This window comes from Variovorax sp. GW821-FHT06D12 (assembly GCF_059419205.1).
In genome coordinates, this window is sequence record NZ_JBWKRI010000001.1 from 225,586 (window position 1) to 280,016 (window position 54,431).

A 54,431-nucleotide genomic window follows, 5' to 3' on the forward strand; every position below is an offset into this window, starting at 1 on the left:
GGCCATCGCTGCGGCTCCGGGGTGCTGTCCACGAACGTGTGCGGCCTGCGCCGCAAGCTCGGCCTGGGCGCCGGACGCCATGGGTTGGAACTGCAGGCGGTCCCGGGGCAGGGCTACCGGTTGAGCACCACGGCCAGCGCGCCGGAAGAGAACAGGCGCCGGCAGCGGGAACCCGTCCGAAGGGCAGGGGAACGCGCGTGGGGGAGCGCAGCCGCTGCGCCGGGTTCGGCCGCCTGAGCGAAAGGCAATCAGCCTAGGCGCTCGCGGGGGCGGCGACTTCCGCCGCATCGGGCCGCGCCAGCCCCGACGCCACCGCCGCCAGGATGCCGCGCAGCCAGCGGTGTGCCGGCTCGTGCTGCGAGCGGTCGTGCCACAGTTGGTAGAAGCGCATGCGCGGAAAGCCCTGCGGCGCAGGCACCGCCACCAGCGGCAGCGTGTGCACGAACTGCATCGCGAAATGGCGCGCGGTGGTGAAGACCAGGTCGGTGCCCACCAGCAGGTGCGGCGCCACGGTGAAGTAGGGCACGGCAATGCAGGCCTCGCGCGTCTGGCGCAAGGTGGCCAGGTGCGTCTCGACCACGCCGCGCTGCGACGCCGCATACGGCGTGGGCACCACGTGGCGCGCGGCGATGTAGCGCTCCATCGTCATGGCGCCCTTGGCGGCCAGCGGGTTGTTCTTGCCCATGAGGCACATCAGGTCGTCCTCGAGCAGCAGCGACAGGTGCAGCCGGTCGGGTGGCTGCGGCCAGTTGCCGATGACGATGTCGAGCTCGCCCTGGGCCAGTGCGCGCTCGTAGTCGTAGGTGACGCTCAGCGGGTGCACCACCAGCCGCGCGTGCGGCGCCTCGGCGCGGAACCGCGTGGTCACGTCGGCCAGGAAGCTCATCGCCAGGTAGTCGGGCAGCGCGAGGTGGAAGGTCATCGCGCTGGAGGCAGGCTCGAACTGCTCCGGGCCCGAGAGCATGCGGTCGATTTCGAGCAGCGCGCCGCGCGCGCGGTCGCGCAACTGCAGCGCCCGCTCGGTCGGCACCATGCCGCTGCGCTCGCGCACCAGGATGGGGTCGGCGAACACCTCGCGCAGCCGGCGCAGGGCGGTGCTGATGGCGGGCTGGGTCTGGTTCATGCGCACTGCAACCCGGGAGACGCTGCGTTCGGCCACCAGGGCGACCAGCACGCGCAGCAGGTAGGTGTCGACGGGAGCGTGGGAGCGTGACATGGCGGCAGGGCGAAAAAAAATGCCTCTGGGGGCGTTGCCGGCGGCAGGACCATCATTGCAAACCGTTATGCCGCACATTCTAGAGAGCGTGATCCGGGGCCGCGATATCTGCCTACAGTTCGCCACCAGCGGGAACGGCAGCCGCAAGCGGACCCACAGAAGGTCCCAGGCGGCGCGTCCCGTCCAAACCTAGAAATGGAGACAACCATGAGCATGGACGCCACGATGGCGCCAGTCCGGGAACACACCGCCACGGCGGAACTGGACGGCATCTACCGCAAGATCATCTTCCGCCTGATTCCCTTCCTGATGCTGCTGTGGGTGCTGGCCTGGATCGACCGGGTCAACATCGGCTTCATCAAGCTGACGATGCTGGACGACCTGAAGTGGAGCGAGGCGGCCTACGGGCTGGGCGCGGGGATCTTCTTCCTGGGCTACTTCTTCTTCGAGGTGCCCAGCAACCTGCTGCTGCAGAAGATCGGCGCCAAGAAGACCATCATGCGCATCACGATCGGCTGGGGCCTGACCTCGATCGCCACGATGTTCGTGAAGAGCACCGAGATGTTCTACCTGCTGCGCTTCCTGCTGGGCGTGTTCGAGGCGGGCTTCTACCCCGGCATCATCCTGTACCTGACCTACTGGTTCCCCGACAGCCGGCGCGCCAAGGCCTTCGGCATGTTCATGTCAGCCTCGGCCTTCGCGGGCGTGATCGGCGGGCCGCTGGCCGGCACCATCATGAACAACATGCATGGCGTGAACGGCTGGGCCGGCTGGCAGTGGGTGCTGCTGCTCGAGGGCATTCCCTCGGTGCTGGCCGGCATCGCCACCTACTTCTACCTGACCGACCGGCCCGAGCAGGCCCACTGGCTCACGGCACGTGAACGCCAGCTGGTGCACGACGACCTGGAGCGCGACCGCAAGACGCTGGGCCACCGCGAGCACAGCATGCTGGCCTCGCTGAAGAACGGCAAGTTCTGGCTGCTGATCCTGATCTTCTTCTGCATCATCGCGGCGAACTCGTCGCTCACCTTCTACGGCCCGACGCTGGTGAAAGAGATCGGCTTCACCAACCCGCTGACCGTGGGCTGGATCATGGCCGGCGCCTACCTGTGCGGCGCGGCCGGGATGATCTGGAACGGCTTCCACTCCGACCGCCACCAGGAGTCGCGCTACCACTGCGCGCTGGCCGCGGCGCTGGGGTCGGGTGCCTTGCTGGTGGTGGCGCTGTTCCTGCGCCAGAGCCCGGCCCTGGTGCTGGCAGGCCTCACGCTGGCCATCGTCGGCACCATGAGCGCGATTCCCGTGTTCTGGCAGATGCCCAACCGCTTCCTGGCCGGCACTGCAGCCGCCGGCGGCGTGGCGCTGATCAACTCGATCGCCAACCTCGCGGGCTTCGGCGCGCCGTGGATGCTGGGCCTCATCAAGACCGCCACCGGCAGCCTGGCGCCGGGCCTGTATGTGGTCGCGGCGGTCGAAATCTGCGCCACCGTGCTGATCCTGCTGTTCGTGCCGCGCCTGCACAAGACGCCCGCGCGCTGATTCCTTCCACCCCTTCGTCCGACTGTCTGAATACAAAGGAGATGCTCTCCATGCCTTCCCACGCCCATCGTTTCGATCTCCAGGCGCTCAACGCCATGGACTGCGACGCGTTCGTCGCCGCACTCGGGCCGACTTTCGAGAACTCGCCCTGGGTCGCACGCTCGGCCTGGTCGCTGCGGCCCTTCGCCACCATCGACGCCCTGCACGAAGCCATGCTCGACGTGGTGCGCCGCGCACCCGACGCCCAGCAACTGGCGTTCCTCTGCGGCCACCCCGAGCTGGCGGGCCGCGAAGCCCAGGCCGGCACGATGACCGTCGAGTCGGTCGGCGAGCAGGGCAGTGCAGGGCTGAACGCCCTGAGCCGCGAAGAGATGGCCGAGATCCAGCGGCTGAACCGCGTGTACCGCGAGCGGCACGGCTTTCCTTTCATCATCGCGGTGCGGCGCAGCACCAAGGGCCAGATCTTCGAGGCGCTGCGCAGCCGCGCCGCCGAGTCCACCGAAGCCGAGCGCCGCATGGCGCTGACGCAGATCGGCCTCATCACCCGCGGTCGCATCGACACGCTGCTGGGTGCGTCCACCTCCCAAGGAGCGGTCCATGCCTGAGAAAGAAATTTCCCTGCCCGCGCGCCGTCGCTTCGCGCTGTCGGGCCTCGCGCTCGGCGCCGCAGCCCTGGCGCCCCACGGTGCTGTTGCACAAACAACGGCCGCACCCGCCGGCCCGGCCCAGGCCAGCGGCCCCATCGTGCTGCACGGCGTGAGCCCGCGCCTGACCATGCATGCGCTCGACACCTTCCACGGCGCCGCGGCGACCGGGCTGCGCATCGATCTCTCGGTGCGCGAGGGCGACGGATTCAAGCTGCTGCGCACCGTGACCATGAACGGCAACGGCCGCTCCGACGAGCCGCTCTTGATCGGCGACAGCTACCGCGCCGGCGACTACGAGCTGCTGCTGCACGTGGACGAGTACTTTGCGCGCAAGCAGTCGCGCCTGCCCACGCCGCCGTTCCTGTCGAAGCTGCCGGTGCGCATCCGCGTGGCCAACGTGGCCGAGCGCATCCACCTGCCGATCCAGTTCGGCCCGTGGAGCTACACCTACTCGCGCGGCAGCTGACCAAGCAGGCCCCGTTCGTTCCCATCGTCTGCAAGGAGTTTTCTTCGTATGACCGGCATCACCACCCACGTGCTCGACATCACCACCGGCCGCCCGCTCGTCGGGCTGAAGGTCGACCTTTACGACGTGGCGACCACGCCGCCGACGCGCCTGAACAGCACGCGCACCAACGCCGACGGCCGAACCGACGCGCCCATGTTGGCCGCCGCTTCGGCGCGCACCGGGCAGTTCGAGCTGCAGTTCCATGTCGGCGACCACTTCAAGGCGGCCGATGCGCTGTCCGACGTGGTGCCCGTGCGCTTCGCCATCGCCGACGCCGCGCAGCACTACCACGTGCCGATGCTGTGCGCCCCCTGGTTTTTTTCCACCTATCGCGGCAGCTGACCGCGGGAGCTTTTCCTGAATGACCACATCCCATGACCCCCACGCAGGCGCGTACCTGCTCGACTCCATCCGCCTCGCCATGGGCAACATCCGCGAGCGCAAGACCTGGCCCTTCGGCGCCGTGATCGCGCGCGACGGCAAGGTCATTGCCACCGCCGTCAACGAAGTGGACGCCCTGTGCGACCCCTCGGCCCACGCCGAGATGCAGGCCGTGCGCGCTGCGGCCAAAGCCCTGAAGAGCACCGACCTGTCGGGCTGCACCGTGTACGCCAGCGGCTACCCGTGCTCGATGTGCCTGACGGCGATGTACCTGTCGGGCGTGAAGGAGGTCTTCTACGCCTACTCGAACGAAGACGGCGAGCCCTTCGACCTGTCGGCCGCGCGCGGCTACGTCGAGATCGCCCGGCCGCTGGAGCAGCGCGAGATGAAGCTGCATTCGCTGCCGGTGCGCGATGAGGCCGATGAGGACTTGTACGAATCGTGGAGCAAGGTGGCGCAGCCGGCGAGCTGACCCGGAGACGGCGCTGCGCCCGAGCCTGCCGGGCCGATGCTGCGTGCCATACTGCCCGCGTGTTCACGTGGCGCAGCAGCCATCGAGGAGAAAGACGCACATGGTCCAGCAGGCCAAGCGCAGCGCAACCACCGTCGGGGCCATCCTCGCCTCGGCGCGACAGCTGTTCATCGAGCGGGGGTTCGCGGCGGTCAGCATCGACGACATCGCGGCCGGCGCGGGGATCGCCAAGGGCGGCCTGTATCACCACTTCCGCGCCAAGCACGACGTCTTCGAGGCCGTGCTCGATGCGGTGCAGGCCGAGCTTGCGGCGGAACTCGGCACACGCATCCAGCGCATCGAAGGGCACCGCTCGCCCCACACCATCGCGACCAACCTGCGCATCTACCTCGAAGCGGCCACGCAGGAAGGCCTGCGCCAGCTGATCCTGGTCGACGGGCCCGTGGTGCTCGGCTGGGAGCGCTGGCGCGGCATCGACGACCGCCACTTCATGGACTCGATCCGCACCGGGCTCGTGGCCATCATGCCGGCGGGCACGCCGCCCGAAGAGATCGAGGCCGCCACGCGGCTCATCGCCGGTGCGGTGGCCGAAGCAGCGCTGGCCTGCGGGGCGGCGCAAGACCCGATGGCGGCCGTGCAGCTGCACTGCCGGTTGCTCGAAACCATGCTGTGCGGGTTGCAGCAACACGGGTCGGATTCGCACCCGGATTGACAAACCGACTTTGAGTCGGTAAATTTTCTCCATCACATCCGATGGAGACAGACATGGCGTTTCCTGACAAGACCGATCCCGCCGACCCCGCCCTGGGGACCGAAGCGTTGTTCGCGCGGTACCACGTCGGATGGGAAACACGCGACCCCGACCGCATCGCGTCGCTGCATTCCGAAGACACGACCTACTGGCTGCACGACGGCTCCGCACCGGTGCGCGGGCGCGAGGCGCTGCGCCAGTACTGCGTGGGCGTGTTCGCCCGCTATCCCTTCAGCTTCGAACTGCGGCGCAGCCTGTTCGGCGCGCGGCACTGGGTGCTGGAGTGGGTGATGGTGCTGCCACTGAAGGACACGGCAGGGCAGCCGTTCACCGCGCGCGTCGAGATGCTCGACGTGGTCGACGTCAACGACGGCGGCGAGGTGACGCGCAAGGACGTCTACATGAACGGCGCCCAGTCGCAGGCCGCCTTTGCGCGCGCGGGCATCGCGCCCGGCCAGCCGTAGCAGTCTCGTTCCCGCACATCGCTCCCGCTTCCGGCTTGTCGGAAGCGGGCAGGGCGCAGCCACGCCCAACGACCCGTTACCACCCACCAGGAGCACGCCATGCACACCCGCCCGCATCACACGTTCTGGCCCCGGCGCCTGCCGCGCGCCTTGCACGCGGCACGCACGCCGCTGTGGGACAACCTCGCGGTCAATGCCCGCCGCTTTCCCGACAAGGCGGCGCTCATCTTCATGGGCCGCACGCTGAGCTATGCGCAGCTGTGGGCCGCCGTCGAGCGCCTGTCGGCCGGCCTGCATGCGCTGGGCGTGCGCCCCGGCGACCGCGTGCTGCTGGCGATGCAGAACTGCCCGCAGCTGGTGATCGCGCATTTCGCGATCCTGCGCGCCGATGCCGTGGTGGTACCGGTCAACCCGATGAACCGCGCCGAGGAGCTGAAGCACTTCATCGTGGACCCCGATGCGCAGGTGGCGATCGCGACGGCGGACCTCGCGGTCGAGCTCGCGAAAGCCAGCGATGCCTTGCCGCAGGCGCAGCAGCTGCGCCACCTCGTCGTGACGCAGTTCACCGATGCCTTCGACCCGGCCGCGCTGTCAGAACAGGACATGCCGGCAGCCTGGGCGCCGTGGCTGCTGCCGCGGCGCGAACTGCCGACGCTGGCCGGTGGCGCGGTGCATGCGTGGTCCGACTGCCTGGCCTGCGAACAAGCACCGCCCGTGGCCAGCGCCGATGCGGACGCACTGGCCCTGTTGCCCTACACCAGCGGCACGACCGGCCTGCCCAAGGGCTGCATGCTCAGCCACGCGAACGCGATGCACAACGCAATGGCCATCAACGCCTGGGGCAACGTGACGCCACAAAGCATCCACCTCGTGGCCGTGCCGATGTTCCACATCACCGGCATGGTCGGTGTCATGCATGCGGCGATGCAGGTGGGCGCCACGGCTGTGCTGATGCCGCGCTGGGACCGCGAGCTGGCGGGCCGGCTGATCGCCACGCACCAGGTCACGCACTGGGCCAACATCCCGACCATGGTCATCGACCTCTTGGCCAGCCCGAACGTGGCGCGCTTCGACTTGTCGAGCCTGGTCGCCATCGGTGGGGGCGGGGCGGCAATGCCGCAGGCGGTGGCGCAGCGGCTGTTCGAGCAGTACGGCCTGCGCTACGTCGAGGCCTATGGCCTCACCGAGACCGCCGCGCCCTCACACTACAACCCGCCCGATGCGCCCAAGCTGCAGTGCCTGGGCATCCCGTTCATGAGCACCGACGCGCGCGTGATCGACCCCGACACGGGCCGCGAGGTTGCGCCGGGATCGCAGGGCGAGATCGTGATCCACGGGCCGCAGGTCTTCGCGGGCTACTGGAAGCGCCCGGCGGACACCGAGGCTGCTTTCGTCGAGATCGACGGCAAGCGGTTCTTCCGCTCCGGCGACATGGGGCATGTGGACGGGGAGGGCTACTTCTTCGTCACCGACCGGCTCAAGCGGATGATCAACGCGAGCGGCTTCAAGGTCTGGCCGGCCGAGGTGGAGGCACTGATGTTCCGCCACCCGGCCATCCAGGAGGCCTGCGTGATCGCGACCCGGGACACCTACCGCGGCGAATCGGTCAAGGCGCTGGTGGTGCTCAAGCCTGCGCAAGCGCCGGTGAGCGCGCAGGACATCATCGACTGGTGCGCCGCGAACATGGCGGCGCACAAGGCGCCGCGCGTGGTGCAGTTCGTCGACGCGCTGCCCAAGAGCGGCAGCGGCAAGGTGATGTGGCGCGCGCTGCAGGAAGCAGAGGCTGCGTCAACCTGAACCCGACGGGCCCGGACGACCGACGACCGGCGCATGCTGCGCCATCAGCCCGGCGACCCACTCGATGAACGCGCGCAGCTTGGCGCTCACATGCCGGTTCGGCGCGAACGCCACGTACAGCGGCATCGGATCGAGCTGCCAGTCTTCGAACAACGGCACCAGTTCGCCGCGCGCCCGGTGCGGCGCGGCCATGTAGTCCGGCAGCCAGAGGATGCCCAGGCCCGCCAGCCCCGCGGCGAGGTAGGCGTTGCCGTCGTCGACCGAGAGCACGTAGCGGCCCTGCACGTCGACGCGCTCGTCGCCGCGGCGCATGGCGTACGGAAAGGTCTTGCCGTGGCGCGACCACAGGAAGCCGACGATACGGTGGTGCGTGTCTTCCAGCTCGCGCGGATGTGTTGGCGCGCCGGCCAGCTCGAGGTAACTCGGCGCCGCATAAACCCCGAGCTGCAGGTCGCCCACGCGGCGGGCCATGAGCGAGGGGTCGGTGAGCTCGCCGCCGCGCACCACGCAATCGACGTTCTCGCCGATCACATCGACAATGCGGTCGCTCACGCCCATGTCGAGCTGAATGTCGGGGTAGCGCGCATGAAAGGCCGGCAGCGCGGGCACCAGGATCATGCGGGCCAGCGGGCTGGGAACGTCCACCCGCAGGCGGCCGCGGGGCAGGGCGGCGGCGCCCGACAGGCTGGTTTCGGCGTCGTCCAGGTCGGCCAGCAGCCGCACCGCACGCTCGTAGTACGCCGCGCCATCGGCCGTGACGTTCACCTTGCGCGTCGTGCGATTGAGCAGCTTCACGCGCAGCCGCGCCTCCAACTGCTGCACGAGCTGGGTCACGCTGGTCTTGCTCATGTGCAGCGTGTCGGCGGCCTTGGTGAAGCTGCCGGCTTCCACCACGCGGGTGAAGGCCTGCATTGCATCGAAACGATCCATGGGAGGGCTCCTGCGCGGCGATTGTTTGGGATCTGCAAACAGTGATTGTTGGCTTTGCCCGTTTATCGATGGCGCGGGGCTTCCTAAAGTCCCTGCATCGTCCTCACTCACCGCAGAAAGAAAGCATCCCATGGCCTCACGTGACGTCGTTTTTCCACCCGGGCGCCAGGCGCTCTACGAACGCAACCGCTATTCGCCGGCCGTTCGCGCCAACGGCTTCCTGTTCGTGTCGGGGCAGGTCGGCAGCCGCGAAGACGGCTCGCCGGAACCTGAACTGGAGGCGCAGGTGCGGCGCGCGTTCGACAACCTGAACGCCATCCTGAAAGCCGCGGGCTGCACCTTCGACGACGTGGTCGACGTGACGGTCTTCATCGTCGACCCGGAATCGAACTTCGAAACGATCTGGAAGCTGGTGCCTGAGTACTGGGGCGAAGCGCCGCACCCGACGCTGACCGGGATCGGCGTGACGTGGCTCTATGGCTTCCAGTTCGAGATCAAGGTGATTGCGAAGCTGCCGGATGGGAGCACGCTGAGCTGATTCGACTCGGGGCCACTTCGCCCAGGTCTGAAATGAAGGGCTGGGCGAAGTGCGAAGGCCGGAAGGGCATTTGGCTCGGGTCGAGGACTGCCAAGGCTCTCTGGTTCATAGCGGCAAACGGTCCGCATCCACACAATTAATTTTACATAATGCACATTGTGTTCAATATGAATGGGCTACCGTAAAGTTGACGGGACTCAGGAAACCCAGGCAAGCATCCCGCAAGCCCAACCCGTCAAGAAAGGAACGCCCACAAGTGACATCGAACGTCCTTGCCGGCCAGGAGGAAATGAGCCGCTGCTTCTGCTGGCGATCGAGCACGGAAGGATCGACCGCTTGTTCTTCCTTGCTGTTGGCAACCGCTGCCTCTCTGGCAGTACTCGCCATGGCCGCACCCGTCTATCTTCTCGGGCTTGGTCTGGCGAGCCTTGCCTCGCTCGCGAGCGGCGCGAACCCGTTTTCATCCGGCGTGTTCGTTGATCCGGCGATCTGGATCCCGCTGTTCGGGACGAGCGGCCTCACGGGTCTCATGCTGCTGGTCGCGACTTCGCGAAAAACGGTCATCGCCTTCAGCTTCGATTCGGAAACCAGGCAGCTCAGTTATGTCGAGACGGCGCCACTGCGAAAGCTGTGCACCACCGTGGTCCCGTTTGAGTCCATTCGCGCAGTGACCCCCACGGCGCTCACCAGCTACGCCACTGCGGGTTATCTCAGCGTGGTCACGCGCTTGCCAGGACAGGATGAGAAGTCCCTATGGCTGGGCAACGATATTCCAGTGGAAAGCCTTCAAGAGCACTGCATATGGCTGTCCAGATACCTGGGCGACCGTGTTCACCCTCTGCTGCGTCAGGATTGCTGAGGCCTGCGGGCACTCACCACTTCCCATCCTTCGGCACCGCCTTCACCGCATTCGCCTTCGCATCCCCAGCTGCCTTGATCAGTTCCGCAGACTCCGCCCGATTGGCCTTCACTGCAAAGTCGACCGCAGTCATGCCAAGCTGGTTCTTCATCGCCGTGTCTGCGCCTTCGGCCAGCAGCAGCTTCACGGCGTCGTTCGATCCGTACATCGCGGCCATCATCAGCGGCGTGGTGCCGTTGGGCGACTGAGCGTCGATGAAGGCGTGGTTCTCGAGCAGCAGCTTCATGATCGACAGTTGCCCGCTGCTGGCCGCGTAATGCAGCGGTGCCCAGCCGGTCTTGTTGACGGCAGCGTCGCGCTTGAGCAGTTGCACCACCAGGTCCTGCTGGCCCTTGATCGACGCCAGCATCAGCGGCGTTTCGTCCTTGGCGTTGGCCAGGTCGACGTTGAGCTGCGGCGACTCCATGAGCACCTGGATGACCTTCGGCGACGGCTCGCGCAGCGCGAGCATCAAGCCGGTCTGGCCGTGTTCGTCGCGCGTGTTCGGGTCGAAACCGCGGTTCAGCAGGGTGCGCACACCGCTGGCGTTGTCGCCGCGCACGGCGCGGAAAAAGTCTTCGAACGAACCAGCGTGCGCTGCAAAAGATACAGCCATGACAACAAGATATATCGACTTCTTAAAGTAATTTTTCATGATTTGACTTCCCTGAACAATGTTTCGAAGTTGTCGCTTGTCGCCTTGGCGATGTCCTCTACGGGCATTTGTCGCAGTTCGGCGATCTGCTGTGCCACGAAGGGCACGTACGACGGGTTGTTGGTCTTGCCGCGATACGGCACGGGCGCCAGGTAGGGGCTGTCGGTCTCGATCAGCATGCGGTCCAGCGGCACGAAAGCCGCCACATCGCGCAGGTCCTGGGCTTTCTTGAAGGTCAGGATGCCCGAAAAGGAAATATAGAAACCCAGGTCGAGTGCGGCGCGCGCCACCTCGGCGGTTTCGGTGAAGCAATGGAACACGCCGCCGGCCGCCCTGCCCGTGCCGTCTTCGCCCTCCTCCTTGAGGATGGCCAGCGTGTCGGCCGAGGCGTCACGCGTGTGGATGATGAGCGGCTTGCGGGTCTGCTGCGCGGCGCGGATGTGCACGCGGAAGCGGTCGCGCTGCCACTCCATGTCGGCGATGCTGCGCCCGCCCTTGCGTTCTTCCATCTGGTAGTAGTCGAGGCCCGTCTCGCCGATGGCCACGACACGCGGGCGCGCCGACAGGCGCACCAGGTCTTCCACGGTGGGCTCGGCGATGTCCTCGTTGTCGGGGTGCACGCCCACGCTGGCCCAGAAGTTGTCGTAGCTGGCGGCCAGGGCCTGCACGTCGTCGAATTCCTCGAGCTTGGTGCAGATGCACAGCGCCCGGTCGACCTTGGCGGCGGCCATGGCGGCGCGGATCTGGGGCATCTGGTCCGCGAATTCGGGAAAAGTCAGGTGGCAGTGGGAGTCGGTGAACATCGGAAAGGATGAAGTGCGGCGCGCCTGTGGGAGATCGCGCCGTGTCCGGAGTTCCGCGTCACGGGGACGGCGGCGGAGAAAGAACTCAGATGGTCTGGGTCGGGCGGTCGGAGGCCATGGAGCCACCGAGCGCGGCTTCGATGCGCGCCTTCAGCTGGCGCGACTTCTCGTCCGAGGGAAAGCGCACGCCGACGCCCGGCGCCCGGTTGCCGGCGGCGCGGGCCGGCGTGATCCAGGCGACCTTGCCGGCGACTGGATAGCGCTGCGGGTCTTCGGGCAGCGTGAGCAGCACGTAGACGTCGTCGCCCAGCCGGTATTCGCGCGTGGTCGGAATGAAGATGCCGCCCTCGGCAAACAGCGGGATGTAGGCCGCGTAGAGCGCGCCCTTTTCCTTGATGGCGAGCTGGATGACGCTCGGCCGGGCGGGCGTGGCAGACAAAGCGGCAGCGGCGGGAGCGACAGGTTGGTTCATGGGCGGCGAGCGGCAGAGTTTAGGGTGCTTCGCGCCTCGCTCACAAGCGCTTCGAGCATGAGGCCGGCGTTGAACGGGTGCTCGGCGGTCCGCGCGGCGGCGGCGAGCGACTTGGACCAGCGCGCCAGCGCCAGCTTGTGCGGGGCCGGCGGCAGGTCGGCCGCATCAAAGAATCGGGGTTCGGCGCCGTGGCCCACGGCCATCAGGTCGTGGCAGAGCTTTTGCAGCGAGACGACGGCCTGGGCCGGCGCCTGGTCGGCCAGCGCGCCCACGTCGCCGCGCGACACGGCCTTGGGCAGCAGCGACCACGCCTTGGGCGACTGGCCCGAGCGCGCCAGCCGCAGCGCATCGCTGGGCCGTCCGCCCGCGGCACGCAGCAGTTGCGCGGCATCGGCGACGGGCACGTCTTGTGCCGCCAGCCAGGCCTCGGCCTCGGCGGTTTCGGGCCAGGGCAGCGTGAAGCCCAGGCAGCGGCTGCGGATGGTCGGCAGCAGCTGCCACGCGGCCTCGCTCGCGAGCACGAAGCGCACGTCGCCGACGGGTTCCTCGAGCGTCTTGAGCAGCGCGTTGGCGGTGATGGTGTTCATGCGCTCGGCCGGATACACGAGCACGACCTTGCCGCGGCCGCGCGCGCTGGTGCGCTGGGCAAAGCCGACGGCGTCGCGCATGGCTTCGACGCGGATCTCGCGGCTGGCCTTGCGTTTCTTGTCGTCGATGTCGGACTGCGCCTTTTCGTCGAGCGGCCAGCCCAGTTCCTGCATCGCGACTTCGGGCATCAGCACGCACAAGTCGGCGTGGGTGCGGACCTCGATGGCGTGGCAGCTCGCGCAGTGGCCGCAGGCGGCACCGCCCTCCTCCACCGGCTGTTCGCACAGCCAGGCGGCGGCGAGCGCCAGCGCGAGTTCGTACTGGCCGATGCCCGACGGGCCTTGCAGCAGCCAGGCATGGCCGCGCTGGCGCAGCAGTTCGGCCAGGGGCTGGCGCAGCCACGGGGTCAGTGTGTTCACCGGCTCGCTCATCGCGCGGCTCCCTGCACCGGCGACAGCACGCCACGCGCCACCAGCGCGGTGTCGATCTGCTGCCAGACCTGGTCGCGCGCCTGGCTCGCGTCGATGCGCACGAAGCGCGAGGCATCGGCGGCGGCGCGGGCGGCATAGCCCTGCGCCACGCGACGGAAGAACTCGACGGGCTGGGCCTCGAACTTGTCGGGCACGCGCGCACCGGCCAGGCGCTGGGCGGCGATCTCGGGGGCGAGGTCGAACCACACGGTCACTTGGGGCTGCAGCAGTTGCGACGCCGGCACACCGGCCCGGCCCGCCTGCACCCACTGTTCGAGGGTAGCCAGCACGGCGGTGTCGAAGCCGCGTCCCGCGCCCTGGTAGGCGAAGGTGGCGTCGGTGAAACGGTCGCACAGCACGACCTCGCCGCGCGCCAGCGCCGGCTCGATGACCTGGGCGATGTGGTCGCAACGCGCCGCGAACACCAGCAGCGATTCGGTCAGCGGGTTCATCGGCTGCTTGAGCACCAGCCCGCGCAGCGTCTCGGCCAGCGGCGTGCCGCCGGGTTCGCGCGTGCGCACCACGGTGCGGCCCTGCGCCTTGAAGCGGGCTTCCAGCGCGTCGAGGTGGCTCGACTTGCCCGCGCCGTCGATGCCTTCCAGCGTCAGAAACAGACCGCCATTGCTGATCGAACTCATTGGGTCGCCTTGGGTTGGGAGCTGCTGCCGCCGCCTCGCTGATAGCGGTTGACCGCGCGGTTGTGGTCGTCGAGCGAGCTGCTGAACTGGCTCGTGCCGTCGCCGCGCGAGACGAAGTACAGCGACTTGCTCTGCGCCGGCTGCACGGCCGCCAGCAGCGCGGCCTTGCCGGGCATGGCGATCGGCGTGGGCGGCAGGCCGCCGCGGGTGTAGGTGTTCCAGGGCGTGTCGGTCTGCAGGTCGCGCTTGCGCAGGTTGCCGTCGAAGGCGGTGCCCATGCCGTAGATCACGGTGGGGTCGGTCTGCAGCGGCATGCCGATGCGCAGCCGGTTGGTGAAGACGGCGGCAATCTCCGCGCGGTCGTTGGCCTTGCCTGTCTCCTTTTCGACAATGCTGGCCAGAATAAGCGCCTCATCGGCCGATTTGAGCGGCAGATCGGCCGCGCGCGCTGCCCAGGCGGCCTCGAGCTTCTTGTCCATGGCCCGCATGGCGCGCTGCAGCAGCGCGATGTCGGTCGAGCCCTTCGAGTAGGTGTAGGTGTCCGGGAAGAAGCGGCCTTCGGGGTGCAGGCCCGGCTTGCCCAGCGCGGCCATCAGCGCGTCTTCGCTCATGCCCACGCTTTCGGGCTTGAGCTGCTCGGCCTTGGCGAGCGCGGCGCGCACCTGGCGGATGTTCCAGCCTTCGACCAGCACCACGCTGCGCGTGGCTTCCTCGCCGCGCACCAGGACGTTGAGCAGCAGCTTGGGCGTGACACCGCGTTCCAGTTCGTAACTGCCGGCGCGCATCTGGCGGTCTTGCCCCGAGACGCGGAACCACAGGTACAGCAGCTGAGGCTGCACGTCGACACCGGTGTCGGCCACGGCCTGCGCAATGCCGCGCGGCGTGGTGCCGGGCTCCACCGACAGGTCGACGCTGGGCGTCGGCAACTTGAGCGGCTGGTGCACCCACCAGAGACCGGCGCCGCCGAGCGCCAGAACGGCCAGGGCCACGAGCAGGAAGAGCGTGAGGAAGAAGCTGCGCACGAATCCGAGGAAAAGACGGAGGAAGAAAAAGGGCTGGCAAGCAGATGGACACCGACCCGCGGGAACGGCCGGCCCCGTCGCTGCGACGGGGAATCCCTGCCGCCCCGAAGGAACAGGCACGGCCATGATAATTCAGCGATGACCACAGTCGTTCTCAACGGGGTGAGCACCCTGCCCCACCTCGGCGTGATCCGCGCCGAAGGCCCCGATGCCGCCAGCTTCCTGCACGGCCAACTCACGCAGGATTTCTCTCTGCTCGGCGCCACCGAAGCCCGCCTGGCGGCACTTTGCACGGCCAAGGGCCGCGTGATCGCCAGCTTCATCGGCATCCGCCCGCAACCCGAACTCATCCTGCTGGTGTGCAGCCGCGACATCCTGGCGGCCACGCTCAAGCGCCTGTCGATGTACGTGCTGCGCGCCAAGGTCAAGCTGACCGACGCCACCGAGCAGTTCGCGCTGCACGGCGTGGCCGGCACCGCCCTGACCGCCAACGGCCTGGACGCGGCCCTGCCGCCCGGACGCCGCACGGCCATCGGCGAAGACATCAGCGTGGTGTCGCTGTACCCGGCCGACGGCGTACCGCGCGCGCTGTGGATCGCGCCGGCCGACCAGAAGGCGCCCGTGGGCCCGACGCTCGACGCCGCGCTGTGGCCCTGGAGCGAGGTGCGCAGCGGCATCGTCACGCTGACCACGTCGGTGATCGAGGCCTTCGTGCCGCAGATGATCAACTACGAGTCGGTGGGCGGCGTGAACTTCAAGAAGGGCTGCTACCCCGGCCAGGAAATCGTGGCGCGCAGCCAGTTCCGCGGCACGCTCAAGCGCCGCACCTACCTCGCGCAGACCGACGCCCCGCTGGCCGCGGGCCAGGAAGTGTTCGCGGCCAACGACGCCGAACAGCCCGTGGGCACCGTGGCGCAGGCCGCGCCCGCGCCCGACGGCGGCTGGTCCGCGCTCATCTCGATCCAGATCGCCGCGCTCGAGGCCGGCGGCCTGCACGCGGGGGCGCCCGGCGGACCGGCGCTGTCGGTGGAGCCGCTGCCCTATCCGCTGCTCGAAGACATCTGATTTCCCCTGCGTCCCTGCCTTCTTTCCGGGGGCGCTTGGCGCTGTCTCACCGACAGCGCCATTTTTTTTGCGCGACGCTTAACCCCGTTCGCGAGGCCCCGCCGTAGAAGCCTGCATCGATCCACTCCTGGCAAGGAAGCCACCATGATGCAGCGCAGACTTCTCCTCACCACCGTCCTGGCCCTGACCGCGCTGTCGGCGGGGGCGGAAAGCCCGATGCGGCCGTACCCCTCCGGTGCCAGCCGCATCGGCGGGCTGATGAACATCAGCATCGTCGACCGCACGAGCGGCGCCGAGCTGCCGATCTACCGCCACCGCGGCGAGTACTGGGTGGCCGGCCGCCCCGGCGCGCGCTATGCGATCCGGGCGCGCAACGCGATGGGCGAACGCATCATGGCCGTGATGTCGGTGGACGGCGTCAACGTCGTCACCGGCGAAACCGCCGGCGTCGGCCAGAACGGCTATGTGTTCGGCCCGCGCGAGCGCAGCGACATCGCGGGCTGGCGCAAGAGCGATTCGCAGATCGCGGCCTTCGAATTCGCCGCCGCCGGCAATTCCTACGCGAGCCGCACCGGCCGCCCCGACGACGTGGGCGTGATCGGCGTCGCGATGTTCCGCGAGCGCCGGCCGGAACCGCCGCCGCCGGTCGTGACGCCTTATCCGTCGCGCGACGAATACAGCGGCGGCAACAGCAGCCGTGAACGGCGCAGCGAGGCGCCGCCGGCACCGTCGTCGATGGGCGATGCGCGGGCCAAGGCGGCTCCGCCCGCCGGCAACGCCGACATGGCCGCCGAGTCGTCGGCCAGCGCCATGGCCCGCCAGTCGGCGCCCAGCCCGAGCCTGGGCACGGCCCACGGACGGCGCGAGACCTCCTACGTCGGCAAGACGACCTTCGAGCGCGTCAGCTCGCAGCCCGACGAGGTGATCCGCATCCGCTACGACAGCCGCGAGAACCTGGTCGCCGCGGGCGTCATCCCGGTGCCGCAGCGCTGGCCGCGCCCGTCGGGCCCCTCGCCCTTCCCGGGCTCGGACCCCGGCTACGTGCCGGACCCGCCGGCCCGCTACTGATCGGGAGTGCTCAGCGCAGCGCGCGCCGCATCTCGATGTGCGCGATACCGGCTTCCTCGAAAGGCTGGCCGTGCACCGCGTAGCCCAGCCGCGCGTAGAAGCGCTCGGCGCTGCGCTGCGCGTTGAGCGCCACTTCGCGGTCGCCGCGTGCACGTGCTGCGTCTTCCAGCGCCTGCACCACGGCCGCGCCGTGGCCGCCGCTGCGCAAGGTGCGGTGCACCGCCATGCGGCCAATGTGCGAGACGCCGTCCTCGGCGGGCAGCAGCCGGCCGGTGCCGATGACCTGGCCGAGCCGGTTGCGCGCCACCGCGTGCAGCACGACGGCGTCGTGCGCATCCCACTCCAGCTCCTTGGGAATGTTCTGTTCCTCGATGAAGACGGCGCGGCGCAGCGCGCTCGCGCCTTCGCCGAGCGTGGCCCAGTCGCCGGTCTCGACGGTGCGCATCGGCTCGCCGGCCTCGAAGGCCGTCAGCGTCTCGCGCAGGGCCGCGGGCACCGGCTTCGAGGTCTGCGTGGCCGGGTCGGCGAACACGTAGACGAGCTCGCAGCCCACCAGGAACTCGTCCTGGCGGAACAGGCCGCCCTGGAAAATGATCGACGAGTTGCCGATGCGCGCGCACTTCATGCCCACGTCGATCACGTCGTCCATGCGGGCCGAGGCGCGAAAGTCGATGGTCGCCTTGCGCACGTACAGGTCGCCGCCCAGCGAATGCATCGCCTCTTCGTAAGGCAGCGCCATCGCACGCCAGTAGTCGGCGATGGCGGTGTCGAAGTACATCAGGTAGTGCGCGTTGAAGACGATCTTCTGCATGTCCACCTCGGCCCAGCGCACGCGCAGGCGGTGGAAGTAATGGAAGTCCTCGCGGCGGACCGGGGTGTTGTTGTTCTCGCTCATGGGTTCAATGCCTCTTTCAGTGCGCGGGCCGCGTCGTTCTGCGCCTGCAGCGCTTCGGGAATCGCCCGGCCCATCTTGATGAATTCGTGGATCACGCCACGGTAGATTTCCAGGTCGACCGCCACGCCCGCGGCGCGCAGCTTGTCGGCGTAGGCAATGCCTTCGTCCACCACCGGGTCGGCCTCGGCCAGCCCGATCCAGGCCGGCGCCACGTCGTCGACGTCGTCGGCCAGCAAGGGCGCGAAACGCCAGTCGTCGCGGTCGGCGGGCGTGTTCACGTACTGGGCGAAGAAGAAGTCGATCATGGCCTTGGTCAGCAGCGGGCCGTCGACATGGCGCCGGTGCGACTCGGTGTCCTGGTGCGCGGCCATGCCGGGGTAGATGAGCAGCTGCAGCGCCACCGGCAGGCCGGCATCGCGCGCCAGGATGGCGCACACGGCCGCCAGCGTGCCGCCCGCGCTGTCGCCGCCCACTGCCAGGCGCGTGCCGTCGAGACCGAGGCTGGCACCTTGCGTGGCGATGAACTGGAAGGCGTCCCAGGCGTCGTTCGATGCGGTCGGAAACTTGTGCGCAGGCGCGAGCCGGTAGTCGACCGACACCACCGCGCAGCCGCTCTTGAGGCTGAGCACGCGGCACAGCGTGTCGTGCGTGCGGATGTTGCCGACCGTGAAGCCGCCGCCGTGAAAGTACACGAGCACCGGCAGCACCTCGGCCGACGGCGCGTACAGCCGCGCGGGCATGGCGTGGCCGTCGCGCGCGGCGATGTGGAAGTCTTCGATGCGCGCCAGTTCGGGCTTGGGCACCTCGAGCACGCCCGCGCCCTTTTCGTACGAGGCCTTGGCTTCGTCGGGCGTGAGCTGGTCGAGCGGCGGATGGCCCGCGCGCGCCATGCGCTCGACCACGCCGGCCATCTTCGGGGTGAGCGCGGGTTGCGCGAGGCGGTTCGCTGTCGTGGTCGTGCTCACTTGAAAGACACCACCACCGGTTGCATGCGCGACAGCCCTTCGTAGCTCACCACCACCGTCTGCCCGGCCTTGGGCGGCAGCAGCGGCGAGAACGAGCCCAGGCTGATCAGATCGCCCGGCTTCAGCGTGATGCCTTCCTTGGCCAGCGCGCCGGCCAGCCACACCACCGCATTGAGCGGGTGTTCGAGGATGTCGGAGCCCTTGCCGGCCGCCAGCTCCTTGCCCTGCCCGTCCTTCATGACCACGCGCATGTCGCGCAGGCTTTCGAGCATCCAGGACTGGCCGTCGGCCGTGGCCGGCACATCGACCGGCAGCCCGCGCACGCCGAGCCGCGCTCCGACGTTGATGGCCGCCACGCCCGGGCCGTTGAGCTTGGACGGCGTCTGCACCGCGAGGTCGGGCAGCTCGATGAAGGGAATGAGCTGGTCGATGTTGGCCAGTACCTCGGCCGGTGTCTTGGCCTTGTGGATGTCGGCGCTCTTCACGCGCACCAGCATGTCGGCCTCGAACAGCGGCCGCGCGCCGAAGGCCGCATCCACCACCGCACCGCTGTCCAGCAGCATGCGCTGGTAGAGCACGCCCCACACCGGCTGGTCGTAGTTGAAGCGCTTCTGCACCGCGGGGTTGGTCAGGCCCGCCTTGTAGCCGACCACCTCGCCCAGGTTGCGCGCATGCAGCACGTTGAGCTTGGCGCGCGTGCAGGCGGCGTCGGCTTCGCTGAGGTTCTCGATGTCGGCAGCGGGCGTGCGTGCTGCCTGCGCGGCGGCGAAGTCGGCCACCTGGGTGTCGCTGAGGCAGGCGGCCTGGACCGAGGCGGCCAGCAGCGCTGAGCCCAGTGCGACAGACGCAAGGGTTTTGTTGGTGGGCAAGAATGTCCCCTCTTGTTAGATTCGAACGGTCAGCAATCGTACTGCCCTCGGGCGTTCCCCCTCATGGCCCTCATCCAATACCTCACCCAGATCCAGTTCGAATTCGGCGCCATCAAGCTCCTGTCCAGCGAGTGCGCGCGCATCGGCATCAACCGTCCCCTGATCGTCACCGACGCCGGCGTGCGCGCGGCCGGCGTGCTGCAGAAGGCGCTCGACGCCATCGCCGATCTCGAGGTCTCGGTGTTCGACCAGACGCCCTCCAACCCGACCGAGGCCGCGGTGCGCGCCGCCGTCGAGCTGTACCGCAGCGGCCGCTGCGACGGCCTCATCGCCGTGGGCGGCGGCTCGGCCATCGACTGCGCCAAGGGCGTGGCCATCGCGGCCACGCACGACGGCCCGCTCAAGACCTACGCCACCATCGAAGGCGGCTCGCCCAAGATCACCGAGCGCGCGGTGCCGCTCATTGCCGTGCCCACCACCAGCGGCACCGGCAGCGAGGTGGCGCGCGGCGCCATCGTCATCGTCGACGACCACCGCAAGCTGGGCTTTCACAGCTGGTTCCTGATGCCCAAGGCCGCCATCTGCGACCCCGAGCTCACGCTCGGCCTGCCGCCGCGGCTCACGGCCGCCACCGGCATGGACGCCATCGCGCACTGCATGGAAACCTTCATGTCGGCCGCCTTCAACCCGCCGGCCGACGGCATCGGCCTCGACGGCCTGGAGCGCGCCTGGGGCCACATCGAACGCGCCACCAAGGACGGCAGCGACCGCGAGGCGCGCCTGAACCTCATGAGCGCATCGATGCAGGGCGCCATGGCCTTCCAGAAGGGCCTGGGCTGCGTGCATTCGCTGAGCCACAGCCTGGGCGGCGTCGATCCGCGCCTGCACCACGGCACGCTCAACGCCCTCTTCCTGCCGGCGGTGATCCACTTCAACTCGGGCGCCGAGTCGGTGCAGAAGGAACAGCGCCTGCAACGCATGGCGCAGGCCATGCACCTGGACTCGGCCGGCGACCTCGGCCACGCGATCCGCGACATGAACGCGCGCTTGGGCCTGCCCAAGGGCCTGGCCGAAGTGGGCGTGACGCCCGCGATGTTCGAACAGATCATCGACGGCGCCATGGCCGACCATTGCCACAAGACCAACCCGCGGCTGGCCACGCGCGACGACTACAAGGCGATGCTCGAAGCGTCGATGTAAAACCTTTGCGTCACTCCTGCTGCGCAGGCGTGCATTCGCTTTCACAAAAGGCCGTTTCGACGGCCTTTTGCATGTGGCGCGTCATGGATGTGACACGCGGCGTTTTCATACTGGCTTGGCCCCATCTGCAGAGGCTTCGCATCCGTGAAAGCCCGAGGGGTCAGGGAAGTGTCGAATGCCGCGTACCGTCCAAGTCCATACCGTCCTGAGCGCCGAGCAGCTCAAGTTCCGCGCGATGCGGGGACACGAAGGACTCTCGCAACTCTTCGAGTTCGAGGTCGACATGGTCAGCACCAGCTTCAACCTCGACCTGAAGCGCCTGCTCGGCACCTCGCTCACGCTGGCCATTGCCGACGACGGCGCAACGCGCCACCTCAACGGCACGGTGGTGCGCTTCGAGCTGGTCGGGCGCGCCAACGAAACCGGCCGCTACTACATCTACCGCGCGCTCGTGCAGCCCTGGCTGTGGTACCTCACGCGCACCACCGACTGCCGCATCTTCCAGAACCAGAGCGTGCCCGAAGTGCTCGACGCGGTGCTGGGCAAGTACGGTTTCCAGTTCGAGAAGCGCCTCACAGGCAGCTACCGTCCGTGGGAATACTGCGTGCAGTACCAGGAGAGCGACTTTGCCTTCGTGAGCCGTCTCATGGAGCACGAAGGCATCGCCTACCACTTCGAGCACGGCAACGGCTCGCACCTGCTGGTGCTGGCCGACGACACGGGCGGCTACCACCCGCTGCCGGGCCACGCGCGCATTCCCTACCGCCCGCGCGACCGCGTGGTGAATGCGCTGGAGCCCTGCATCGACCGCTGGCGCGTGGCCGAGCAGATCACCTCGGGCCGCGTGATGCTCGACGACTTCGACTTCAGGAAGTCGCGCGCCTCGCTGCAGAGCGTGCAGCAGGACCCCAAGGGCCACGACCACGCGACCTACGAAGTCTATGAATGGCTCGGCGGCTACAGCGAGCACCAGCAAGGCGACGCCTACGCGAAGATCCGCCTGCAGGAGCTGCAGTGCGCGCACGAGCTGGCCTCGGGCCACACCAACGTGGTGGGCATGGCGCCGGGCCACCTGTTCGAGATGACGCACTGCCCGCGCGAGGCCGACAACCGCGAGTACCTCGTCACCGGAACGCGCTACGACCTGCGCGAGCCCGAATACTCGACCGGCGGCAGCAGCGAATCGGTGTGCGAGTTCGACTTCACCGTCCTGCCTTCGGCCGTGCCCTACCGCCCCGCGCGCACCACGCCGCGCCCGCGCACCAACGGCCCGCAGACCGCCACCGTGGTCGGCCCCGAAGAGATCTGGACCGACCGTTTCGGCCGCGTGAAGCTGCAGTTCCGCTGGGACCGCTACGGCCAGTCGGACGAGAACAGCTCGTGCTGGGTGCGCGTATCGAGCAACTGGGCCGGCGCCAACTACGGCACGATGCACATGCCGCGCGTGGGCCAGGAAGTGATCGTCGATTTCATCGGCGGCCAGCCCGACCGCCCCATCATCACCGGCCGCGTCTACAACAGCGACCAGATGCCGCCGTGGGAGCTGCCCGCCAACGCCACAGCCAGCGGCATCCTCACGCGCTCCAGCACCGGCGGCGCGGCCAACCAGGCCAACATGCTGCGCTTCGAGGATCGCGCGGGCGCCGAGCAGATCCTGCTGCACGCCGAACGCAACCTCGACGTGGAAGTGGAAGCCGACGAGACCCACACCACCGACGGCACCCGCACCACCCTCATCAAGGGCCACGAGTCGGCCACCTACCAGGACGGCGAGACGCGCGACATCACCGCGGGCGCGACGGAAATCATCACCGGCGGCGACACGCGCGACGTGACGGGCGGCTTCAGCGAAACCGTGAGCGGCGGCGTGACGCAGCGCATCACGGGCGGCAAGACGCGCACGCTCAGCGGCGGACTGAACGACACCATCTCCGGCGGCGTGACGCTCGCCATCAGCGGCGGCTTCAACGGCACCATCGACGGGCAGGAAATCCGCTTCGTGAGCGCGGGCCGCAACGACACCATCAACACGTCGAACACCGTGCATGTGAACGGTCCGTCCAACACCACGGTGACCGGCCCCACGGTCCACACCTCGCCGGACGTGACCTTCAACACCACGAACCACATCCACAACACGACGCAGCACGTGATCAACACCAACGTCTACAACACGACGTCCAAGGTCTACAAGAACATCACGAACGACTACACGAACAACTCGAAGACCTACATCAACAACTACGCCAAGAGCAACGACTGGCGCTGGTACCGCGCGGGCGGCGTGGGGGCGCGTTTCTCAGCAGTCGGGCTGGCGCTCGACCTGTGGGGGCTGCGCCAGCAGAACTACATCCTCAACTCGCAGTTCTCGGGCATCCGGCTCGACGTGGCGGTATTCCGCTCGCAGAACTCGGCCACCGAGATCGAGGGGAAGATGCTCAAGGTCGCGAACATCGGCATGAAGATCGCCAGCGGCGGCCTGGCCTTCGCCGCCAAGGCGATGACCGTCAAGGTCTGAGCCGCCGACCGATCGCATTGCCAATGCCCGTCTGGGAACAGGTCCTCTGGAGTGTCTTCGCCGTGATGATGGGCGGGGCGCTGCTGGCCGGCGTCGCGGTGGTCGTCACGGCCACGCGCGAACAGCGAAAGTACACGCAGGAGCGGCGCATCGCCGAACGCCTGGGCGGGGCCGGCGTGGCCACGCATGGCGTGGTGGCGCAGGTGCGGCGCTCCGAACACCAGCTCACCAGCCCGGGCAGCCACGGCCAGTGCATGGTGGCGCTCGAATTCACGCTGCAGATGCCGCCGTCGTCCCCGGTGCCGAGCGTGGTGCTGCGCACGCTGGTCGACGAACTGCTGCTGCCCCGCCTCGCGGTGCCGGGCGCGACGCTGCATCTGGTCCAGGACCCGGCGCATCCCGACGTGGTGGCGGTCGACCGGCAGCGCACGCCGCTCGAAGTGGCACCCGCACGGAGCTAGTCCCCATTGAAAACCGTCAAGCCGCTGCGGCTGAGCGTCATCACGCGCCCCTTCCTGCGAGGCCGCCAGCAGCGCCTGGGTGTCACGCTGATGGGCATGGTGTCGATGGACGCCGCGCCCGTGCTGCTGCCCGAGCCGGAGTTCTGGAAGATCGCCGCCGAAGAGCTCGGCCCCACGGGCGCCATCGACCTGGGCATTCCCAAACCCCACGCCGAGTTCCTGGCCACGGGCCACGCTTATACGCACCATCAGGACGACAAGACCGCCTGCGCCGTCGCGATGCGCGTGGGTGAGCTTTCGCGCCAGCTGCTGGTGTTCGGCGACCGCTTCTGGCTCGACGGCCGCGCCACCGCGCCGCAGCCCTTCGAATCGATGCGACTCGACGCCACGCGCGCCTACGGCGGCCCCGGCTTTGCCGAGAACCCGCAGGGCATCGGCCACGCGCTCGAGACCGTCAACGGCCTGCAGGTGCAGCGCCTGCCGAACATCGAAGACCCGCAGCAGCGCATCGACCGGCCCGATCGCGAGACCGAGCCGGCCGGCTTCGGCCCGATCGACCTGACCCGACCCAGCCGCATGCGCCTGATCGGCCGGCAGTACGACGGCCACTGGCGCGAGCACCTGTTCCCCGGTTTTTCGGAGGACATGGACTGGCGCTTCTTCAACGCCGCACCGCCGCAGCAACGCTGGCCCGCGCGCGACCACATCCCCGGCGGCACGCCCTACGAGATCTGGCACATGCACCCCACGCAGCCGGTGCAGCGCGGGCGCCTGCCCGATTGGCGTGCGCGCGCCTTCATCGCGCGGCGGAGCGGACGCGGCCGCGAGCCAGAACAGTTCGACGAGGTGCCGATGCGCCTCACCACGGCGTGGTTCTTTCCGCACCGCGCTCAGGTGGCGCTGATCCACCATGGCGAGATCGACATCGTGGAAGACGACGCCGACGACGTGACCCACGTGATGCCCGCCATCGAAGACGCGGGCGATGCACCGCGCCCGCTGGCGCACTACTTCGCCCTCCTCCAGCGCCGCTGCGATCCCGAGACGGGCGCACTGCATGCCGCCCGCGACGACGAGCTGCTGCCCGCGCAGGCCATCGGCCCCTGGCTCGACACGCTGGATGACGGCGAAGCATCCGCGCTCGTGCGCAACATGCGCGAGCGTGGTGACCGGCTGCGCGCGGACCTGATGCAGCAGGCGCGCGAGGCCGGCCACGATCCGCGCCTGCTGCGCGAACGGCCGCTGCCCGAGCCCTTCCGCAAGGTGCCGACGCTGGCCGAGCTGCCGGAGTTCGTCGAGCGCACCATGCGCTTCACGCAGGACCAGCGCCAGGCGCTCGAAGACGGACGGCGCGAGCTCGAACGCGCGGGGCAGCTCAATGCAGCCGAGTCGCGCCAGGTCGGTTTCGATTCCGCAGAGTTGGTCTCGAACATCGACCGCACCACGACCAAGGGCCCGCCCGCCTTCGATGCGCAGACCGTGCTGCAGGGCATGTTCGGCATCGCCGCCGCCACGGGCACGTCCGCGCTGCCGCCCGCTCAGCAGCAGGCCTTCGCGGAGGTGGTCGAGAAAGGCCAGCGCGGGCTGATCGACATGTACCGGATGGGCGCGCAGCACCAGTCGCCCGCCGACGTGCTCGAAGGCGAACGCGCCGCCGAGGCGCGCCGGCGCGTGCAGGACGCCATGGCCACCACGCGCGACCTCTCGGAGATGGACCTCACCGGCGCCGACCTGTCGGGCATGGACCTGCGCGGCGCACGCCTGCACCGCACCTTGCTCGAACACGCGAACCTCGAAGGCGCCCGGCTCGATGGCGCGGATGCCACCGAGGCCGTGCTCGTGCGAGCGCGTCTCACGCGGGCCTCGCTCGCGGGCTGCGTGCTGCATCGCGCGAACCTCAGCCTGGCCCACTGCGTCCGCACCGTGTTCACCGGCGCGCAGCTGCACCACAGCACGCTCGAGCAGACGCACTTCGAGCACTGCGACTTCTCGCAGGCCTCGCTGGAGCACTTGACCGTGCTCGGCCTGCAGGTCGACCACTGCCGCTTCGATGCAGCACGCCTTTCCTACGTGACCTTCCTCGAACAGACCCGCCTGCAGGACTGCAGCTTTCGCAACGCCGTGCTCCACAAGGTCGGCCTGATCTCGTGCATCGCCGAGCGGCTCGACTTCAGCGAGGCCCGGCTCGAAGCCTGCGCCTGGGCCCACACGCCGGGCGACATCGGCATCGTCTTTCGCGGCGCCACCCTGCACACCACCTGCTTCGTTGGCACCAGCAGCCTGCGCACCGTGGACTTCGAAGACGCGACATTGGTGCAATGCGGCCTGCGCGAGATGCCGCTGGACGGCGCGCGTTTCGTGCGTGCCACGCTCGACACCTGCGACCTGTCGGCCTGCAGCCTCACCGGCGCCGACCTCAGCGGCTGCGATGCGCCCGAAAGCCTTTTCATCCGCGCCGACTTCACGCAGGCCTCGCTGCGCGGCGCCAACCTCATGCATGCCAGCCTGCAGAAAGCCCGCCTGGTGCGCACCGACCTGCGCGAGGCCAACCTGTTCCGCGCCGACGTCTCGCAGACCCTGATCGACAGCGTGACCGACACGCACGGCGCGCACCTCGAACAGGCCAAGACCCTCCCGCGCCGCGCCGCGGACCCGGCCCGATGACGCCGGCCGAGCTGGCAGCGAAGATCCGCGGCGGCGACCACATCCAGGACCAGGACTTCCAGCGCATGGACTTCGACGGCATGGACCTGCGCGGCGGCAGCTTCGGCGCCTGCGACTTCCGCCGCGCGAACCTGCGTGGTGCGCGGCTGGGCGAATCGGTGTTCGACAGCTGCCGCTTCGACGACGCGGTGCTCGACAGCGCCGACCTGCAGCACGCCGCCTTCCACCGCTGCGCCCTGCCCCGCGCGCGCCTGCGGTCTGCAGCGATGGCCCACGCCGTCTTCTCCGAGGCCGACCTGAGCCGCGTCGACATGACCGAGGCGCAGGCGGGCCAGGCCACCTTTCACCAGAGCACGCTCGACGGCGCGGACTTCGAGCGCGCGGACCTCACGAAGGCGGTGTTCGGCGAATGCCGCCTCGACGGCACGCGCTTCGACGACACGGCACTGAACACCACCGTCTTCTACCGCGCGGCGCTGCGCGGCACGCGCTTCAAAGGTGCGAGCTTCCACAACGTGATCTTCGGCGAGGCCGACCTCGCGGGGCAGGACTTCTCGGCGCAGTCGTTCCATCTGTGCCAGTTCATCGATGCCGACCTCACGGGCTGCAACTTCGCCGGCGCACGGCTGAGCCAGTGCAATTTCAAGGGCGCGAAGCTCGAAGGCGCGGTGCTGTCGGGCGTGCAGGCGCCGCAGTGCCTGTTCCCCGAAGCCGACCTGCGCCGGGTGGACGCGCGCGGCGGGCATTTCGACCAGAGCCTGTGGGTCGGTGCACGGCTCGACGACGCCGACCTGTCGGACGCGCGGCTCGAACAGTGCGTGTTCCACCGCGCGAGCTGCCGCCGCACCGCGTTCGCCCGCAGCCACCTCGTGTACGCGGATTTCTCCTACGCCGACCTCGCCGATGCCGACCTGCGCGGCGCCACCTTCCACCGCACCCAGATGCACCGGGCAATCGAGACCGGCGCGCGCTGGAGCGACCGCCTCGGCGTGCTCGACAGCGACCCGGCGCTGTTCGAGGCCGAGCGCTTTTCCGCCGCCCGTGCGAGCCGCCCACAACGCGCCGGCCGCGACACCTTCGGCCGGCCGCTGCCGCCCGATCCACAGGACACCCCGCCATGAACCAACGAGCCCTTCGCGAAGCTGTTTCGCCGCCGCCGGCAACGCCTGAGACCGAGATGCACGCGCTGCTGCGCAAGCCGCTGCCTGCGGTCGCCACACCGGCCTGGACCGGCAGCGCGCTCGGCACCGTCGTGCAATCGCTGCCCGACGGCCGCTTCGTCGTCGAGCCGCAGCCGAGCGGCGCGCCCTGGCATTGCCCGCGCGCCGCGAGCTGCCTGTTGCAGCCCGCCGTGGGCGATGTCGTGCTCGTGGCCGGGCCGCAGCGCGACCAGCTGTTCCTGATCGCCGTCGTCACGCAGGCCGACCCCAGCCAGTCGCAACTCGTGGCCGACGGCGACCTCACGATCCGCTCGCGCCGCGGCGGCATCGCGCTGCAGGCCTCCGCGTTCGCACTTCAGGCCGACAAGGCGAGCGTCGACATCACCGACATGGCCTACCGCGGCGCCGAAGTGCGCGTGACCACGCTGGTCGCCCGCTTCGTGGGCCGCACGCTGGAGACCGTGCTCGACCGCCTGAGCCTGCTCACGCGCTCGAGCTTTCGCCTCACCGAAGAGGTCGAGCAGGTGCGCGCGGGCCAGATCGACATGCAGGCCTCGCAAAGCCTGCGACTGCACGCCAGGAACACCTTTGTCACCAGCCAAGCGCTGGTGAAGGTCGACGCCGAACAGATCCACATGGGTTGATACCGACAAGGAGCCTGAACCATGTTCGCCAACGCACAGATGATGGGAATGGACCTCGCGTTTCCCGATGTCTGCAAGACACCGCCCGCGCTGCCCGTGCCCTACCCCAACATCGCGCTCGGGCCGACGGCCCTGCCCAACGCCTGGAACATCCTGTACGGCGGCACGCCCGTGCACAACATGGCGACCACCACGCCGATCACCAACGGCGACAACGCCGGCGTGCTGATGGGCGTGGTGTCGCAGACGGTGATGGGGCCGTCGCGCCACATCACCGGCGCCTTCACGGTGCTGCTCAAGGGCACGCCGTGCACGCGCATGACCAGCCTGGCGGTGCAGAACCGCTGCAACATCGTGGGCATGCGCATCGTGCCCAGCCAGTTCAAGGTGCTGGTGCTGGCCCCCTGAAACAGCACTGGAGGCTCAGTCGAGCTTGACGCCCGCCGTGCGGATCACCTTGCCCCACTTGGGGGTCTCGGAGGCAATGAAGGCGTCGAACTCCTCGGGCGTGCTGCCCGCCGGGAAGGTGCCCATGGCATCGAGCTTGGCGCGCGTCTCGTCGCTCTTGATGATGCGCGCCACCTCTTCCGACATGCGCTTGACGATCTCGCGCGGCGTGCCCGCCGGCGCCAGCATGCCGGCCCAGGTGCTGCCGGTGAAGCCCGCGAAGCCCTGCTCGATGAAGGTGGGCACGTCGGGCACGGCCGGCAGGCGCTTGTCGCCGGCCACGCCGATCAGACGCACCTTGCCGGCCTTGCCCTGGTTGATGAGGCCCGTGGGCGCATCGAAGAACAGCTGGATCTGCCCGCCCATCAGGTCGGTCAGTGCGGGCACCGCGCCGCGGTACGGGATGTGGATCATGTAGGTCTGCGTGAGCGACTTCCACAGCTCGCTCGTGAGGTGCGCGGCCGAGCCGTTGCCCGAGGAGCCGAAGCTCACCTTGCCGGGGTGCTTGCGGGCGTAGTCGATGAGCTCGCGCGCGGTCTTGAACGGCGCGTCGTTGTTCACCGCCGCGAGCAGCGGCGACACCCCCATCAGCGACACGCCCACGAGGTCCTTGCGCGGGTCGTAGGGCAGCTTGGGGTACAGCGTGGTGTTGGCCGTGTAGGCCGCGATGACGACGCCGAAGGTGGTGCCGTCGGGCGCGGCCTTGGCCACGGCATCGACGCCGATCAGGCTGTTGGCGCCGGGCTTGTTGTCGATCACCACCGGCTGGCCCAGGCGCGTCTGCAGGCCCGCCTGCACCAGCCGCGCCATCTGGTCGGTGAAGCCGCCCGGGGTGTAGGGCACGACGATGCGGATCGGCTTGCTCGGCCAGGCGCTCTGCGCGAAAGACGGTGCGGCCAGGCTGGCAGCGGCGGCCGCGGTGGCGAGGGAAAAACGGCGGCGGGAGAGCGTGGCGTGCGGCATGGTCGGGAACCCTTCGGATGGCATGGATCGGACCATTCTCGAAGCGCGCTCCTGCGCCGGCGCTCAGGGTTTGTCCCCGACGGGACAAGGTGGGCTCAGAGCGGCAGGATGTCGCGCGAACGCCCGTCGTCGCCGAGCCAGGCCTCGAACTCGTCCGACAGCCGCGTCGCCTCGCGCGTGGCCTGGCCCCAGGCCGCGATGCGGGCCTGCGCGTCGTTCGCGAAGCGGATGAAGTCCTTGCGGTCGGGCAGCTTGCCGTGCGGCAGCGTCTTCACCCATTCGGGGTTGGGCGCGAGCACCACCATGCGGTCGAGAAAGCGCGTCGACTTGTGGCGCCAGCGCAGCCCCTTGTCGAGCCAGCCCGGCACCACCGCCTGCTGGAAGTGCGGGTACAGCACGATGCCTTCGTCTGCGGGCTGGTAGTCCAGGTGCAGGTGGTAGTCGGTGATGCCGCCGTCCCAGTAGGCGCCGCGCGGCGCGCCCGGAATGTCGTGCACCGCCGCCAGCAGGAACGGAATGGAGCACGAGGCCTGCAGCACCCGGTTGAAGTTGGCCTCGCTCAGCGCGTGCTGGCGCGTGCGGAAGTCGGTCGTGCCGAAGGGCAAGGCCGCGCCAGGCGTGGAGAACACGCAGCGCTCCAGCCAGGCGCCCAGGCTCTTGCGGTGCAGGCTGTTGCTCGCGAAGGCGCCCAGGTAGCCGACCGGCGTGCGCGCCCTGCCCTCGCGCCCCAGGATGTGACGCCCACGCGAGGTCACCACATGCAGCCGGTAGCGCGAATGGCCCAGCACCTCGCCGATGCGTCCGCCGTAGAAGGTGTCGAGGCTTTCCGCGAAGCGTTCGCTGAGCTGGTGCGGACTGAGCCGCTTCTGGCCCGGCGGCACCTCGAACTGCTGGCGCACGTAGTCGTGCTCGAAGCGCCCGAAGGCCGCCTCGGGGTCCGACAGGCACGCCGTGGCCAGCCGCCACGCCCCGATCGACGCACCCACCAGGTCCACCGGCTGGCTCGACTGCGTGAGCCAGCGCCCGAAGATGAAGCGATCGAGCGGCCCGAGGATCAGCCCCTTGGGCCCGCCGGCCGCACCGGGGATGGTGCGCACGTCCTGCGGACGCAGGCCATGCTGCTCGATGTGCTGGCGGGCCGCGGGGCCGGCGTAGATGCGCAGGGCTTTCATGCGGCACCCGTTTCGAAGGGATTGAAGACCTCGACACCGAAGCCGGCAAAGTCGCCGACGTTGCGCGTGACGACGGTCAGGCCGTGCTGTTTCGCCGTGGCGGCGATCATGGCGTCTTCGTACAGCGTGACGGAGCTGCGGTGCATCAGCCGGGCCCACAGCCTGAAGGTCTTCGCATCCATCGGCAGGACGTTGTACGACGCAGCGACCAGCTCGACCCATTGCTCGATCTCGTCCGCCTTCGCGGCATCCTGTTCGCGCGTGAGTTCGATGCCGGCCTGGATCTCTCCCAGCGTCACGGCCGACAGGTGAAGTTCGTTGTCGGGAATGGGCGCCAGCCACGCCAGGACGGCCCCATGAGGCCGAAGCCGGCGCAGTTCGGAAATGACGTTCGTGTCCAGAAGGTACATGCCGCGCGCGCCTTCAACGGGCCGGGGTGACACGTCGCCTGCGTGCGGCACCGCGCTCGGGCACGAGGAACTCGGTGCGCGCCTCGTCGGTGCACAGCAGCTCCTTGAGCGAGGGTTTGGCGATGGCATGCAGCCGCCGCCATTCCGCGGCCGGCACCAGCACAGCCGCCTCGGCACCGCGCCGGGTGACCATTTGCGGCCCGTCGTTCAGACAGGCCTCCAGGAATTCGCTGAAACGCGCTTTCGCGTCTTGTACCGGCCAGGTTTTCATTGGCGCCACCCCATCAGACTAGTTAGATGACTAGTTAGATGACTAGTTTAACGGGATGGCCTTCGATCTGCTGGCGGTTACTTGCGCAACCCCTGCAACTTGGCAAACGCACTCGCCATCTGCCCCGCCGGCTGCGGCGAGTTGTCGCGCCGGCCTTGCTGTTGCTGGCCGCGCCCTGCCCCTTCGAAGCGGTTGTCGCGCGGACCGTCGCGGCGTGCGGGGGCGGCGTCGAGCTTCATCGACAGGCCGATGCGCTTGCGGGCCACGTCGACTTCCATCACCTTGACCTTGACGATGTCGCCGGTCTTGACGACTTCGCGGGCGTCGTTGACGAACTTGTGGCTCAGCTGGCTCACGTGGACCAGGCCGTCCTGGTGCACGCCCAGGTCGACAAAGGCGCCGAACTGGGCCACGTTGCTCACGGTGCCCTCGAGGATCATGCCCTCGGTGAGGTCGGAGATGTCGTCCACGCCGTCGTTGAAGCGCGCCACCTTGAAGTCGGGGCGCGGGTCGCGGCCGGGCTTTTCGAGTTCGCCCAGGATGTCCTTGACCGTGATGACGCCGAACTTCTCGTTGGCGAACAGCTCGGGCTTCAGCGTCTTGAGCATGTCGGCGCGACCCATCAGCTCGGCGATGGGCTTGCCGGTCTTGACGATGATCTGCTCGACCAGCGGGTACGTTTCGGGGTGCACGCCGGTGATGTCCAGCGGGTCGGCGCCGTCGCGGATGCGCAGGAAGCCGGCGCTCTGCTCGAAGGCCTTGGGGCCGAAGCCGGTCACGTCGAGCAGCTGCTTGCGGGTGGAGAACGCACCGTTGGCCTCGCGCCAGCGCACCACGGCCTTGGCCACGCTGGCCGACAGGCCGGACACGCGGCTGAGCAGCGGCACGCTGGCGGTGTTCAGGTCGACGCCCACCGAGTTCACGCAGTCTTCGACCACGGCCTGCAGGGTGCGCGCGAGTTCGCTCTGGTTCACGTCATGCTGGTACTGGCCCACGCCGATGCTCTTGGGGTCGATCTTCACGAGTTCGGCCAGCGGGTCCTGCAGGCGGCGCGCGATGGAGGCGGCGCCGCGCAGGCTCACGTCCACGTCGGGCATTTCCTGCGAGGCGAATTCGCTGGCGGAATACACGGAGGCGCCGGCTTCGCTCACCACGACCTTGTCGACCGTCATTTCGGGCGCACCGGCCTGCGCGGCCATCTTGGCCAGCAGCTTGATGAGGTCGCCGGCCAGCTTGTCGGTCTCGCGGCTGGCGGTGCCGTTGCCGATGGCGATCAGGTTCACACCGTGCTTGGCGCACAGCTTGCCCAGCGTGTGCAGTGAGCCTTCCCAGTCCTTGCGCGGCTCGTGCGGGAACACGGTGGCGGTCTCGACCAGCTTGCCGGTGGAGTCGACCACGGCCACCTTCACGCCGGTGCGGATGCCGGGGTCCAGGCCCATCACGACGCGGCGGCCGGCGGGGGCTGCCAGCAGCAGGTCGCGCAGGTTGTCGGCGAACACCTTGATGGCGACCTTTTCAGCGTCTTCGCGCAGGCGGGTGAACAGGTCGCGCTCGGTCGACAGGGCCAGCTTCACGCGCCAGGTCCAGGCCACGCACTTGCGCAGCAGGTCGTCGGCCGGGCGGGCCGCGTGGCTCCAGCCCAGGTGCAGCGCGATCTTGCCTTCGGCGATGCTGGGCTTGCCCGGCTCGGGCTCGACGGGCAGCACGAGCTTGGCGTCGAGCACTTCGAGCGCACGGCCGCGGAACACGGCCAGGGCGCGGTGCGAGGGCACGCGGCCGATGGGCTCGTCGTAGTCGAAGTAGTCGCGGAACTTGGCGATGTCGGCGTTGTTCTCGTCCTTGCCGCTCATCAGGCTGGACTTGAGCAGGCCTTCGTTCCAGAGCCATTCGCGCAGGCCCTGCACGAGCACGGCGTCTTCGGCCCAGCGCTCGGACAGGATGTCGCGCACGCCGTCGAGCACGAGGGGCACGGTGGAGAAATCGGGGCCCGGCTTGCCGTCGTCCAGCGTGGTGGCGGGCTGCAGGAAGGCCTTGGCTTCCACGGCCGGGTCGAGCGTGGGGTCGGCCAGCAGCTTGTCGGCCAGGGGCTCGATTCCGAATTCGCGGGCGATCTGGCCCTTGGTGCGGCGCTTCTGCTTGAACGGCAGGTACAGGTCTTCGAGTTCCTGCTTGGTGGGCGCGAATTCGATCGCGGCGCGCAGCTCGGGGGTCAGCTTGCCCTGCTCGTCGATGGCCTTGAGCACCGCCACGCGGCGGTCTTCGAGTTCGCGCAGGTAAGACAGCCGGGCTTCCAGTTCGCGCAGCTGGATGTCGTCGAGGCCGCCCGTGACTTCCTTGCGATAGCGGGCAATGAACGGAACCGTGGCGCCTTCGTCGAGCAGTTCGACGGCGGCCTTCACCTGGTGCTCGCCGACCTTGATTTCAACGGCGAGCTGGCGAATGATTTTCTGCATGTCTTGAGCGCGTCCCTGGCAAAGCGCGGAAGTTTGCCATAGGCGACGAGGCCCCCCGCCGGGCACCGGCGTGGGATGGTTACAACGTGCTCTCGGCCGGCGCCGCGACCGCCGACTGCGGCAGCACTTCGCCGGGCATCACGAGCCGGATGCGCAGCCCGTGCGGCGCTGCGTCCATGACGGCCAGCTCACCGTGCAGCGCATCGGCGCGCTCGCGCATGCTGCGCAGGCCCTTGCCGCCGGCCTCGCCGGCCGCCGCATCCAGGCCGCGCCCGTCGTCGAGCACTTCGAGCACCAGCCCGTGCGAACGTTCGCGCGGGCCGAAGCGCACCTCCACGCGGGTCGCCTGCGAATGCCGCAGCACGTTCGACAAGGCCTCCTGCGCGATGCGGCACAGCTGCATCGCGGCCTCGGGCGACAGCGGCGGCGCCAGCACCACGTCCTGCACGTTCCACACGAGCGTGATGCCGAGCCGGTCGAACGCCGGTTGCAGCCGGTAACGCAGGTGGCCCAGGCGCTCGCCGATGCTGGTGTCGGCTTGGTCGTCGAGGGAGTCGACCGTCAGCTGCAGCTCCAGCAGGCAGGCCTGCAGGGCCATCGACAGCTCGCGGGCGTCGGCGGAGCGCGGGTCGTAGCTGGCCATGAGCGCCACCAGCCGCGAGCCGACACCGTCATGCAGGTCGCTGGCGATGCGGCGGCGCTCGGCGAGCACGGCCTGCGCCTGGCGGTAGCGCACGAGGCGGCGCCGCGTGAAATACCAGGTGGCCACGATCATGCAGAGCACGGCGACGTTCACCCCCTGCAGGGCCCAGAAGGCGGCCGGCACCTCGGTACCCAGCGTGGTGATCGCCGAGGTCGCGCGAATCACCTGCCCTACCACCGGCGTCAGGTGCAGCGCGAATGCGAGCCCCACCCACAGCAGCATCCGCTGGCGCGAGGCACGCGGCCACAGCCAGACCAGGAGCACACACCAGGCGGCGATCGAAAGCCACACGAACTGGTCCTCCAGGAAATACGGCGGGAGCGGGGGCGCGGGCGCGCGCATGGGTGGCTCCGCTGCGAACGCGGCGCGCCCGAAGCGCGCCCTAGAGCAGCCCCCGGTGCGAGGCGAAACTCACGGCCTGCGCGCGGGTGTGGGCGTGCAGCTTGCGGTAGATGTTCTTGACGTGCGCGTTAACCGTCTGGGCACTGATGGTGAGCTGCAGGGCGATCTCTTCCGTCACATATCCCGTGGCTACAAGTCGCAACACTTCACGCTCCCGTGCCGACAGGGTCGCCTTGCTGTCCGGCGGGCGCACCGGGCTCGGATTGGCGCGCTGATGGTCCAGGTGAACGAGCAGCCGCCGCGCCAGCCGGGGGGTGATGGCGGCCCCGCCATTCACCACCTGCAGCACGGCCTGGGCATAGCTCTGGAACCAGGCGTTCTTCACCAGGTAACCCGAGGCGCCGAGCTCGAAGGCATGCAGCACCTGGGGCTCGTCTTCCAGCGCGGAAATGACGATGATCTCGGCGGCGCTGCGGTGCTTCTTGGCCTCTTCGATGAGCTCGAATCCGCTGCCGTCTCCGAGACGGATGTCGACCATGAGCACATCGAATTCATGCTGCATCAAGAGGCGCCTTCCCTCGCGCAGGGAGCCGGCCTGGCCTTCGAGCTGGATGCGCAGATCGCCCAGCAGTTCCTGGGCGATGACACGGCGGACAAAGGGGTCGTCGTCGACGAGCAGGACACGAACGGGCTTGGTTTCCTGGCCCGTGAGGTAGTCCGGCCACGGCAGGGTATCCGCCGAGGGAGCCAGCAGCCCACCGAACTGGCCGGGATTGGAGAATTTCCTAGCGCCACCACCGACATCGGTCAATGAAATGTCGAGATCGTTTTCCATTTAAGCCCCCTTGTCACAGATAAAAGTCGCGACTTCGTGAACAAAAGTTAATCGATTTCTACTCTTTTTCCGGCTATCGGCTTTTTTGATTACCTTGGTTTCTTTCGGTTGCAATATTGCCAGATTGTGAACGAAAGTGATAGTGGCCACGAGGGAAACAGGGCCGGAAACCGGTCCCCCGCCCGCGCCGAAAACGCGGCCGGGCATTGCTTTCGCCATAGCCTTGCACTACCCAGCCTGAGGCATTTTTCGATCCCTTCCCCCCGCTGAAACTGCATCCCGGTCGCAACGGAATCCATTCAATCCGTGCTCGCTGACCGTCGCTGATGGCCGGATTCCCCGGCGATCGGGTTCGTTTCAACACTATCGAGGAAGCATCATGAAGAAGACTCTTATCGCCATGGCAGTGGTTCTCGTGGCTGGCATCGGGACCGCAACCGGCAGCAGCGTGGCGCTCGCCGTCACCAACACCACGACCGGCTCCTCCAGCTCGGCAGGCTCGGTCGCCGCCAGCTCCGGAACGGGCAGCGCACTGAGCTACAACGCAGCCAGCTCCACCTCGTCGGCCACGGCCAACGCGGCGGGCGGCGCAGCAGGCAATGCCTTCCTGCGCGTCGGCGGCGCCAGCGCCAGCGGCTCGGCCACCACGCAAGGACGCGTGACCAGCGTGGCAGCAACGACCGGCAACGGCGTGGCTGCAGGCGGTGCGAACGCACAGGCCAATGCGACCTCGAGCGCCAATGCGAACTACGCCGGCGGCGGCGCCAACCCCGTGAGCGGCTCTGCAGGCGGCGCAGCCGGCTCCACCACCAACAACACCGCAGCCACCGCTGCAGGTCCTGGCGGCGGTTTGGCTGTGGTGACGCGCACCTCGGGCACGACGGCCGGTTTCAGCGCCAATTCGGGCGCGGTCAACGGCATCGTCAACGGCACGACGACCTCGGCCACGTCGGGCTCGACCGGCGGTTCCACGGGCGTCATCAACTTCGCCGTGGGCAACGCAGCGGGCTTCAGCAACGGTGGCGGCACCGCCGGCGGCGCGATCTCCGGCGCAACGGCCAACGCTCCCTGAGCGATCCGGACCATCGGTTGTTGGACCAGAAACGGGGAGGGGCACGCCCCTCCCCTGCTTCCCAAAGGAGTCGAAAAAATGAAAACACTGATTGCCCTGACCTTGCTGGGCCTGTCCGCCGGCGCCTTGGCGCAGACCACGGCGGGTGGCGCCAACAACCAGTCGCAGAGTTCAGCCACCACCAACGCCCAGGGCAACACCCAGGCGGTGAATTTCAACAGTTCCGCCCCCTCGGAAGTCACCTCCCGGGCCACGGTGGACAGCAACAGCACACAGAACATCAACAACACGGGCGCGACGACCAGCACCGTCGACTACCGTGGCAGCTACACCGTCAAGAACGTGCCCTCCGTGAGCGGCCCGAACCTGACGACCAGCAACGACACCTGCATGGGCAGCACCAGCGCCAGCGCCAACGGCGCAGGGGTCGGGCTGAGCTTCGGCACCACCTGGACGGACGAACACTGCAAGCGCCTGAAGATGAGCCGCGAGCTCTGGAACAAGGGCATGAAGGCAGCGTCGCTGGCCATGGACTGCATGGACCCGGCAGCCCAGGCGGCCCTGGAGATGACCGGCTCGAAGTGCCCGCAGTCGATGACCGCCGAAGAACGCGTGAGCGCGTTCGGACCGCAGGCCTCCTCGGCCGGCGCGCCCGTGGCGGCACGTCCGGCGGCGCCGGTGGCACCCGTGGCCGCGGCTCCAGCACCTGCGCCGGCTCCCGTGGCGGTGGCCGTGCCCCAGCCGGTGGCGCCCGTGGCACCTGCGGCGCCTGTCGCGTTGGCGCCGGCCCCGGCACCCGCGCCGGTCGTGGCGGTGCAGCAGCCCGCCGCACCGGCCACGCTGGTCGAGGCGATGCCCATGGCAGCCCCGGCGCAGGAACAGCCGGCGCCGCAACCCGCGCCGGCCGCGACCGCCGTCCCGGTGTCTGCGCCGGAAGTGGCACCGGCCCCCGTGGCCGCAGCGCCCGCCGAAGAAGCCGCGGCACCTGCGGCGGAGCCGGCACCGGTCATGGCGAGCGCCGTGGCCCCGCAGCCGGACATCCTGGAAGCGCGCATCACGCGCCGCCTGCCGGCTGACCCGGCCGACGAGGTGGCTTCGGCACCGGCCGACGCGCAATGAGGTCGGCTCTGGAGTCCATCACCATGAACACCAGGACCGTTCCTCTCTGGCTGGCCGCCTGTTGCGTGGCGACGGCATCGGTCGCCGCCACGCCGATCATCCGCATCGAGCGGATGCCCATGGGCAGCGGCCTGCAGAACGCCAGCGGCACGGAAAACGCCGAGCCGGTGGGCGACTACGGCGTCTGGCACGTGCCGCAGTACATGCCGGGGTTCCCGACCTCGGCCACCATCTGGCCGCGCGTCGTGATCATCCAGTGCAACGTCACGCGGTGCAGCGGCTACGAAGTGACGCCCGAACTGGGCCGGGGCGAGTACCTGTTCTTCCGGCCCGCGGAAGACAGCAGCGTCGGCCGCAAATAGACAGGCGCGCAGACGCCGCCTTTTCGAACGATGCGCCGCCGGGTCCGCAAGGTCCCGGCGGCGCGCGGCCGTGTGCGTATACCCTTCGCGCATGCACAACCCCCTCGTGCGCGCCTTGCGCGCCCTGTTCCGCGCCGTTGCCACCACGATCCTCGTGCCGGTGCTGCTGTTCGAGGAATGGGGCTGGGCCCCGCTCGCGGCGCTGGTTGCGCGGCTGGCGCGCCTGCCCTTCTGGGCGCGGCTCGAGAACCTGCTGCGCGCGCTGCCGCCCTGGGGCGCGCTGCTGGCGTTCTTCGTGCCGATGCTGCTGCTCTTTCCGGTGAAGCTGCTGGCGCTGTTCCTGTTCGGCCGCGGCCACGCGTTCAGCGGCATGGCCGTGCTGCTGCTGGCCAAGCTCGCGGGCACGGCGGTGGTCGCGCGGATCTTCCAGCTGGTCGAAGGCTCGCTGATGCAGCTGACCTGGTTCGCGCGCTGGTACCCGCGCTGGAAAGCCTGGAAAGACCAGGTGCTGACACGGGTGCGCGAAAGCCGCCCCTGGCGGATCGTGCGGGCGGTGCACCGGCGGGTGCTGCGCGGCTGGCACCGGCTGCGCGCCGAGTGAATCTATTTTTACCCGGGTGTATTGTGTTTTATATTTTGCCCGGGTAATATTTGGAGATGAATCCATCTCCTTCCACCCGACGTACTCTCGTCAAGCAATACAAGGACAGCGTGCGCCCCGCCGGCGTCTTCGTCATCCGCAACCTGATGGACGGCCGCGTCTACGTGGCCGGCAGCCTCGACGTCGAAGGCGCCATGAACCGCGCCCGCTTCGAGCTGAACCTGCGCTCGCACCGCAACAAGGCATTGCAGCGCGACTGGGTGGCGCAGGGCGCGACGCACTTCGGCTTCGAGGTGATCGACCGGGTGAAGGAGCGCGACGACCCCGCCTTCGACCGCGCGGCGGAGCTGGAAAAGCTGCTGGAGCTCTGGCGCGAGGAACTCCAGTGCACCACTGACAAGGGCTACAACACGCCATGAGCACCGACGCACTGGGCTTTTGCCTCGACCTCGGCCGCGCCCACGCCAGCCTGAGCCTGAAACTCAACGAGGACCTGGGCGCCTTCCACGGGCTGGACTACGACGACTTCACCCTGCTCCACCTGTTGCTGCGTGCCGGCAACGGCGCCATGCCGATGGCCGAGCTTGCGCACACGCTGGGGTTGCCAATGTCGGCGCTCGTCCGCAAGATGGTGCTGCTCGAAAAGACCGGCCTGGCCGAGCGCACGACGGGACCCGATGACGACCCCCAGCGCCATGCGAATATTCGCAGCGGCGGAAAGAAGTTGATGCAAGCCGCCATCACCACCGTCGAAGCGATCTGCGTCGATGCCGTGAAATCGCTGGACCCGCAACGCCTGCCAGACCTCCATGCCGCGCTGCGGGTGCTGTGCGATCACGACACGCCGCACGCCTGAACCGTCCTGCGGGTAGATTACGAACCTCGTTTCGTTCCGCCCGGATCGACAACCCAAAAAGAATCTGCATGTCACCCGACGAACTACCGACCACATTCACTGCGTTTGCCGGCTTCCAGCGCGTCGCCGCCGGCACCAAGGCCCAGGTGCTCACGCAACTGCGCGAGCGCGGCGACGCCGCCACCTGCCTCGTGTTCGACGACCAGACCGGCGAGCAGCTCGATGTCGACCTGCGCGACCCCAAGGCCATCGAAACCTCCGCGCTCGAAGCCGAGAAACACGAAGACGCGCCGCGCGGCGTCGGCCGTCCGCGCCTGGGCGTGGTGGCGCGCGAAGTCACGCTGCTGCCGCGCCACTGGGACTGGCTCGGCCGCCAGCCGGGCGGCGCCTCGGTGGCGCTGCGCAAGCTGGTGGACGACGCACGCCACGTGCACGCCGACCGCGACACGGTGCGTGCCGCGCGCGAAGCCACCTACCGCTTCATGACCGCCATCGCGGGCAACCTGCCCGGCTTCGAGGAAGCCACGCGCGCGCTGTTCGCGGGCGAGCATCAGCGCTTCAGCGACCTCGTGGAACCCTGGCCCACCGACCTGCGCGTGCACCTGCATAAGCTGTCGGCCGGTGGCTGGGGTGCTGCATGAGCGCGGCGCCCGATAGCACCACCACCACCGGCCCCAGCAACCCGAGCGGACTGCGCGGCGTGCCCGTGGCGCCGGTGGGTGCGCCGCGTCCGCTGTGGAAGGTGTTCCTGTTCTTCCTGGCGCCGATGTTGCTCAGCAACATCCTGCAGTCGCTCTCCGGCACCATCAACAACATCTACGTCGGGCAGATGCTCGGCGTGAGCGCGCTGGCGGCGGTGTCGAGCTTCTTCCCGGTGATGTTCTTCTTCATCGCCTTCATCATCGGCCTGGGCGCCGGTGCCTCGGTGCTCATCGGCCAGGCCTGGGGCGCGCGCGACGCGGCCAAGGCCAAGGCGGTGGCGGGCACCACGCTCACGGTGGGCCTGCTGCTGGGCCTGGCGATCGCGGTGTTCGGGGGCCTGTTCACGACGCCGATGCTGGCCATGCTGGGCACGCCGCCCGACGTGCTGGCCGACTCCACGCGCTACGCCCGCATCATGCTGATCGCGATGCCCGGCGTGTTCCTGTTCCTGCTGGCCACCGCCATGCTGCGCGGCGTGGGCGACACCATCACGCCGCTGCTGACGCTGCTGATTTCCACGGCCATCGGCCTGGTGGTCACGCCCGCGCTCATCCGCGGCTGGGGCGGGCTGCCGCAGTTGGGCGTGGCGGCCGGCGCGTGGGCCTCGGTGCTGTCGTTCGCGGTCGCGACCACGTGGTTGGGCTTCCGGCTGCGCCAGAAAAAGAGCCCGCTCGCCCCCGACGCGGAGTTCGTGCGCTGCCTGCGCATCCAGCCGCAGCTGCTGAAGGCGGTGCTGAAGATCGGCGTGCCCACCGGCGTGCAGATGATCGTGGTGGCGCTGGCCGAAGTGGTGCTGCTGTCGATGGTCAACAGCTACGGCTCCAACGCCACGGCCGCCTACGGCGCGGTGAACCAGGTGGTGGCCTACGTGCAGTTCCCGGCCATCTCGATCGCGATCACCACGTCGATCCTCGGCGCGCAGGCCATCGGCGCGGGCCGCGCCAACCGGCTGGGCGCGATCGTGCAGACCGCGCTGGGCATGAACCTCGTGCTGACGGGCGGGCTGGTGCTGCTGGGCTATTTGTTCTCGCGTCCGCTGATGGGCTTCTTCATCACCAGCGCGCCGGTGATCGAGATCGCGCAGAACCTGCTGCACATCATGCTGTGGAGCCTGGTGCTGTTCGGCATGGCCTCGGCGATCTCGGGGATCATGCGCGCCAGCGGCTCGGTGCTGGTGCCGACACTGATCTCGATCGTCTGCATCCTGGGCGTCGAAGTGCCGGTGGCCTGGCTCATGAGCCGTCATTTCGGCATGGGCCTGGACGGGATCTGGGTCGCCTACCCGGTGACCTTCGGCGCGATGCTGCTGCTGCAGACCGCGTACTACCGCCTGGTGTGGCGCAAGAAACCGATCGGCCGGCTGGTCTGATCGCTGGCTCGGCGGGGTTCACTCCCCGTCGAAGGCCTTCTTCACCGTGGCGATGTCGAGCTTGATCATCGTCATCATGGCCGCCATCGCGCGGGCCGCCTTGGCCGCGTCCTTGTCCTGGAACATGCGAATAAGCGGCATCGGCGTGACCTGCCACGACACGCCGAAGCGGTCGGTGAGCCAGCCGCACTGCACGGGCTGGCCGCCGCCCTCGAGCAGCTTGTCCCAGTAGTAGTCGACCTCTTCCTGCGTCTCGCAGGTCACGATGAGCGAGATGGCCGGCGTGATCTTGTATTCGGGCCCGCCGTTGAGCACCATGAACGACTGCCCGTCGAGCTCGAAGGTCGCGGTGAGCAGCTTGCCCTTCTTGGCGGGATTCACATCGCCCCAGAGCAGCGTGTCGGTGAGGCGCGACTTCGGAAAGATGGCGGTGTAGAAATTGACCGCCTCCTCGCCGTTGCCGTCGAACCAGAGGCAGGGAATGATCTTCTGCATGGAATCTCCTTTGCTTGGATGATGAACCAGGGAGTTCAGTATCAAAGCCGAAGCGGCGCCCTGTCAACCTGCGCCGCGGCTGTCAGTGGGAAGTTCGCAGGCCGGGCCGCGGGCCACAATGGGCCGGTCCTTCGCTTCGGAACTGCCATGTTCGCCCCTTCCAGAACCCGCCTTGGCGCCCAGGCTTTGCTGACCGCCGCGCTCGCCGCCCTGGCGGTGTCGGCCGGCGCAGCCGATGCCACCTACCCCGACGCCGCCGCCAGCGACCCCGCCAGGCTCGGGTGGATGACCGGCTCGCCCCCGCCGCCCGAGCGCACGCTGCGCTTTGAGGACGGCAGCTATTTCCAGTTTCCGGCATTGCGCTGGAGCGTGTCGAATTTCCGCCAGCTGATGCCGACCGTGAACGTGTCGCGCGGGCTCGGTGCGCCCACCGCCCTAACCCAGGCCTTGCGCAAGGACATCGACACGCTGCGCTTCACGCCGCTCGATGCGAAAACGCCCATGACCTGGGACGCCTCGCTGGCCGCCACCTACACCGACGGCATCCTCGTGCTGCACCGCGGGCGCGTGGTCTACGAGCGCTACTTCGGCGTGCTGAGAGACGACGGCCAGCACGGCGCCATGTCGGTCACCAAGTCGGTGGTCGGCACGCTGGGCGCGATGCTGGTGGCCGAAGGCACGCTCGACGCCAACAAGCCGGTCGCCCACTACGTGCCCGAGCTCGCGATCTCGGCCTTCGGCAACGCCACCGTGCGCCAGGTGCTCGACATGACCACGGGCCTGAAATTCAGCGAGGACTACGCCGACCCGAAGGCCGAGGTCTGGGCCCATGCGCAGGCCGGCAACCCGCTGCCCAAGCCCAAGGACTACACCGGCCCGCGCAGCTATTACGAGTTCCTGCAGACCGTGCAACCCGAAGGCAAGCATGGCGAGGGCTTCGGCTACAAGACCGTCAACTCCGACGTGCTGGGCTGGGTGATCGCGCGCGCCACCGGCCGCACCGTGGCGCAGCTGCTGTCGGAGCGCATCTGGCGCCACCTGGGCGCCGAGCAGGACGCCTACTTCACCGTCGATTCGATCGGCACGCCCTTCGCGGGCGGCGGCCTGAACACCGGCCTGCGCGACCTCGCGCGCTTCGGCGAGATGCTGCGCAACGACGGGCGCGTGAAAGGCCGGCAAATCGTGCCCAAGGCGGCCGTCGAAGACATCCGCCGCGGCGGCGACAAGGCGGCCTTCACCAAAGGCGGCTACCCGCTGCTGCAGGGCTGGAGCTACCGCAACATGTGGTGGGTGACGCACAACGACCACGGCGCCTACATGGCGCGCGGCGTGCACGGCCAGCGCATCTACATCGACCCGAAGGCCGAAATGGTGATCGTGCGCTACGCCTCGCACCCGATCGCGGGCAATGCCGCGAACGACCCGGTGACGCTGCCGGCCTTCGAGGCGCTGGGGCGGCACCTGTTGGCACAGCGTCGCTGACCTACCAGCGGTAGGTCGCCGTGGCCGTCGCCGTGCGCGGGTAGCCGTAGTAGCAGTTGCGGTAGCCGCAGTTCGCGAAGTAGGTCTTGTTGGTCAGGTTGCGCAGGTTCAGCGCCAGGCTCCAGCGGTCGATGTCGTAGCCGAGCATGGCGTCGAACACCGTCGAGGCCGGCACCTTGCTCGGCCACGCGGCCTCGCCGTCGCCGTAGTTCGAGCCCGTGTAGCGCGCGCCCAGGCCCACCTTCACGCCGCCGGCGAAGCGGTAGTCCGCCCACACCGACAGCCGGTGGCGCGGCACGGCCGTGGCCTGCTTGCCGATCTCGCTCGTGTTGCTGCTGGCCGTGACGATGGCCCGCGGCGTGTAGCTGTACGACGCCGTGAGGTTCAGGCGCGAGGCGATCTCCGCCGTGGCCTCGAGCTCCAGCCCGCGCACCGAGATCTCGCCCGTCTGCTTGGGCATGAACTCGCCGTCGTAGCTGATGTAGTTCTTGCGCCGCAGGTCGAAGATGGCGGCGCTGTACATCGCCTTGCTGCCCGTGGGCTGGTAGCGCACGCCCGCCTCGTACTGCTTGCCGCTTTCGGGCTTGAACGGGTCGCCCGACACCGGGTCGATGGTGGCCGTGGGCGCGAACGACTCCGAGTAGCTCAGGTACGGTGCCCAGCCGCTCGGGTGCAGGTAGACCAGGCCGGCCCGGCTGGTGAACTTGTGGTCGCGCATGCGCTGGCGCGAGCCGTCGAGGCGGCTGTCCACGGTGCTGTCGGCGGTGTCGTAGCGCCCGCCCAGCGTCAGCGTCCAGCGCTCGCCCCACTTGATCTGGTCCTGCAGGTAGACGCCGGTCTGCGCAAGCCGCGTGATGCCGTCGAAATACGGCGCGGGCCGCTCGATCGGCCCGCCGTACACCGGCGCGTAGATGTTCAGCGGCGAGGCACTGCCGCCGCTGAAGGTGACCTGGTCGATGCGCGTGCGCTGGTAGTCCAGCCCGACCAGCACCTTGTGCTGCGTCTCGCCCAGGCGGAAGTCGGCCTGCAGCTGGTTGTCCAGTGCCAGGGCGCCGATGTTCTCGCGGCTGCCGAACACGCTGCGCGACATCTGCTGGAAGTTGAGCGGGTCGTTCGGCACCTCGGGGTTCAGCGCCATGAAGCCCTTCAGCTGCGTGCCCGTGTAGTCGAGCTTCTGGTGCGCATAGCGCGCGTTCTGCCGCACCGTGAAGGTGTCGTTGATGCGGTGCTCGAACTGGTAGCCGACCATCTGCTGGTCCTGGTCGAAGCGGTCGAAGCCGGGCTCGCCGACGAACAGCTTCGAGGGAATGGTGGTGCCGATCGCGGTCGGATCGAGCGAGCCGACCTGCGGCCGTGCGCGCGTGTAGACCCCGCCGCGCGTGCGCGAGAACTGCGACAGCAAGGTGAGCGTGGTGTCGCCCGACGGCTTCCAGGTGAGCGCGGGCGCGATGTACATGCGGTCGTCGGCCTCCTTGCCCGCCGGCAGTTGCGCGTCGCGCACGAGGCCGGTGATGCGGTACAGCAGCTTGCCGTCGGCATCGAGCGCACCCGAGAAATCGCCCGCGACCTGCTTGCGGGCGTGGTCGCCCACCTGCAGCTGCAGCTCGCGCACGGGCTCCGCAGTCGGGCGCTTGCTGACCACGTTCACCACCCCGCCCGGGCCGCTCATGCCGTACAGCACCGACGACGGGCCGCGCAGCAGTTCGATGCGCTCGGCGCCGTAGTTCTCGGTGCGCCACACGCCCCAGGTGCTGTTGTTGCGCAGCGGCAGGCCGTCGAGATAGAAGCCCGGCGAATAGGCGTCGAAGCCGCGCAGCGAGATCCAGTCGTAGCGCGAATCGGCACCGTAGGTGGTGGTCGACACGCCCGGCGTGTAGCCCAGCGCGTCCTTGAGGTTGGTGGCACCGATGGCCTCGATGCGGTCGGCCGTGATCACCGAGATCGACTGCGGCGTCTCGATGATCGGCGTGTCGGTCTTGGTGGCGGTGGCGCTGCGCTTGGCGACATAGCCCTGCACCCGGCCCGTGGCGCTTTCTTCGCCGTCGGCCACGACGGTCACCGCCGGCAGCGTGGAGGTGCCGCCCGTGGCGGGCGCCGTCTTGATGACCGCCGCATTGCCTTCCATCGTGGCCGCCAGGCCGCTGCCCGCCAGCAAACGGTCGAGCGCCTGCCGGGCCGTCAGGCTGCCCGAAATGGCGGGCGCGGTCTTGCCCGCGACCAGGCTCTGCTGCACGATCAGCTGGATGCGGGTCTGCCGCGCCCAGTCGTTCAGCGCCTCGGCCAGCGGCTGGGCGGCGATGTGGATCGGCTGGGGCGCGCCCTGCGCCCGGGTCATCAGGGGCGCGTTCGCCAGGGCCAGTGCAACGGCCAGGGCCAGCGGCGCGGGTGTCATCTTTGTTCTCAAGCGCTTCGTCATCGAACGTCTTCCAGGTAGTGAATGCAAATGGTTCCTATCTGGGCTGACGCACGAGCCGGCGGAATCCCCGTAGTGCCGGCGAGAAATTCTTGATTCTTTTGTTTCAGGGGGCCGGCAGGATTTCCGCGACCGTGCCGGTGTCCTTCAGCCGCACCGGCAAGGCGCTGGCCAGGGCGCGCCGCAGCGTGCGCGCGTCCCGCGGGTCGAAGGTGCCGCTCAGGCGCAGGGCCGCCACCGCCGGGTCGTTCACCACCAGGCCGGTGCTGCCGTAGCGCTCCAGCTCGGCCAGCGCGCGCGCCAGCGGCGTGTCGACGAAGCTCAGGCGGTGCTCGCGCCAGGGCGCGATGCCGTCGCGCGGCACGGCCGAGACGGCGGAGAACCGGCCCTGCGCATCGCTTTCCACCTGGCGGCCGGCGGTCAGGAAGACTTCGCTCGTCGCATCCAGCGCCCGGCGCACCACGCGCACCTTGCCCTCTTCCACCGACACCCGCGTGCCGTCGGCGCCCGGCATGCCGGGGGTGTGGCGCACGGCAAAGCGCGTGCCGACCACCCGCACGCGCAGCGGACCGGCCAGCACGTCGAACGGGCGTTTCGCATCGGACTGCACCGCGAACACCGCCTGCCCGTCGATCAGCGTCACCTCGCGGCGGTCGCGGAACAGGCGCACTTCGAGGCGGGTGGCGGTGTCCAGCCGCAGCCGGGAGCCGTCGGGCAGCGGCGCTTCGAGCTGCTGCCCGCGCCGGGTGGCGAAGGCCTGTTCGAACACGGGCTGGGCCTGCACGTGGTGCCAGCCGAGGTAGCCGGCGCCGACCGCCATGCCGGAGGCTGCCAGTACGAAAGCCGGCTTCAGGAAGCCGCGGCGCGTGGGTGCGGCGGGCGCGTGGCCTTCGAAGCCGCTTCGCCAACCCGCGACCGTCTCGGGCGCGATCGCGTCGAAGGCGCGCCAGCGCGACTCCCATTCGCGGAACGCCTCGCCATGGCGCGCATCGGCGCCGAGCCAGGCCTGGAACGCGCGCTCGTCGGACGCGCTCCATTGCGCGCGCTGGCGGCGGACGAACCAGTCCAGCACGTCCTGTCGCAGGCGCAGGGCTTCTTCGGACGGTGGCGACGTGAGGGTCATGACGTGGGGATCGTTCTTATGGGGGTAGACGCACGAGCGTGGTCAAACCCTGTAATGGGGCGTGTTCTGCGTTCTCTCATCTCACTGCGGCCCCCGCGTGCGCTCCAGGCACGCCCAGCACGCCTCCATCGCAATACGCAACTGCATCTCGACCGTCCGCACCGAAATGCCCATGCGCGCAGCCACCTCGGCGTACGAGAGCCCGTCGAACTTGTAGAGCACGAAGGCTTCGCGGCAGCGCGGAGGCAGCCGGTCGATGGTCTCGACCATGGCCGCCATGCCCTGGGTGGACGACAGGATGGCGTCGGGCTCGAAGGTGGGCGGGCCGATGCAGTCGTCGGCGTCGGGCGGTGCCTCATCGGACGCCGCCGTGTCACCGCCCGCGCGCACGCTGGTGCGGCGGTGGTGGTCGGTGACGAGGTTGCGGGCCGTGCGATACAGCAGCGCGCGCGGGTCGCGCACCACGCTGCCCGTGCGCTGCGCCTCGTACACCCGCACGTAGCTCTCCTGCGCCAGGTCGGCCGCGGTGGCGCGGTCGGGTACCTTGCGGGACAGAAAGCTCAGCAGCTCGCGGTAATAGCGTTCGAACACGGGCGCACCACAGCCGGAAAGGGTTGGTCGAAGTCCAGGGGCAGGTTGGCTTCGACACGGCGTGGCTACCTGAGAGATTCAGAACAAAAGAAAACGCGAGATTATGTGCGGGTTCAACCCGCCGATCGCCGAAGGGTAGGCATTTCGCCTGCCGCGCACGGCATGCGCGCGGGCTACCCTCCCCTTCGGCCCCGCCCGGACTCGCCCGGCCTCAGTTCCCGCACGCCGGGTGCTTCTGCCCTTCGGTGGTGTTCGGCAGGCCCAGGAAGTCCAGGATGTGCGGCGTCGTGCCGTCCACCTGCGTCAATGCGGTACCCCCGAGGCTGCCCACGCAGTAGCTGGGCTTGAGCGGGTTCTGGTGGTTGTTGTTCAGGATCAGCAGCGTGCTGCGTTCGGCCGCCGTCTGTCCGCCGTGGCTGCTGCCGGTGCCGCCGTGGTCCGAGGTGACGACGATCAGCCATTCTTCATTCGCGTAGTTCGGCCGCGACGTGAGCGCCGTGAGCACCTGCTGGATCTGCTGGTCTTCGCCGGCGATCTTGCCCTGGTAGTAGGCATTGAGCGGGTCGTAGCTCGGCGCGTGGACGTCAACGTTGTGCAGGTAGTAGAAGATCGCCGTCGGCGGGTGCTTCCAGCTCAGCCAGCCCTTCACCGCATCGGTGGCCTGCTGCGAGTTCTTGGCCGCGTTGGCGACCACGAAGTCGGCCAGCGCGGGGCGCAGGTTGTGGGTGATGTTGAACCAGTCGCCCACCACCGCGGTCGTGGCCGTCGGCCAGGCCGCCTTGATCTGGTCGAACACGTGCGTCTTCTTCAGCGGCAAGGTGGTGGTGTTCGAGGTCACACCGTGCTTGTCGGCCCAGAAACCGGTGAACACCGACGACCAGCCGGGTCCGCTCACGGTCGCCTGCTTGGTCCCGCCCGCCAGCACGTTGCCGTGGAAGGCGCCGCCGGCGATCAGCGCCGACATCGCGGGCGTCTGCACGCAGCCCGCGCACTGGATGGCGTCGCCCCGCAAGCCGTCGATGCCGATCAGCAGGATGTGCTTGTTGCCGGGCACGGGGTTGGGAACGCCCTCGCCCGCGATCAGCGAATAGTGGTCGTAGGGATTGCCGACGTAGTCGGTCTTCAGGCCTCCGATGTCGCTGGCGCGCTTGTCGCTCAGGTCGCAGCGCTGGTTGGTCTTGTGGTAGTCGAAGGACTTGCACCACGACGAGCGGCTCGCGTCGGTGCAGGCGTTGGCGCAGTCGGCGGGCGTCACGCCCTGCAGGGCCTCGGTGTTGTAGCCGCTGATGGCCGCATTGGGCGTGCGCGCGAAAGGCTTCAGCGGATCGGGCTTGAGGCTGTAGTGGTCGTAGGGGTTACCGGGGTAGTCGGTCTTCAGCCCGCCCACGTCGGCGGCGCGCTTGTCGCTCAGGTCGCAGCTCTGGCCAGCCTTGTTGTAGTCGAACGAGACGCACCAGGCGCCGCGTGGCGCGCCCAGGCAGGCCGACGCGCACATCTCGGGTGTCGACTGCGTCAGGTTCTCGATGTTGTTGCCGGAGATGGCTGCGTTCGGCGTGGCCGCGAAAGCGTCCAGCGAGGCAGCGCTTGCATGTCCTGCCAGCGCTGCGAACAGCAGGCCCGCCAGGGATGCACGGATCGATGACTTCATGAGGTCTCCTCATCACAGGGTCGTGGGGTGATTCCCGGGTGCCGCCTCGCCGTTTTCTTCCGTGCGAGTGCAACGCCGGGCGGAGTAAATCACCGCCGCCTGCCATCGATCCAATTCAAAAATCTTCGATGTTGTATTGAGCAGAGCTATACATCGCCACGTCACGCAACGCGGTCAGGCCGCGATCAAACCGCTCGGTTCGAGAACGCCATCACGCCATCGTCCACGCGCCCGAGGCGCAGCAGGAGGATGTCGCGCAGGTAGTTCTGGTGCAGCTTCCACGGCGTGCGCGCGCCCTGCTTGGGAAACTTGTCGAGCGAGCGCTGCACGTAGCCCGAGCTGAAATCGATCCACGGTTCGGGCGACAGGTCGGGGCCCGCGTTGTGCGGCGTGCATTGCCGCCAGCCGTGCTTGTGCATGTGGTTCAGCAGCCGGCAGACGTAGGCGCAGGTCAGGTCGCACTTGAGCGTCCACGAGGCGTTGGTGTAGCCGAAGGACGAGGCCAGGTTGGGCACGTCGCTGTACATCATGCCCTTGTAGTTGAAGGTCGCTGCGGGGTCGACGCGGCGGCCGTCCACGCTCAGTTCGATGCCGCCGAGCACCTGCAGCTCGAGGCCGGTGGCGGTGACGACGATGTCGGCCTCCAGCACGCGGCCCGACTTCAGCCGCAAGCCCTCGGGCGTGAAGGTGTCGATGTGGTCCGTGACCATCGAGGCGCGCCCGGCGTTCAGCGCCGCGAACAGGTCGCCGTCGGGCACGAGGCACAGGCGCTGGTCCCACGGGTTGTAGCGCGGCGTGAAGTGCGTGGCGATGTCGTAGCCGGGCCCGAGTGCGTGGCGCACGCCGCCCAGCAGCATGCGTTTCACGCGCGCCGGCTTGCGCCGCGCGAGCCGGAAGAACAGCATGCCGAGCGTCACGTTCTTCCAGCGCGTGAGGCGGTACGCGGCCATCGCCGGCAGCAGGCGCCGCAGGCGGCTGGCAATCGGGTCTTCGGCCGGGCGCGCCACCACATAGGTCGGCGAGCGCTGCAGCAGCGTGACGTGCGCGGCGGTCTGCGCCATGGCCGGCACCAGCGTCATCGCGGTGGCGCCGCTGCCGATCACGACCACGCGCTGGCCGCGGTGGTCCAGGTCGGCGGGCCAGTGCTGCGGATGCACGATGCGGCCTTTGAAGTCGGCCAAGCCGGCGAAGTCGGGCGTGTAGCCCGCCTCGTAGCGGTAGTAGCCGCTGCACAGGAAGAGGAAGTTGCAGCGCCACTGCACGGGCTGCTTGTTGGGGCCCTGCTCCACGTCGACCGTCCAGCAGGCGTCGGCGCTCGACCAGGCGGCGCGCACCACGCGGTGCTGGTAGTGGATCTTGTCGTCGATGCCGTGCTGGCGCGCGGTGTCGCGCACGTACTGCAGGATCGAGGGGCCGTCGGCGATCGCCTTGGCCTGCGTCCACGGGCGGAACACGTAGCCCAGCGTGTACATGTCGGAGTCGGAGCGCACGCCCGGGTAGCGGAACAGGTCCCAGGTGCCGCCGCTGCGTTCGCGCCCTTCGAGGATCGCGTAGCTGCGGCCCGGGCACTGCGCCTGCAGGTGGCAGGCGGCGCCGATGCCGGACAGGCCGGCACCGACGATCAGGACATCGACGTGCGGCGGCGCGACGGCCGGTTGTGCTGCTTCCATCGGTGGTTTGTCTCCTGTCTCATGGCTTGTTGTTGTCTGGCTTTTCCAAGGGCGTGCGCCGGATCATCAGCCAGGCGCTGACCGCACTCAGCACGGCCAGGCCGGCGCTCAGCAGCATCACCCAGCGAAAGCCCGCGACGAAGGATTCGGCCACCGCGTGCTTCACGGCGGCGACGGTGGCCGCATCGGCGCCCGGCGGTGCGCCGGCCGCGGCCAGCCGGTCGCGCTCGGCCGCAAGAAAAGCCCGCACCTCGTCCGACGCGCCCATCGCCTGCAGCCGCTCGGCCAGCGCCGCGTCGAAGGCCCAGGCCATGATGGCGCCGAAGACGGCAATCGCCAGCACCGCCGCCGCGCGCGACACCGCGTTGTTCACGCCCGAGGCCACGCCCGCGAGGTCGGGCCCCACGGCATTCATGACCGTGGTGGTGAGCGGCGCGACCGTCACCGTCATGCCGAAACCCAGCACCACCACGGCCGGCAGGAAGCCGCTCCAGTAGCTCGCACCCACGCCCGGCAGCGCGAACAGCGCAAAGCCCACGGCCGCGATGGCCGGCCCGATGACCAGCGGCACGCGCGGTCCGAAACGGTCGACCAGCTGCCCGGCCCAGCCCGAGAGCGCGAACATCAGGAAGATGAACGGCAGCAGCGCCGCGCCCGCCACCGTGGCCGAGTAGCCCTGCACCTGGATCAGGTTGAGCGGAAAGAAATACAGCCCGCCGCCCAGCGCCGCATACAGCAGCAGCGTCAGCAGGTTGGCGCCGCTGAAGTTGCCGATGCGCAGCAGCGACAGCGGCAGCATCGGTGTGCGCGCCCGGCGTTCGGCGACGACGAAGCCGATGCTGCCCGCGACACCGATGGCCAGCGCCGCGAGCACGGCCGGCGAACGCCAGCCCTGCGTCGGCGCTTCGATGAAGGCGTAGACGATACCGCCCAGTCCGGCGGTCGCCAGCAGCGCGCCCCACAGGTCGAGCCCGCCGCGCGCCGCGGCGCCTTTGCTCTCGGGCACGTGGCGGCGCACGATCCACAGCACCAGCAGCGCCATCGGCACGTTGATGAGAAAAGCCCAGATCCACGAGAAGTGATCGACCAGGAAGCCGCCCAGCACCGGCCCCACCGCCGCCGTGATGCCGCTGAAGCCCGACCAGGTGCCGATGGCCTTCCCGCGTTCCTTCTCGGGAAACGACGCGCTGATGAGCGCCAGGCTGCCCGGCACCAGCAGCGCCCCGCCGATGCCTTGAATCGCGCGTGCGGCGATGAGCTGCTGCACGTCGGCCGCGAGCGCACAGCCCACCGACGACAAAGCGAACACGACGACGCCGATGGCAAAGATGCGCCGCCGCCCGTAGCGGTCGCCGAGCGCTCCGCCCACCAGCAGCAGCGCCGCGAGCAACAAGGCGTACGACTCGACCACCCATTGCGCCTGGAAGGCCGTGGCATGCAGGTCGGCCTGGATCGCCGGCAAGGCGACGTTGACCACGGTGCCGTCGATGAAGGCCATGCTCGAGCCGACGATGGCCGCGGCGAGCACCCAGGGCTTGGAGACTTCGGGGCAGGCGCCCTCTTCCGTGGGAGATGGAGACCCATGCAGGATCAGCGTGTCGTCGCAGGGCGCCTTGCCGATCTGTGCCATGGGGCCTCCGTTCTAGCGAATGGTGGCGTGGAGCCTTCCCCCGTCGGGGAAAGGTGAAAGCCTCAGGTCGCGCACGCCGTCGCGCCCGGGTTCGTCCGCGCCGCGTTCACGCTGCGCGCCATGGCCGCCGCCGCCGCGGCCGTCACGCGCTGCGCGCCTTGCGCCAGCGCGTCCATGCCGCCGCCGGTGGCTTCGCCCGCGTCGAGCCGGCACACCAGCGTGCGAGCCTCGTCGGAGCGGCGCAGGGTCCAGGTGAAGCCGGCGTCCACGCGCCCGCCGTCCACCATCTCGAACTGGCGCACCTGCACCGCCACGCGCCACACGGGCTGCGAGGTCTGGCGGCCGCCCTGCGTGACGTCGAGCGCGCCGAGCCGGCTGGCGATGCCGCTGCCCAGCGCGTCGCGCAGCTCGTTCTCGAAGGACGAGGCCCAGCGGTGCTGCTCGAGCACGTCGACCTGCACGCCGCCGGTCGGGCGGCGCACCACCATCTGCGGGCGCGCGAGCCGCTCGGGCACGGCCACGGGCGCGAGCTCGATGTACAGCGGCGTGGCGGCATCGCTCTGGCGCGGCGCGGCATCGGTGAGCGCGGGCGGGCTGGCCAGCGTGTAGTAGCTGTCGGGCTTGCTCGCGCAGCCTGCCAGCACCATCAACGCGGCGGCGCCCGCGAGCGCGAAGGTCGTCGTCTTCATTTCTTGTCGTCCGGTTTGCCGCGCAGCAGCGATTCGGGATGGCGTTCGAGGTAGTCGGTCAGCACGCGCACCGAGCCGGCGGCGCGCGTCAGCTCGCGCAGGGTCTGGCGCATGTCCTGCTGCAGCGGCGAGTCGTCGGCCAGCGTGCGTTCGGCCGAGTTGACGGTCTTGCGCACGTCCTTCATGGCGGCGGCCAGCTCGGGCGTCACGTCGCTGTTGATGCGGCTGACGGTCTGCTCGGCGCTGGTGAGCGTCTTGTTGAGCGTGGCCAGCGTGGTGCGCAGGTCGGTGGCGATCTGCTCGTAGGGCACCTTGTTGAGCTTGGTCGCGATTTCCTGCACCTGCGACTGGATCTCGTCCAGGCCGTTGGCGATGGTGGGCAGCTCGATCGGGCTCTTCGACAGGTCGATCTTCGCCGGCGGCGCCTTCGGGAAGAAGTCGAGTGCCACGTAGACCTGGCCGGTCAACAGGTTGCCGTTGCGCAGCTGGGCGCGCAGACCCTTCTCGGCCAGGAAGCGCAGCCGCTCCTGCTGCGTCGCGCGCGACTCCGTGGCCTGCGCACCGGCGCCGCTTTCGCGACGGCGCAGGCGGTCGGGGTAGATCTGCACCAGCACCGGCATGCGGAACTCGCGCTCGGCGCGGTCGAACTCGACGCCGATGGATTTCACCTCGCCCAGCACCACGCCGCGGAAGTCGACCGGTGCGCCCGGCGTGA

56 protein-coding genes (2 of these 56 only partly in view) are annotated in these 54,431 nt (G+C 68.9%); 29 read left to right on the forward strand and 27 right to left on the reverse strand.

The features are described from left to right. A protein-coding gene (locus AC07SQ_RS01020; protein WP_495271315.1) for a winged helix-turn-helix transcriptional regulator crosses the window boundary here: on the forward strand, positions 1-237 show its 3' portion. Its footprint begins 636 nt before the window's first position; the window shows 237 of its 873 coding nt (coding positions 637-873); its start codon lies beyond the left edge, outside the window; its stop codon occupies positions 235-237. A gap of 16 nt (positions 238-253) precedes the next feature. On the opposite strand, the gene AC07SQ_RS01025 is transcribed toward AC07SQ_RS01020, so the two are convergent. Further along, the gene (locus tag AC07SQ_RS01025; protein ID WP_139705975.1) at positions 254-1,216 is read right to left on the reverse strand and encodes a LysR family transcriptional regulator; all 963 of its coding nucleotides are present in this window, start codon (positions 1,214-1,216) and stop codon (positions 254-256) included. A gap of 207 nt (positions 1,217-1,423) precedes the next feature. On the opposite strand from AC07SQ_RS01025, the gene AC07SQ_RS01030 reads away from it, so the two are divergent. The 8 genes from AC07SQ_RS01030 (at position 1,424) to AC07SQ_RS01065 (ending at position 7,775) form a co-directional block, all read left to right on the forward strand. After that, positions 1,424-2,755 carry an MFS transporter gene (locus tag AC07SQ_RS01030; protein ID WP_070060608.1) on the forward strand — a complete coding sequence of 444 codons (1,332 nt, stop codon included), beginning with the start codon at positions 1,424-1,426 and terminating at the stop codon, positions 2,753-2,755. Between the two features lie 50 nt (positions 2,756-2,805). Further along, positions 2,806-3,360 carry a 2-oxo-4-hydroxy-4-carboxy-5-ureidoimidazoline decarboxylase gene (uraD, locus tag AC07SQ_RS01035; protein WP_495271314.1) on the forward strand — a complete coding sequence of 185 codons (555 nt, stop codon included), beginning with the start codon at positions 2,806-2,808 and terminating at the stop codon, positions 3,358-3,360. Next, complete coding sequence (locus tag AC07SQ_RS01040; protein WP_495271313.1) at positions 3,353-3,868, forward strand: hydroxyisourate hydrolase; 516 nt, start codon at positions 3,353-3,355, stop codon at positions 3,866-3,868. Before uraD ends, AC07SQ_RS01040 begins: the two co-directional genes overlap by 8 nt. A gap of 48 nt (positions 3,869-3,916) precedes the next feature. Next, the gene (gene uraH, locus AC07SQ_RS01045) at positions 3,917-4,252 is read left to right on the forward strand and encodes a hydroxyisourate hydrolase (RefSeq protein ID WP_062472877.1); all 336 of its coding nucleotides are present in this window, start codon (positions 3,917-3,919) and stop codon (positions 4,250-4,252) included. 19 nt (positions 4,253-4,271) lie between these two features. Then, entirely contained in the window at positions 4,272-4,763 is a 492-nt protein-coding gene (locus AC07SQ_RS01050; protein WP_495271312.1) for a nucleoside deaminase, read from the forward strand. A 100-nt stretch (positions 4,764-4,863) separates the two neighbouring features. Beyond that, positions 4,864-5,475 carry a TetR/AcrR family transcriptional regulator gene (locus tag AC07SQ_RS01055; protein WP_157755062.1) on the forward strand — a complete coding sequence of 204 codons (612 nt, stop codon included), beginning with the start codon at positions 4,864-4,866 and terminating at the stop codon, positions 5,473-5,475. A gap of 53 nt (positions 5,476-5,528) precedes the next feature. Then, positions 5,529-5,978, forward strand: coding sequence for a nuclear transport factor 2 family protein (locus tag AC07SQ_RS01060; RefSeq protein WP_495271311.1), 450 nt, complete (start codon positions 5,529-5,531; stop codon positions 5,976-5,978). 99 nt (positions 5,979-6,077) lie between these two features. Continuing rightward, positions 6,078-7,775 (forward strand): long-chain fatty acid--CoA ligase, encoded by a 1,698-nt coding sequence (locus AC07SQ_RS01065; protein WP_495271310.1) that lies wholly within the window; start codon positions 6,078-6,080, stop codon positions 7,773-7,775. Here AC07SQ_RS01065 and AC07SQ_RS01070 read toward each other — a convergent pair. Then, positions 7,767-8,705 (reverse strand): LysR family transcriptional regulator, encoded by a 939-nt coding sequence (locus AC07SQ_RS01070; protein WP_495271309.1) that lies wholly within the window; start codon positions 8,703-8,705, stop codon positions 7,767-7,769. The genes AC07SQ_RS01065 and AC07SQ_RS01070 overlap by 9 nt on opposite strands. A gap of 130 nt (positions 8,706-8,835) precedes the next feature. On the opposite strand from AC07SQ_RS01070, the gene AC07SQ_RS01075 reads away from it, so the two are divergent. Further along, positions 8,836-9,243: a RidA family protein gene (locus AC07SQ_RS01075; RefSeq protein WP_159271841.1), complete on the forward strand. Its 408-nt coding sequence runs from the start codon at positions 8,836-8,838 to the stop codon at positions 9,241-9,243. Positions 9,244-9,499: 256 nt separating this feature from the next. Continuing rightward, positions 9,500-10,102 (forward strand): hypothetical protein, encoded by a 603-nt coding sequence (locus tag AC07SQ_RS01080; RefSeq protein WP_495271308.1) that lies wholly within the window; start codon positions 9,500-9,502, stop codon positions 10,100-10,102. A gap of 13 nt (positions 10,103-10,115) precedes the next feature. Here the strand turns inward: AC07SQ_RS01080 and AC07SQ_RS01085 are convergent, their stop codons facing one another. The 6 genes from AC07SQ_RS01085 to mltG form a co-directional block, all read right to left on the reverse strand. Continuing rightward, positions 10,116-10,796: an ankyrin repeat domain-containing protein gene (locus AC07SQ_RS01085; RefSeq protein ID WP_495271307.1), complete on the reverse strand. Its 681-nt coding sequence runs from the start codon at positions 10,794-10,796 to the stop codon at positions 10,116-10,118. Continuing rightward, the gene (locus AC07SQ_RS01090; protein WP_492677123.1) at positions 10,793-11,599 is read right to left on the reverse strand and encodes a TatD family hydrolase; all 807 of its coding nucleotides are present in this window, start codon (positions 11,597-11,599) and stop codon (positions 10,793-10,795) included. The genes AC07SQ_RS01085 and AC07SQ_RS01090 overlap by 4 nt, the downstream gene beginning before the upstream one ends. Positions 11,600-11,684: 85 nt before the next feature. Beyond that, positions 11,685-12,071, reverse strand: coding sequence for a PilZ domain-containing protein (locus tag AC07SQ_RS01095; protein WP_307638204.1), 387 nt, complete (start codon positions 12,069-12,071; stop codon positions 11,685-11,687). Next, complete coding sequence (locus AC07SQ_RS01100) at positions 12,068-13,090, reverse strand: DNA polymerase III delta subunit-related protein (RefSeq protein ID WP_062472896.1); 1,023 nt, start codon at positions 13,088-13,090, stop codon at positions 12,068-12,070. Before AC07SQ_RS01100 ends, AC07SQ_RS01095 begins: the two co-directional genes overlap by 4 nt. Beyond that, positions 13,087-13,758, reverse strand: a complete 672-nt coding sequence (gene tmk / locus AC07SQ_RS01105; RefSeq protein ID WP_495271614.1) for a dTMP kinase — start codon at positions 13,756-13,758, stop codon at positions 13,087-13,089. Before tmk ends, AC07SQ_RS01100 begins: the two co-directional genes overlap by 4 nt. A gap of 5 nt (positions 13,759-13,763) precedes the next feature. Beyond that, positions 13,764-14,789 carry an endolytic transglycosylase MltG gene (gene mltG, locus AC07SQ_RS01110; protein WP_062472898.1) on the reverse strand — a complete coding sequence of 342 codons (1,026 nt, stop codon included), beginning with the start codon at positions 14,787-14,789 and terminating at the stop codon, positions 13,764-13,766. Between the two features lie 138 nt (positions 14,790-14,927). Here mltG and ygfZ point away from each other — a divergent pair, with 138 nt between their 5' ends. Together ygfZ and AC07SQ_RS01120 are read left to right on the forward strand one after the other, a co-directional pair. Then, positions 14,928-15,854, forward strand: coding sequence for a CAF17-like 4Fe-4S cluster assembly/insertion protein YgfZ (ygfZ, locus tag AC07SQ_RS01115; RefSeq protein ID WP_495271306.1), 927 nt, complete (start codon positions 14,928-14,930; stop codon positions 15,852-15,854). Between the two features lie 147 nt (positions 15,855-16,001). Continuing rightward, positions 16,002-16,922: a hypothetical protein gene (locus tag AC07SQ_RS01120; protein ID WP_495271305.1), complete on the forward strand. Its 921-nt coding sequence runs from the start codon at positions 16,002-16,004 to the stop codon at positions 16,920-16,922. A gap of 10 nt (positions 16,923-16,932) precedes the next feature. On the opposite strand, the gene AC07SQ_RS01125 is transcribed toward AC07SQ_RS01120, so the two are convergent. From AC07SQ_RS01125 to AC07SQ_RS01135, 3 genes are read right to left on the reverse strand one after another with little or no spacing between them, the layout of a single operon-like run. Further along, the gene (locus AC07SQ_RS01125; protein ID WP_095745275.1) at positions 16,933-17,817 is read right to left on the reverse strand and encodes a YbgC/FadM family acyl-CoA thioesterase; all 885 of its coding nucleotides are present in this window, start codon (positions 17,815-17,817) and stop codon (positions 16,933-16,935) included. Beyond that, positions 17,814-18,728: an alpha/beta hydrolase gene (locus AC07SQ_RS01130; RefSeq protein WP_492685712.1), complete on the reverse strand. Its 915-nt coding sequence runs from the start codon at positions 18,726-18,728 to the stop codon at positions 17,814-17,816. The genes AC07SQ_RS01125 and AC07SQ_RS01130 overlap by 4 nt, the downstream gene beginning before the upstream one ends. A 50-nt stretch (positions 18,729-18,778) precedes the next feature. Beyond that, entirely contained in the window at positions 18,779-19,651 is an 873-nt protein-coding gene (locus AC07SQ_RS01135; protein ID WP_495271304.1) for a 2-keto-4-pentenoate hydratase, read from the reverse strand. Between the two features lie 63 nt (positions 19,652-19,714). Here AC07SQ_RS01135 and gbd point away from each other — a divergent pair, with 63 nt between their 5' ends. From gbd to AC07SQ_RS01170, 7 genes are all read left to right on the forward strand, one after another. Beyond that, the gene (gene gbd / locus AC07SQ_RS01140) at positions 19,715-20,851 is read left to right on the forward strand and encodes a 4-hydroxybutyrate dehydrogenase (RefSeq protein ID WP_095947634.1); all 1,137 of its coding nucleotides are present in this window, start codon (positions 19,715-19,717) and stop codon (positions 20,849-20,851) included. A gap of 175 nt (positions 20,852-21,026) precedes the next feature. Further along, a complete protein-coding gene (locus AC07SQ_RS01145) occupies positions 21,027-23,369 on the forward strand; it encodes a type VI secretion system Vgr family protein (RefSeq protein WP_495271303.1) in 2,343 nt (780 codons plus the stop codon). Between the two features lie 23 nt (positions 23,370-23,392). After that, positions 23,393-23,830, forward strand: coding sequence for a hypothetical protein (locus tag AC07SQ_RS01150; RefSeq protein ID WP_495271302.1), 438 nt, complete (start codon positions 23,393-23,395; stop codon positions 23,828-23,830). Between the two features lie 6 nt (positions 23,831-23,836). After that, positions 23,837-26,494 carry a DUF2169 family type VI secretion system accessory protein gene (locus AC07SQ_RS01155; RefSeq protein ID WP_495271301.1) on the forward strand — a complete coding sequence of 886 codons (2,658 nt, stop codon included), beginning with the start codon at positions 23,837-23,839 and terminating at the stop codon, positions 26,492-26,494. Next, a complete protein-coding gene (locus tag AC07SQ_RS01160) occupies positions 26,491-27,615 on the forward strand; it encodes a pentapeptide repeat-containing protein (protein ID WP_495271300.1) in 1,125 nt (374 codons plus the stop codon). The genes AC07SQ_RS01155 and AC07SQ_RS01160 overlap by 4 nt, the downstream gene beginning before the upstream one ends. Next, a complete protein-coding gene (locus AC07SQ_RS01165; protein ID WP_495271299.1) occupies positions 27,612-28,298 on the forward strand; it encodes a DUF3540 domain-containing protein in 687 nt (228 codons plus the stop codon). The genes AC07SQ_RS01160 and AC07SQ_RS01165 overlap by 4 nt, the downstream gene beginning before the upstream one ends. A gap of 21 nt (positions 28,299-28,319) precedes the next feature. Then, positions 28,320-28,706, forward strand: coding sequence for a DUF4150 domain-containing protein (locus tag AC07SQ_RS01170; protein WP_056580973.1), 387 nt, complete (start codon positions 28,320-28,322; stop codon positions 28,704-28,706). Between the two features lie 15 nt (positions 28,707-28,721). Here the strand turns inward: AC07SQ_RS01170 and AC07SQ_RS01175 are convergent, their stop codons facing one another. The 7 genes from AC07SQ_RS01175 to AC07SQ_RS01205 form a co-directional block, all read right to left on the reverse strand. Beyond that, positions 28,722-29,708, reverse strand: coding sequence for a tripartite tricarboxylate transporter substrate binding protein (locus AC07SQ_RS01175; RefSeq protein ID WP_495271613.1), 987 nt, complete (start codon positions 29,706-29,708; stop codon positions 28,722-28,724). Between the two features lie 95 nt (positions 29,709-29,803). Continuing rightward, complete coding sequence (locus AC07SQ_RS01180) at positions 29,804-30,880, reverse strand: patatin-like phospholipase family protein (RefSeq protein WP_495271298.1); 1,077 nt, start codon at positions 30,878-30,880, stop codon at positions 29,804-29,806. Further along, positions 30,877-31,290: a type II toxin-antitoxin system VapC family toxin gene (locus tag AC07SQ_RS01185; RefSeq protein ID WP_495271297.1), complete on the reverse strand. Its 414-nt coding sequence runs from the start codon at positions 31,288-31,290 to the stop codon at positions 30,877-30,879. The genes AC07SQ_RS01180 and AC07SQ_RS01185 overlap by 4 nt, the downstream gene beginning before the upstream one ends. A gap of 13 nt (positions 31,291-31,303) precedes the next feature. After that, positions 31,304-31,561 carry a type II toxin-antitoxin system Phd/YefM family antitoxin gene (locus AC07SQ_RS01190; RefSeq protein WP_056580961.1) on the reverse strand — a complete coding sequence of 86 codons (258 nt, stop codon included), beginning with the start codon at positions 31,559-31,561 and terminating at the stop codon, positions 31,304-31,306. A 77-nt stretch (positions 31,562-31,638) separates the two neighbouring features. Then, positions 31,639-34,014 carry a Tex family protein gene (locus tag AC07SQ_RS01195; RefSeq protein ID WP_495271296.1) on the reverse strand — a complete coding sequence of 792 codons (2,376 nt, stop codon included), beginning with the start codon at positions 34,012-34,014 and terminating at the stop codon, positions 31,639-31,641. Positions 34,015-34,093: 79 nt separating this feature from the next. After that, positions 34,094-35,008 carry a sensor histidine kinase gene (locus AC07SQ_RS01200; protein WP_369647059.1) on the reverse strand — a complete coding sequence of 305 codons (915 nt, stop codon included), beginning with the start codon at positions 35,006-35,008 and terminating at the stop codon, positions 34,094-34,096. 91 nt (positions 35,009-35,099) lie between these two features. After that, positions 35,100-35,894, reverse strand: coding sequence for a LuxR C-terminal-related transcriptional regulator (locus tag AC07SQ_RS01205; RefSeq protein ID WP_062472928.1), 795 nt, complete (start codon positions 35,892-35,894; stop codon positions 35,100-35,102). 379 nt (positions 35,895-36,273) lie between these two features. Between AC07SQ_RS01205 and AC07SQ_RS01210 the strand changes: the two genes are divergently transcribed. The 8 genes from AC07SQ_RS01210 to AC07SQ_RS01245 all read left to right on the forward strand — a co-directional run bounded on the left by AC07SQ_RS01210 (position 36,274) and on the right by AC07SQ_RS01245 (position 41,975). Then, positions 36,274-36,966: a hypothetical protein gene (locus AC07SQ_RS01210; RefSeq protein WP_495271295.1), complete on the forward strand. Its 693-nt coding sequence runs from the start codon at positions 36,274-36,276 to the stop codon at positions 36,964-36,966. A gap of 78 nt (positions 36,967-37,044) precedes the next feature. Continuing rightward, positions 37,045-38,085, forward strand: a complete 1,041-nt coding sequence (locus tag AC07SQ_RS01215) for a hypothetical protein (RefSeq protein WP_223301314.1) — start codon at positions 37,045-37,047, stop codon at positions 38,083-38,085. Positions 38,086-38,108: 23 nt separating this feature from the next. After that, positions 38,109-38,447: a hypothetical protein gene (locus AC07SQ_RS01220; RefSeq protein WP_062480212.1), complete on the forward strand. Its 339-nt coding sequence runs from the start codon at positions 38,109-38,111 to the stop codon at positions 38,445-38,447. Positions 38,448-38,538: 91 nt separating this feature from the next. Continuing rightward, positions 38,539-39,048: a hypothetical protein gene (locus tag AC07SQ_RS01225; protein ID WP_495271294.1), complete on the forward strand. Its 510-nt coding sequence runs from the start codon at positions 38,539-38,541 to the stop codon at positions 39,046-39,048. A gap of 56 nt (positions 39,049-39,104) precedes the next feature. After that, the gene (locus AC07SQ_RS01230; RefSeq protein ID WP_492696225.1) at positions 39,105-39,467 is read left to right on the forward strand and encodes a GIY-YIG nuclease family protein; all 363 of its coding nucleotides are present in this window, start codon (positions 39,105-39,107) and stop codon (positions 39,465-39,467) included. Next, positions 39,464-39,904, forward strand: coding sequence for a MarR family winged helix-turn-helix transcriptional regulator (locus AC07SQ_RS01235; protein ID WP_495271293.1), 441 nt, complete (start codon positions 39,464-39,466; stop codon positions 39,902-39,904). The genes AC07SQ_RS01230 and AC07SQ_RS01235 overlap by 4 nt, the downstream gene beginning before the upstream one ends. 68 nt (positions 39,905-39,972) lie before the next feature. Next, positions 39,973-40,545 carry a DUF2239 family protein gene (locus tag AC07SQ_RS01240; protein WP_070060635.1) on the forward strand — a complete coding sequence of 191 codons (573 nt, stop codon included), beginning with the start codon at positions 39,973-39,975 and terminating at the stop codon, positions 40,543-40,545. Further along, on the forward strand, positions 40,542-41,975 hold the full coding sequence (locus tag AC07SQ_RS01245; protein WP_495271292.1) for an MATE family efflux transporter: 1,434 nt from the start codon (positions 40,542-40,544) through the stop codon (positions 41,973-41,975). The genes AC07SQ_RS01240 and AC07SQ_RS01245 overlap by 4 nt, the downstream gene beginning before the upstream one ends. 18 nt (positions 41,976-41,993) lie before the next feature. Here the strand turns inward: AC07SQ_RS01245 and AC07SQ_RS01250 are convergent, their stop codons facing one another. Continuing rightward, the gene (locus tag AC07SQ_RS01250; RefSeq protein ID WP_139705849.1) at positions 41,994-42,470 is read right to left on the reverse strand and encodes a VOC family protein; all 477 of its coding nucleotides are present in this window, start codon (positions 42,468-42,470) and stop codon (positions 41,994-41,996) included. 285 nt (positions 42,471-42,755) lie between these two features. Between AC07SQ_RS01250 and AC07SQ_RS01255 the strand changes: the two genes are divergently transcribed. After that, the gene (locus AC07SQ_RS01255; RefSeq protein ID WP_495271612.1) at positions 42,756-43,952 is read left to right on the forward strand and encodes a serine hydrolase domain-containing protein; all 1,197 of its coding nucleotides are present in this window, start codon (positions 42,756-42,758) and stop codon (positions 43,950-43,952) included. Between the two features lies 1 nt (position 43,953). Here the strand turns inward: AC07SQ_RS01255 and AC07SQ_RS01260 are convergent, their stop codons facing one another. From AC07SQ_RS01260 to AC07SQ_RS01295, 8 genes are all read right to left on the reverse strand, one after another. Continuing rightward, positions 43,954-46,368: a TonB-dependent siderophore receptor gene (locus tag AC07SQ_RS01260; protein WP_495271291.1), complete on the reverse strand. Its 2,415-nt coding sequence runs from the start codon at positions 46,366-46,368 to the stop codon at positions 43,954-43,956. A gap of 103 nt (positions 46,369-46,471) precedes the next feature. Continuing rightward, positions 46,472-47,488 carry a FecR family protein gene (locus tag AC07SQ_RS01265; RefSeq protein WP_495271290.1) on the reverse strand — a complete coding sequence of 339 codons (1,017 nt, stop codon included), beginning with the start codon at positions 47,486-47,488 and terminating at the stop codon, positions 46,472-46,474. A gap of 81 nt (positions 47,489-47,569) precedes the next feature. Next, positions 47,570-48,079 (reverse strand): RNA polymerase sigma factor, encoded by a 510-nt coding sequence (locus tag AC07SQ_RS01270; protein ID WP_495271289.1) that lies wholly within the window; start codon positions 48,077-48,079, stop codon positions 47,570-47,572. 211 nt (positions 48,080-48,290) lie between these two features. Then, positions 48,291-49,727 (reverse strand): PAN domain-containing protein, encoded by a 1,437-nt coding sequence (locus tag AC07SQ_RS01275; protein WP_495271288.1) that lies wholly within the window; start codon positions 49,725-49,727, stop codon positions 48,291-48,293. A gap of 185 nt (positions 49,728-49,912) precedes the next feature. Then, positions 49,913-51,397, reverse strand: a complete 1,485-nt coding sequence (locus AC07SQ_RS01280) for a flavin-containing monooxygenase (protein ID WP_495271287.1) — start codon at positions 51,395-51,397, stop codon at positions 49,913-49,915. A gap of 19 nt (positions 51,398-51,416) precedes the next feature. After that, positions 51,417-53,027, reverse strand: coding sequence for an MFS transporter (locus AC07SQ_RS01285; RefSeq protein WP_495271286.1), 1,611 nt, complete (start codon positions 53,025-53,027; stop codon positions 51,417-51,419). A 62-nt stretch (positions 53,028-53,089) separates the two neighbouring features. Further along, complete coding sequence (locus AC07SQ_RS01290; RefSeq protein WP_495271285.1) at positions 53,090-53,716, reverse strand: PqiC family protein; 627 nt, start codon at positions 53,714-53,716, stop codon at positions 53,090-53,092. After that, positions 53,713-54,431: the 3' end of a PqiB family protein gene (locus tag AC07SQ_RS01295; RefSeq protein WP_062480236.1), read on the reverse strand. Its footprint extends 943 nt past the window's final position; 719 of the gene's 1,662 nt are visible here — the last part of the coding sequence; its start codon lies off the right edge, out of view; it ends in the stop codon at positions 53,713-53,715. Before AC07SQ_RS01295 ends, AC07SQ_RS01290 begins: the two co-directional genes overlap by 4 nt.

What these genes read in the sequence shown, in the direction of transcription:
- AC07SQ_RS01025 (WP_139705975.1), bottom strand. Translation starts at nt 1,216, where the DNA reads ATGTCACGCTCCCACGCTCCCGTCGACACCTACCTGCTGCGCGTGCTG.
- AC07SQ_RS01030 (WP_070060608.1), top strand. Translation starts at nt 1,424, where the DNA reads ATGAGCATGGACGCCACGATGGCGCCAGTCCGGGAACACACCGCCACG.
- uraD (WP_495271314.1), top strand. Translation starts at nt 2,806, where the DNA reads ATGCCTTCCCACGCCCATCGTTTCGATCTCCAGGCGCTCAACGCCATG.
- AC07SQ_RS01040 (WP_495271313.1), top strand. Translation starts at nt 3,353, where the DNA reads ATGCCTGAGAAAGAAATTTCCCTGCCCGCGCGCCGTCGCTTCGCGCTG.
- uraH (WP_062472877.1), top strand. Translation starts at nt 3,917, where the DNA reads ATGACCGGCATCACCACCCACGTGCTCGACATCACCACCGGCCGCCCG.
- AC07SQ_RS01050 (WP_495271312.1), top strand. Translation starts at nt 4,272, where the DNA reads ATGACCACATCCCATGACCCCCACGCAGGCGCGTACCTGCTCGACTCC.
- AC07SQ_RS01055 (WP_157755062.1), top strand. Translation starts at nt 4,864, where the DNA reads ATGGTCCAGCAGGCCAAGCGCAGCGCAACCACCGTCGGGGCCATCCTC.
- AC07SQ_RS01060 (WP_495271311.1), top strand. Translation starts at nt 5,529, where the DNA reads ATGGCGTTTCCTGACAAGACCGATCCCGCCGACCCCGCCCTGGGGACC.
- AC07SQ_RS01065 (WP_495271310.1), top strand. Translation starts at nt 6,078, where the DNA reads ATGCACACCCGCCCGCATCACACGTTCTGGCCCCGGCGCCTGCCGCGC.
- AC07SQ_RS01070 (WP_495271309.1), bottom strand. Translation starts at nt 8,705, where the DNA reads ATGGATCGTTTCGATGCAATGCAGGCCTTCACCCGCGTGGTGGAAGCC.
- AC07SQ_RS01075 (WP_159271841.1), top strand. Translation starts at nt 8,836, where the DNA reads ATGGCCTCACGTGACGTCGTTTTTCCACCCGGGCGCCAGGCGCTCTAC.
- AC07SQ_RS01085 (WP_495271307.1), bottom strand. Translation starts at nt 10,796, where the DNA reads ATGAAAAATTACTTTAAGAAGTCGATATATCTTGTTGTCATGGCTGTA.
- AC07SQ_RS01090 (WP_492677123.1), bottom strand. Translation starts at nt 11,599, where the DNA reads ATGTTCACCGACTCCCACTGCCACCTGACTTTTCCCGAATTCGCGGAC.
- AC07SQ_RS01095 (WP_307638204.1), bottom strand. Translation starts at nt 12,071, where the DNA reads ATGAACCAACCTGTCGCTCCCGCCGCTGCCGCTTTGTCTGCCACGCCC.
- AC07SQ_RS01100 (WP_062472896.1), bottom strand. Translation starts at nt 13,090, where the DNA reads ATGAGCGAGCCGGTGAACACACTGACCCCGTGGCTGCGCCAGCCCCTG.
- ygfZ (WP_495271306.1), top strand. Translation starts at nt 14,928, where the DNA reads ATGACCACAGTCGTTCTCAACGGGGTGAGCACCCTGCCCCACCTCGGC.
- AC07SQ_RS01120 (WP_495271305.1), top strand. Translation starts at nt 16,002, where the DNA reads ATGCAGCGCAGACTTCTCCTCACCACCGTCCTGGCCCTGACCGCGCTG.
- AC07SQ_RS01125 (WP_095745275.1), bottom strand. Translation starts at nt 17,817, where the DNA reads ATGAGCGAGAACAACAACACCCCGGTCCGCCGCGAGGACTTCCATTAC.
- AC07SQ_RS01130 (WP_492685712.1), bottom strand. Translation starts at nt 18,728, where the DNA reads ATGGCCGGCGTGGTCGAGCGCATGGCGCGCGCGGGCCATCCGCCGCTC.
- gbd (WP_095947634.1), top strand. Translation starts at nt 19,715, where the DNA reads ATGGCCCTCATCCAATACCTCACCCAGATCCAGTTCGAATTCGGCGCC.
- AC07SQ_RS01145 (WP_495271303.1), top strand. Translation starts at nt 21,027, where the DNA reads ATGCCGCGTACCGTCCAAGTCCATACCGTCCTGAGCGCCGAGCAGCTC.
- AC07SQ_RS01150 (WP_495271302.1), top strand. Translation starts at nt 23,393, where the DNA reads ATGCCCGTCTGGGAACAGGTCCTCTGGAGTGTCTTCGCCGTGATGATG.
- AC07SQ_RS01160 (WP_495271300.1), top strand. Translation starts at nt 26,491, where the DNA reads ATGACGCCGGCCGAGCTGGCAGCGAAGATCCGCGGCGGCGACCACATC.
- AC07SQ_RS01165 (WP_495271299.1), top strand. Translation starts at nt 27,612, where the DNA reads ATGAACCAACGAGCCCTTCGCGAAGCTGTTTCGCCGCCGCCGGCAACG.
- AC07SQ_RS01170 (WP_056580973.1), top strand. Translation starts at nt 28,320, where the DNA reads ATGTTCGCCAACGCACAGATGATGGGAATGGACCTCGCGTTTCCCGAT.
- AC07SQ_RS01175 (WP_495271613.1), bottom strand. Translation starts at nt 29,708, where the DNA reads ATGCCGCACGCCACGCTCTCCCGCCGCCGTTTTTCCCTCGCCACCGCG.
- AC07SQ_RS01180 (WP_495271298.1), bottom strand. Translation starts at nt 30,880, where the DNA reads ATGAAAGCCCTGCGCATCTACGCCGGCCCCGCGGCCCGCCAGCACATC.
- AC07SQ_RS01185 (WP_495271297.1), bottom strand. Translation starts at nt 31,290, where the DNA reads ATGTACCTTCTGGACACGAACGTCATTTCCGAACTGCGCCGGCTTCGG.
- AC07SQ_RS01190 (WP_056580961.1), bottom strand. Translation starts at nt 31,561, where the DNA reads ATGAAAACCTGGCCGGTACAAGACGCGAAAGCGCGTTTCAGCGAATTC.
- AC07SQ_RS01195 (WP_495271296.1), bottom strand. Translation starts at nt 34,014, where the DNA reads ATGCAGAAAATCATTCGCCAGCTCGCCGTTGAAATCAAGGTCGGCGAG.
- AC07SQ_RS01205 (WP_062472928.1), bottom strand. Translation starts at nt 35,894, where the DNA reads ATGGAAAACGATCTCGACATTTCATTGACCGATGTCGGTGGTGGCGCT.
- AC07SQ_RS01210 (WP_495271295.1), top strand. Translation starts at nt 36,274, where the DNA reads ATGAAGAAGACTCTTATCGCCATGGCAGTGGTTCTCGTGGCTGGCATC.
- AC07SQ_RS01215 (WP_223301314.1), top strand. Translation starts at nt 37,045, where the DNA reads ATGAAAACACTGATTGCCCTGACCTTGCTGGGCCTGTCCGCCGGCGCC.
- AC07SQ_RS01220 (WP_062480212.1), top strand. Translation starts at nt 38,109, where the DNA reads ATGAACACCAGGACCGTTCCTCTCTGGCTGGCCGCCTGTTGCGTGGCG.
- AC07SQ_RS01225 (WP_495271294.1), top strand. Translation starts at nt 38,539, where the DNA reads ATGCACAACCCCCTCGTGCGCGCCTTGCGCGCCCTGTTCCGCGCCGTT.
- AC07SQ_RS01230 (WP_492696225.1), top strand. Translation starts at nt 39,105, where the DNA reads ATGAATCCATCTCCTTCCACCCGACGTACTCTCGTCAAGCAATACAAG.
- AC07SQ_RS01235 (WP_495271293.1), top strand. Translation starts at nt 39,464, where the DNA reads ATGAGCACCGACGCACTGGGCTTTTGCCTCGACCTCGGCCGCGCCCAC.
- AC07SQ_RS01240 (WP_070060635.1), top strand. Translation starts at nt 39,973, where the DNA reads ATGTCACCCGACGAACTACCGACCACATTCACTGCGTTTGCCGGCTTC.
- AC07SQ_RS01245 (WP_495271292.1), top strand. Translation starts at nt 40,542, where the DNA reads ATGAGCGCGGCGCCCGATAGCACCACCACCACCGGCCCCAGCAACCCG.
- AC07SQ_RS01250 (WP_139705849.1), bottom strand. Translation starts at nt 42,470, where the DNA reads ATGCAGAAGATCATTCCCTGCCTCTGGTTCGACGGCAACGGCGAGGAG.
- AC07SQ_RS01255 (WP_495271612.1), top strand. Translation starts at nt 42,756, where the DNA reads ATGACCGGCTCGCCCCCGCCGCCCGAGCGCACGCTGCGCTTTGAGGAC.
- AC07SQ_RS01260 (WP_495271291.1), bottom strand. Translation starts at nt 46,368, where the DNA reads ATGACGAAGCGCTTGAGAACAAAGATGACACCCGCGCCGCTGGCCCTG.
- AC07SQ_RS01265 (WP_495271290.1), bottom strand. Translation starts at nt 47,488, where the DNA reads ATGACCCTCACGTCGCCACCGTCCGAAGAAGCCCTGCGCCTGCGACAG.
- AC07SQ_RS01275 (WP_495271288.1), bottom strand. Translation starts at nt 49,727, where the DNA reads ATGAAGTCATCGATCCGTGCATCCCTGGCGGGCCTGCTGTTCGCAGCG.
- AC07SQ_RS01280 (WP_495271287.1), bottom strand. Translation starts at nt 51,397, where the DNA reads ATGGAAGCAGCACAACCGGCCGTCGCGCCGCCGCACGTCGATGTCCTG.
- AC07SQ_RS01285 (WP_495271286.1), bottom strand. Translation starts at nt 53,027, where the DNA reads ATGGCACAGATCGGCAAGGCGCCCTGCGACGACACGCTGATCCTGCAT.
- AC07SQ_RS01290 (WP_495271285.1), bottom strand. Translation starts at nt 53,716, where the DNA reads ATGAAGACGACGACCTTCGCGCTCGCGGGCGCCGCCGCGTTGATGGTG.